The 50,728-nt window shown below is 56.8% G+C and carries 74 protein-coding genes, 2 tRNA genes and 1 riboswitch (1 of these 77 only partly in view); of the genes, 28 read left to right on the forward strand and 48 right to left on the reverse strand.

Annotated elements, in window-relative coordinates; all coding sequences use genetic code 11:
* Nucleotides 1–341: 341 nt before the first annotated feature.
* Complete coding sequence (locus HQ945_RS05215) at nt 342–572, reverse strand: DUF6894 family protein (RefSeq protein WP_174207724.1); 231 nt, start codon at nt 570–572, stop codon at nt 342–344.
* 120 nt (nt 573–692) lie between these two features.
* Here HQ945_RS05215 and HQ945_RS05220 point away from each other — a divergent pair, with 120 nt between their 5' ends.
* The 3 genes from HQ945_RS05220 to HQ945_RS05230 all read left to right on the forward strand — a co-directional run bounded on the left by HQ945_RS05220 (nt 693) and on the right by HQ945_RS05230 (nt 2,879).
* Nucleotides 693–1,019 carry a DUF982 domain-containing protein gene (locus tag HQ945_RS05220; RefSeq protein ID WP_174207725.1) on the forward strand — a complete coding sequence of 109 codons (327 nt, stop codon included), beginning with the start codon at nt 693–695 and terminating at the stop codon, nt 1,017–1,019.
* 143 nt (nt 1,020–1,162) lie between these two features.
* Nucleotides 1,163–2,599 (forward strand): DUF1254 domain-containing protein, encoded by a 1,437-nt coding sequence (locus HQ945_RS05225; RefSeq protein ID WP_174207726.1) that lies wholly within the window; start codon nt 1,163–1,165, stop codon nt 2,597–2,599.
* A gap of 97 nt (nt 2,600–2,696) precedes the next feature.
* A complete protein-coding gene (locus tag HQ945_RS05230) occupies nt 2,697–2,879 on the forward strand; it encodes a hypothetical protein (protein WP_174207727.1) in 183 nt (60 codons plus the stop codon).
* Between the two features lie 35 nt (nt 2,880–2,914).
* Here HQ945_RS05230 and HQ945_RS05235 read toward each other — a convergent pair whose 3' ends face one another.
* The 5 genes from HQ945_RS05235 to HQ945_RS05255 form a co-directional block, all read right to left on the reverse strand.
* Nucleotides 2,915–3,568, reverse strand: a complete 654-nt coding sequence (locus HQ945_RS05235) for a hypothetical protein (protein ID WP_174207728.1) — start codon at nt 3,566–3,568, stop codon at nt 2,915–2,917.
* A 146-nt stretch (nt 3,569–3,714) separates the two neighbouring features.
* Nucleotides 3,715–4,008 carry a hypothetical protein gene (locus HQ945_RS05240; protein WP_174207729.1) on the reverse strand — a complete coding sequence of 98 codons (294 nt, stop codon included), beginning with the start codon at nt 4,006–4,008 and terminating at the stop codon, nt 3,715–3,717.
* A complete protein-coding gene (locus HQ945_RS05245) occupies nt 4,005–4,967 on the reverse strand; it encodes a glycoside hydrolase family 19 protein (RefSeq protein ID WP_246272533.1) in 963 nt (320 codons plus the stop codon). Before HQ945_RS05245 ends, HQ945_RS05240 begins: the two co-directional genes overlap by 4 nt.
* 318 nt (nt 4,968–5,285) lie before the next feature.
* A complete protein-coding gene (locus HQ945_RS05250; protein WP_174207730.1) occupies nt 5,286–5,543 on the reverse strand; it encodes a hypothetical protein in 258 nt (85 codons plus the stop codon).
* Nucleotides 5,544–5,926: 383 nt separating this feature from the next.
* Nucleotides 5,927–6,307 carry a hypothetical protein gene (locus HQ945_RS05255; RefSeq protein WP_174207731.1) on the reverse strand — a complete coding sequence of 127 codons (381 nt, stop codon included), beginning with the start codon at nt 6,305–6,307 and terminating at the stop codon, nt 5,927–5,929.
* Nucleotides 6,308–6,706: 399 nt separating this feature from the next.
* On the opposite strand from HQ945_RS05255, the gene HQ945_RS05260 reads away from it, so the two are divergent.
* Complete coding sequence (locus HQ945_RS05260; protein ID WP_174207732.1) at nt 6,707–7,006, forward strand: hypothetical protein; 300 nt, start codon at nt 6,707–6,709, stop codon at nt 7,004–7,006.
* Between the two features lie 85 nt (nt 7,007–7,091).
* On the opposite strand, the gene HQ945_RS05265 is transcribed toward HQ945_RS05260, so the two are convergent.
* The 23 genes from HQ945_RS05265 to HQ945_RS23185 form a co-directional block, all read right to left on the reverse strand.
* A complete protein-coding gene (locus HQ945_RS05265; protein ID WP_174207733.1) occupies nt 7,092–7,607 on the reverse strand; it encodes a hypothetical protein in 516 nt (171 codons plus the stop codon).
* A 3-nt stretch (nt 7,608–7,610) separates the two neighbouring features.
* Complete coding sequence (locus HQ945_RS05270) at nt 7,611–9,557, reverse strand: hypothetical protein (protein ID WP_174207734.1); 1,947 nt, start codon at nt 9,555–9,557, stop codon at nt 7,611–7,613.
* A complete protein-coding gene (locus tag HQ945_RS05275) occupies nt 9,557–9,763 on the reverse strand; it encodes a hypothetical protein (protein ID WP_174207735.1) in 207 nt (68 codons plus the stop codon). Before HQ945_RS05275 ends, HQ945_RS05270 begins: the two co-directional genes overlap by 1 nt.
* A 17-nt stretch (nt 9,764–9,780) precedes the next feature.
* The gene (locus HQ945_RS05280) at nt 9,781–12,771 is read right to left on the reverse strand and encodes a phage tail protein (RefSeq protein ID WP_174207736.1); all 2,991 of its coding nucleotides are present in this window, start codon (nt 12,769–12,771) and stop codon (nt 9,781–9,783) included.
* Nucleotides 12,772–12,780: 9 nt separating this feature from the next.
* The gene (locus HQ945_RS05285) at nt 12,781–13,218 is read right to left on the reverse strand and encodes a GNAT family N-acetyltransferase (RefSeq protein ID WP_174207737.1); all 438 of its coding nucleotides are present in this window, start codon (nt 13,216–13,218) and stop codon (nt 12,781–12,783) included.
* On the reverse strand, nt 13,215–13,892 hold the full coding sequence (locus HQ945_RS05290; RefSeq protein ID WP_174207738.1) for a hypothetical protein: 678 nt from the start codon (nt 13,890–13,892) through the stop codon (nt 13,215–13,217). Before HQ945_RS05290 ends, HQ945_RS05285 begins: the two co-directional genes overlap by 4 nt.
* Nucleotides 13,892–14,524, reverse strand: coding sequence for a hypothetical protein (locus HQ945_RS05295; RefSeq protein ID WP_174207739.1), 633 nt, complete (start codon nt 14,522–14,524; stop codon nt 13,892–13,894). Before HQ945_RS05295 ends, HQ945_RS05290 begins: the two co-directional genes overlap by 1 nt.
* 2 nt (nt 14,525–14,526) lie before the next feature.
* Nucleotides 14,527–16,515 carry a phage tail length tape measure family protein gene (locus HQ945_RS22680; protein WP_175584953.1) on the reverse strand — a complete coding sequence of 663 codons (1,989 nt, stop codon included), beginning with the start codon at nt 16,513–16,515 and terminating at the stop codon, nt 14,527–14,529.
* 26 nt (nt 16,516–16,541) lie between these two features.
* Complete coding sequence (locus HQ945_RS05305; RefSeq protein ID WP_174207509.1) at nt 16,542–16,730, reverse strand: hypothetical protein; 189 nt, start codon at nt 16,728–16,730, stop codon at nt 16,542–16,544.
* A gap of 23 nt (nt 16,731–16,753) precedes the next feature.
* Nucleotides 16,754–17,098 (reverse strand): gene transfer agent family protein, encoded by a 345-nt coding sequence (locus HQ945_RS05310; protein WP_174207740.1) that lies wholly within the window; start codon nt 17,096–17,098, stop codon nt 16,754–16,756.
* Nucleotides 17,098–17,544: a phage tail tube protein gene (locus HQ945_RS05315; RefSeq protein WP_174207741.1), complete on the reverse strand. Its 447-nt coding sequence runs from the start codon at nt 17,542–17,544 to the stop codon at nt 17,098–17,100. Before HQ945_RS05315 ends, HQ945_RS05310 begins: the two co-directional genes overlap by 1 nt.
* A 71-nt stretch (nt 17,545–17,615) precedes the next feature.
* Complete coding sequence (locus HQ945_RS05320) at nt 17,616–17,819, reverse strand: hypothetical protein (RefSeq protein WP_207719699.1); 204 nt, start codon at nt 17,817–17,819, stop codon at nt 17,616–17,618.
* The gene (locus HQ945_RS05325; protein ID WP_174207742.1) at nt 17,816–18,232 is read right to left on the reverse strand and encodes a DUF3168 domain-containing protein; all 417 of its coding nucleotides are present in this window, start codon (nt 18,230–18,232) and stop codon (nt 17,816–17,818) included. Before HQ945_RS05325 ends, HQ945_RS05320 begins: the two co-directional genes overlap by 4 nt.
* The gene (locus tag HQ945_RS05330; RefSeq protein ID WP_174207743.1) at nt 18,229–18,639 is read right to left on the reverse strand and encodes an HK97-gp10 family putative phage morphogenesis protein; all 411 of its coding nucleotides are present in this window, start codon (nt 18,637–18,639) and stop codon (nt 18,229–18,231) included. The genes HQ945_RS05325 and HQ945_RS05330 overlap by 4 nt, the downstream gene beginning before the upstream one ends.
* A complete protein-coding gene (locus HQ945_RS05335) occupies nt 18,632–18,982 on the reverse strand; it encodes a head-tail adaptor protein (protein ID WP_174207744.1) in 351 nt (116 codons plus the stop codon). The genes HQ945_RS05330 and HQ945_RS05335 overlap by 8 nt, the downstream gene beginning before the upstream one ends.
* A 14-nt stretch (nt 18,983–18,996) precedes the next feature.
* A complete protein-coding gene (locus tag HQ945_RS05340) occupies nt 18,997–19,296 on the reverse strand; it encodes a head-tail connector protein (protein WP_174207745.1) in 300 nt (99 codons plus the stop codon).
* On the reverse strand, nt 19,296–20,372 hold the full coding sequence (locus HQ945_RS05345; RefSeq protein WP_174207746.1) for a collagen-like domain-containing protein: 1,077 nt from the start codon (nt 20,370–20,372) through the stop codon (nt 19,296–19,298). Before HQ945_RS05345 ends, HQ945_RS05340 begins: the two co-directional genes overlap by 1 nt.
* Nucleotides 20,372–21,724 carry a phage portal protein gene (locus tag HQ945_RS05350; RefSeq protein WP_174207747.1) on the reverse strand — a complete coding sequence of 451 codons (1,353 nt, stop codon included), beginning with the start codon at nt 21,722–21,724 and terminating at the stop codon, nt 20,372–20,374. Before HQ945_RS05350 ends, HQ945_RS05345 begins: the two co-directional genes overlap by 1 nt.
* Nucleotides 21,725–21,727: 3 nt before the next feature.
* Nucleotides 21,728–22,018: a hypothetical protein gene (locus HQ945_RS05355; protein ID WP_174207748.1), complete on the reverse strand. Its 291-nt coding sequence runs from the start codon at nt 22,016–22,018 to the stop codon at nt 21,728–21,730.
* Between the two features lie 73 nt (nt 22,019–22,091).
* A complete protein-coding gene (locus tag HQ945_RS05360; protein WP_174207749.1) occupies nt 22,092–24,062 on the reverse strand; it encodes a phage major capsid protein in 1,971 nt (656 codons plus the stop codon).
* A 12-nt stretch (nt 24,063–24,074) separates the two neighbouring features.
* A complete protein-coding gene (locus HQ945_RS05365) occupies nt 24,075–25,760 on the reverse strand; it encodes a terminase large subunit (RefSeq protein WP_174207750.1) in 1,686 nt (561 codons plus the stop codon).
* Nucleotides 25,757–26,182, reverse strand: coding sequence for a hypothetical protein (locus HQ945_RS05370; protein ID WP_174207751.1), 426 nt, complete (start codon nt 26,180–26,182; stop codon nt 25,757–25,759). Before HQ945_RS05370 ends, HQ945_RS05365 begins: the two co-directional genes overlap by 4 nt.
* A 326-nt stretch (nt 26,183–26,508) precedes the next feature.
* Nucleotides 26,509–26,862 (reverse strand): HNH endonuclease, encoded by a 354-nt coding sequence (locus HQ945_RS23185; RefSeq protein ID WP_174207752.1) that lies wholly within the window; start codon nt 26,860–26,862, stop codon nt 26,509–26,511.
* Between the two features lie 152 nt (nt 26,863–27,014).
* On the opposite strand from HQ945_RS23185, the gene HQ945_RS05380 reads away from it, so the two are divergent.
* From HQ945_RS05380 to HQ945_RS05395, 4 genes are all read left to right on the forward strand, one after another.
* Nucleotides 27,015–27,542, forward strand: coding sequence for a DUF4142 domain-containing protein (locus tag HQ945_RS05380; RefSeq protein WP_174207753.1), 528 nt, complete (start codon nt 27,015–27,017; stop codon nt 27,540–27,542).
* 143 nt (nt 27,543–27,685) lie between these two features.
* Complete coding sequence (locus HQ945_RS05385; protein WP_174207754.1) at nt 27,686–27,865, forward strand: DUF3606 domain-containing protein; 180 nt, start codon at nt 27,686–27,688, stop codon at nt 27,863–27,865.
* A gap of 128 nt (nt 27,866–27,993) precedes the next feature.
* Nucleotides 27,994–28,146 (forward strand): hypothetical protein, encoded by a 153-nt coding sequence (locus tag HQ945_RS05390; protein ID WP_174207755.1) that lies wholly within the window; start codon nt 27,994–27,996, stop codon nt 28,144–28,146.
* A 144-nt stretch (nt 28,147–28,290) separates the two neighbouring features.
* A complete protein-coding gene (locus HQ945_RS05395) occupies nt 28,291–28,767 on the forward strand; it encodes an Hsp20 family protein (protein ID WP_174207756.1) in 477 nt (158 codons plus the stop codon).
* A 125-nt stretch (nt 28,768–28,892) separates the two neighbouring features.
* Here the strand turns inward: HQ945_RS05395 and HQ945_RS05400 are convergent, their stop codons facing one another.
* From HQ945_RS05400 to HQ945_RS05410, 3 genes are all read right to left on the reverse strand, one after another.
* Entirely contained in the window at nt 28,893–29,693 is an 801-nt protein-coding gene (locus HQ945_RS05400) for a Hint domain-containing protein (protein WP_174207757.1), read from the reverse strand.
* Nucleotides 29,694–29,961: 268 nt separating this feature from the next.
* Nucleotides 29,962–30,390, reverse strand: coding sequence for a hypothetical protein (locus tag HQ945_RS05405; RefSeq protein ID WP_174207758.1), 429 nt, complete (start codon nt 30,388–30,390; stop codon nt 29,962–29,964).
* A 625-nt stretch (nt 30,391–31,015) separates the two neighbouring features.
* Nucleotides 31,016–31,093: transfer RNA gene (locus tag HQ945_RS05410), tRNA-Met, on the reverse strand.
* 257 nt (nt 31,094–31,350) lie between these two features.
* On the opposite strand from HQ945_RS05410, the gene HQ945_RS05415 reads away from it, so the two are divergent.
* Nucleotides 31,351–32,109: a hypothetical protein gene (locus HQ945_RS05415; protein WP_174207759.1), complete on the forward strand. Its 759-nt coding sequence runs from the start codon at nt 31,351–31,353 to the stop codon at nt 32,107–32,109.
* 5 nt (nt 32,110–32,114) lie between these two features.
* Here the strand turns inward: HQ945_RS05415 and nusG are convergent, their stop codons facing one another.
* The 8 genes from nusG to HQ945_RS05455 all read right to left on the reverse strand — a co-directional run bounded on the left by nusG (nt 32,115) and on the right by HQ945_RS05455 (nt 35,865).
* A complete protein-coding gene (nusG, locus tag HQ945_RS05420; RefSeq protein WP_174207760.1) occupies nt 32,115–32,696 on the reverse strand; it encodes a transcription termination/antitermination protein NusG in 582 nt (193 codons plus the stop codon).
* A 41-nt stretch (nt 32,697–32,737) separates the two neighbouring features.
* Nucleotides 32,738–33,310, reverse strand: a complete 573-nt coding sequence (locus HQ945_RS05425; protein WP_174207761.1) for a helix-turn-helix domain-containing protein — start codon at nt 33,308–33,310, stop codon at nt 32,738–32,740.
* An 11-nt stretch (nt 33,311–33,321) separates the two neighbouring features.
* Nucleotides 33,322–33,552 carry a hypothetical protein gene (locus HQ945_RS05430; protein ID WP_174207762.1) on the reverse strand — a complete coding sequence of 77 codons (231 nt, stop codon included), beginning with the start codon at nt 33,550–33,552 and terminating at the stop codon, nt 33,322–33,324.
* Complete coding sequence (locus HQ945_RS05435) at nt 33,539–34,165, reverse strand: YdaU family protein (RefSeq protein ID WP_174207763.1); 627 nt, start codon at nt 34,163–34,165, stop codon at nt 33,539–33,541. Before HQ945_RS05435 ends, HQ945_RS05430 begins: the two co-directional genes overlap by 14 nt.
* Nucleotides 34,162–34,494, reverse strand: coding sequence for a DUF1064 domain-containing protein (locus HQ945_RS05440; protein ID WP_246272539.1), 333 nt, complete (start codon nt 34,492–34,494; stop codon nt 34,162–34,164). The genes HQ945_RS05435 and HQ945_RS05440 overlap by 4 nt, the downstream gene beginning before the upstream one ends.
* 2 nt (nt 34,495–34,496) lie before the next feature.
* Nucleotides 34,497–34,700 (reverse strand): hypothetical protein, encoded by a 204-nt coding sequence (locus HQ945_RS05445; protein ID WP_174207765.1) that lies wholly within the window; start codon nt 34,698–34,700, stop codon nt 34,497–34,499.
* A complete protein-coding gene (locus tag HQ945_RS05450) occupies nt 34,697–35,386 on the reverse strand; it encodes a hypothetical protein (RefSeq protein ID WP_174207766.1) in 690 nt (229 codons plus the stop codon). The genes HQ945_RS05445 and HQ945_RS05450 overlap by 4 nt, the downstream gene beginning before the upstream one ends.
* 164 nt (nt 35,387–35,550) lie before the next feature.
* The gene (locus HQ945_RS05455; protein WP_246272541.1) at nt 35,551–35,865 is read right to left on the reverse strand and encodes a hypothetical protein; all 315 of its coding nucleotides are present in this window, start codon (nt 35,863–35,865) and stop codon (nt 35,551–35,553) included.
* Between HQ945_RS05455 and HQ945_RS05460 the strand changes: the two genes are divergently transcribed.
* Nucleotides 35,864–36,295, forward strand: coding sequence for a hypothetical protein (locus HQ945_RS05460; protein WP_174207510.1), 432 nt, complete (start codon nt 35,864–35,866; stop codon nt 36,293–36,295). The two genes, HQ945_RS05455 and HQ945_RS05460, sit on opposite strands and share 2 nt — an antisense overlap.
* Before the next feature lie 11 nt (nt 36,296–36,306).
* Here the strand turns inward: HQ945_RS05460 and HQ945_RS05465 are convergent, their stop codons facing one another.
* From HQ945_RS05465 to HQ945_RS05475, 3 genes are read right to left on the reverse strand one after another with little or no spacing between them, the layout of a single operon-like run.
* The gene (locus tag HQ945_RS05465) at nt 36,307–36,570 is read right to left on the reverse strand and encodes a hypothetical protein (protein ID WP_174207768.1); all 264 of its coding nucleotides are present in this window, start codon (nt 36,568–36,570) and stop codon (nt 36,307–36,309) included.
* On the reverse strand, nt 36,567–37,430 hold the full coding sequence (locus HQ945_RS05470; protein WP_174207769.1) for a DUF2312 domain-containing protein: 864 nt from the start codon (nt 37,428–37,430) through the stop codon (nt 36,567–36,569). Before HQ945_RS05470 ends, HQ945_RS05465 begins: the two co-directional genes overlap by 4 nt.
* Entirely contained in the window at nt 37,427–37,642 is a 216-nt protein-coding gene (locus HQ945_RS05475) for a helix-turn-helix transcriptional regulator (protein WP_174207770.1), read from the reverse strand. Before HQ945_RS05475 ends, HQ945_RS05470 begins: the two co-directional genes overlap by 4 nt.
* A gap of 94 nt (nt 37,643–37,736) precedes the next feature.
* Here HQ945_RS05475 and HQ945_RS05480 point away from each other — a divergent pair, with 94 nt between their 5' ends.
* The 15 genes from HQ945_RS05480 to HQ945_RS05550 all read left to right on the forward strand — a co-directional run bounded on the left by HQ945_RS05480 (nt 37,737) and on the right by HQ945_RS05550 (nt 45,473).
* Nucleotides 37,737–38,378 (forward strand): LexA family transcriptional regulator, encoded by a 642-nt coding sequence (locus HQ945_RS05480; RefSeq protein ID WP_174207771.1) that lies wholly within the window; start codon nt 37,737–37,739, stop codon nt 38,376–38,378.
* Nucleotides 38,379–38,428: 50 nt separating this feature from the next.
* Nucleotides 38,429–39,298, forward strand: coding sequence for an SDH family Clp fold serine proteinase (locus HQ945_RS05485; RefSeq protein ID WP_207719700.1), 870 nt, complete (start codon nt 38,429–38,431; stop codon nt 39,296–39,298).
* 12 nt (nt 39,299–39,310) lie between these two features.
* On the forward strand, nt 39,311–39,532 hold the full coding sequence (locus HQ945_RS05490) for a hypothetical protein (protein WP_174207773.1): 222 nt from the start codon (nt 39,311–39,313) through the stop codon (nt 39,530–39,532).
* A gap of 173 nt (nt 39,533–39,705) precedes the next feature.
* Nucleotides 39,706–40,137, forward strand: coding sequence for a hypothetical protein (locus HQ945_RS05495; RefSeq protein ID WP_174207774.1), 432 nt, complete (start codon nt 39,706–39,708; stop codon nt 40,135–40,137).
* Complete coding sequence (locus HQ945_RS05500) at nt 40,137–40,358, forward strand: hypothetical protein (RefSeq protein WP_174207775.1); 222 nt, start codon at nt 40,137–40,139, stop codon at nt 40,356–40,358. The genes HQ945_RS05495 and HQ945_RS05500 overlap by 1 nt, the downstream gene beginning before the upstream one ends.
* Before the next feature lie 118 nt (nt 40,359–40,476).
* Nucleotides 40,477–40,650, forward strand: coding sequence for a hypothetical protein (locus HQ945_RS05505; protein ID WP_174207776.1), 174 nt, complete (start codon nt 40,477–40,479; stop codon nt 40,648–40,650).
* Nucleotides 40,647–41,165 (forward strand): siphovirus Gp157 family protein, encoded by a 519-nt coding sequence (locus tag HQ945_RS05510; RefSeq protein ID WP_174207777.1) that lies wholly within the window; start codon nt 40,647–40,649, stop codon nt 41,163–41,165. Before HQ945_RS05505 ends, HQ945_RS05510 begins: the two co-directional genes overlap by 4 nt.
* Nucleotides 41,165–42,166, forward strand: a complete 1,002-nt coding sequence (gene bet / locus HQ945_RS05515; protein ID WP_174207778.1) for a phage recombination protein Bet — start codon at nt 41,165–41,167, stop codon at nt 42,164–42,166. Before HQ945_RS05510 ends, bet begins: the two co-directional genes overlap by 1 nt.
* Nucleotides 42,167–42,226: 60 nt before the next feature.
* Nucleotides 42,227–42,700 carry a hypothetical protein gene (locus HQ945_RS05520; RefSeq protein WP_174207779.1) on the forward strand — a complete coding sequence of 158 codons (474 nt, stop codon included), beginning with the start codon at nt 42,227–42,229 and terminating at the stop codon, nt 42,698–42,700.
* Complete coding sequence (locus tag HQ945_RS05525; protein ID WP_174207780.1) at nt 42,697–42,888, forward strand: hypothetical protein; 192 nt, start codon at nt 42,697–42,699, stop codon at nt 42,886–42,888. Before HQ945_RS05520 ends, HQ945_RS05525 begins: the two co-directional genes overlap by 4 nt.
* Nucleotides 42,885–43,085 carry a hypothetical protein gene (locus HQ945_RS05530; protein WP_174207781.1) on the forward strand — a complete coding sequence of 67 codons (201 nt, stop codon included), beginning with the start codon at nt 42,885–42,887 and terminating at the stop codon, nt 43,083–43,085. Before HQ945_RS05525 ends, HQ945_RS05530 begins: the two co-directional genes overlap by 4 nt.
* Nucleotides 43,085–43,681 carry a hypothetical protein gene (locus tag HQ945_RS05535; RefSeq protein ID WP_174207782.1) on the forward strand — a complete coding sequence of 199 codons (597 nt, stop codon included), beginning with the start codon at nt 43,085–43,087 and terminating at the stop codon, nt 43,679–43,681. Before HQ945_RS05530 ends, HQ945_RS05535 begins: the two co-directional genes overlap by 1 nt.
* The gene (locus tag HQ945_RS05540; protein ID WP_174207783.1) at nt 43,681–44,085 is read left to right on the forward strand and encodes an HNH endonuclease; all 405 of its coding nucleotides are present in this window, start codon (nt 43,681–43,683) and stop codon (nt 44,083–44,085) included. The genes HQ945_RS05535 and HQ945_RS05540 overlap by 1 nt, the downstream gene beginning before the upstream one ends.
* A gap of 145 nt (nt 44,086–44,230) precedes the next feature.
* Nucleotides 44,231–44,437 (forward strand): hypothetical protein, encoded by a 207-nt coding sequence (locus HQ945_RS05545; RefSeq protein WP_153666404.1) that lies wholly within the window; start codon nt 44,231–44,233, stop codon nt 44,435–44,437.
* Nucleotides 44,424–45,473: a tyrosine-type recombinase/integrase gene (locus HQ945_RS05550; RefSeq protein WP_174207879.1), complete on the forward strand. Its 1,050-nt coding sequence runs from the start codon at nt 44,424–44,426 to the stop codon at nt 45,471–45,473. The genes HQ945_RS05545 and HQ945_RS05550 overlap by 14 nt, the downstream gene beginning before the upstream one ends.
* Nucleotides 45,474–45,546: 73 nt before the next feature.
* Here the strand turns inward: HQ945_RS05550 and HQ945_RS05555 are convergent.
* A tRNA-Gly gene (locus HQ945_RS05555) sits at nt 45,547–45,620 on the reverse strand.
* 61 nt (nt 45,621–45,681) lie between these two features.
* Complete coding sequence (locus tag HQ945_RS05560) at nt 45,682–46,773, reverse strand: 2'-deoxycytidine 5'-triphosphate deaminase (protein WP_027230339.1); 1,092 nt, start codon at nt 46,771–46,773, stop codon at nt 45,682–45,684.
* Nucleotides 46,774–46,850: 77 nt separating this feature from the next.
* Nucleotides 46,851–46,930: riboswitch (SAM riboswitch) on the forward strand.
* A 63-nt stretch (nt 46,931–46,993) separates the two neighbouring features.
* On the opposite strand from HQ945_RS05560, the gene HQ945_RS05565 reads away from it, so the two are divergent.
* On the forward strand, nt 46,994–48,187 hold the full coding sequence (locus HQ945_RS05565) for an O-succinylhomoserine sulfhydrylase (RefSeq protein ID WP_113279845.1): 1,194 nt from the start codon (nt 46,994–46,996) through the stop codon (nt 48,185–48,187).
* A 7-nt stretch (nt 48,188–48,194) separates the two neighbouring features.
* On the opposite strand, the gene HQ945_RS05570 is transcribed toward HQ945_RS05565, so the two are convergent.
* Nucleotides 48,195–48,533 (reverse strand): MmcQ/YjbR family DNA-binding protein, encoded by a 339-nt coding sequence (locus HQ945_RS05570; protein WP_162737104.1) that lies wholly within the window; start codon nt 48,531–48,533, stop codon nt 48,195–48,197.
* Between the two features lie 134 nt (nt 48,534–48,667).
* Between HQ945_RS05570 and apaG the strand changes: the two genes are divergently transcribed.
* Together apaG and HQ945_RS05580 are read left to right on the forward strand one after the other, a co-directional pair.
* Nucleotides 48,668–49,060: a Co2+/Mg2+ efflux protein ApaG gene (apaG, locus tag HQ945_RS05575; protein WP_091919813.1), complete on the forward strand. Its 393-nt coding sequence runs from the start codon at nt 48,668–48,670 to the stop codon at nt 49,058–49,060.
* Entirely contained in the window at nt 49,060–49,356 is a 297-nt protein-coding gene (locus HQ945_RS05580; RefSeq protein ID WP_027230343.1) for a hypothetical protein, read from the forward strand. The genes apaG and HQ945_RS05580 overlap by 1 nt, the downstream gene beginning before the upstream one ends.
* A gap of 12 nt (nt 49,357–49,368) precedes the next feature.
* Here the strand turns inward: HQ945_RS05580 and HQ945_RS05585 are convergent, their stop codons facing one another.
* Together HQ945_RS05585 and argF are read right to left on the reverse strand one after the other, a co-directional pair.
* Nucleotides 49,369–50,364, reverse strand: a complete 996-nt coding sequence (locus tag HQ945_RS05585; RefSeq protein WP_343051173.1) for an Hsp33 family molecular chaperone — start codon at nt 50,362–50,364, stop codon at nt 49,369–49,371.
* On the reverse strand, nt 50,357–50,728 hold the 3' portion of the coding sequence (argF, locus tag HQ945_RS05590; protein WP_027230345.1) for an ornithine carbamoyltransferase. It continues 567 nt past the right edge of the window; only the last 372 of its 939 coding nucleotides appear in the window; the start codon falls outside the window, past its right edge; it ends in the stop codon at nt 50,357–50,359. Before argF ends, HQ945_RS05585 begins: the two co-directional genes overlap by 8 nt.

The following is a 50,728-nucleotide window of genomic DNA, read 5'->3' on the forward strand; positions in this document are numbered from 1 at the left end:
GCAAACGTCGCTACTGGCCGCTTGTTCCCTATGGCAATCGACGGTGGGAACGCACTATGCCAAACGATTTGAATGAGCATGGCGATTACCCGCCCCCGCACGAACCGCCCTACGTGATGTTAGGGGTGGGGTTCGTCTTGGGCATTGTGATCATCATGGCGATCGGCTGGTATTTGCGGTAACTGAGAAATTCTATTGATTTGGAATCCCGAAATGCGGGTTGACGGCCGCCCCCTGACCATCTCGCCTCGCCATCGTTCCCTAGCGGGCAATTGTTAATGTTCAACGGCTCTGGACGAGAATAGCCCTTTGGGAAACGTGGGCGACTATCACCCACCAGGTTATTTCATAACGTCGGAAATACGCATCGTCCCGATAAGCCGGTTCGTATCGTCATACACATGGACCAGGAACTTGGAAGGATCGATGTTCCTCCCGACAGCCTCATGGATATTGTCGCGCGCGGCTTGGGCGGCGGCGTGAAGAGCCGTTTCTCCGTCGAGGAAGTCCATGTCCACAACCTCAACGGGCAGCCCATCTCCCTCATGGTAGGCGAAATGAAAGATGGGCATTGTGTCGATCGCTCCTGTTGCTTGCCTGCACATCAGGAAGCAACGAGATCGGCGACTGTTCCCTCAATAAATAAATTGATTGATTCGGAATCCCGAAACACCGGCCCTATATTCCCGTCCATGGTTTACGAGGATTACAAGACATTCCAGCGAGTGCAGGTGTTCGGGCGGCAGCCGGGCCAGCTCGTCAGCGTGACGTCGGCGTACGACGCTGCAAGGTTCGTGCTCGAGGAGTGGCCAGATCAGGCGGGCCCGAAGCATCTCATGGCCCGAGAGATTTTACTGAAGTGCCTTGAAGGCAATTGCTCGGCTGCCGTGGCGCGTGTGGCCTTTATCGAGGCAGCGAGAGAAGCCGGCATCTATATGGAAGCCGAACCGCTACGGACCGCCTATACGGGCAAGCCCGATCCGAAGTGGGAGAAGCGGAAAACTACAGCGCTACGATAGCGACGATCCCGCTCTGATGTTCGCCACGTCCATTGTCCTTGCAACGGGTAACGTTTCACCCCTGAATTGTAACTGTTACGTACTTACAACCCCTCATTGCGGCCATAAATTAAAGTCTCAACGTTTCTAAACGGGAGGGGACTATGGAACTTACACGTCGTGCCGTTTCATTGGGGGGGCTTGGCTTACTCGCAAGCGCTTCGACTTTGCCTGCCAATGCTTTGGAAGCGCCGCTCATTGACCCAATCGAGGCCTCAGACGAATTCTGGACCGCGGTCGAGGCTTACATCTTTGGCTATCCGCTCGTGACGACCGAGATGACTCGCCGCGTTATTACCAATGTCCAGAAAGCCGAAGGCACCAAAGGCCCGATGGGCCATATCATCAAGCTGCGCGAATACCCGAACGCATCTTTTAAGGATGTTACGGCGCCGAATGCCGACACGCTCTATACGACTGCCTTTGTGGATGTGGCAAAGGAGCCCTGGGTACTATCAATTCCGGACATGAAGGATCGCTATTACCTGTTCCCGATGCTCGATGGCTGGACAACGGTCTTCCAGGTTCCCGGCAAACGGACCACGGGTGGTGGTGCACAGTCCTATGCCATCACCGGGCCTAGCTGGGAGGGCGAGCTACCTAAAGGAGTAACCGAATATAAGTCCCCAACAAGCATCGTGTGGATCCTCGGCCGCATCTATTGCGATGGCACGCCGGAGGACTACAAGGCTGTTCATCAGCTGCAGGACGAATGCACGTTGGTGCCCCTCAGTGCCTATGGCAAGGACTGGACACCTCCCCCCGGCAAAGTCGATCCGACTATCGACATGAAGACGGCCGTCCGCGAGCAAGTGAACCGGATGGATGCCATCGAATATTTCACGCTGCTGTGCGAATTGATGAAGAACAATCCGCCGACAGCCGCGGATGCTGAGGCAATCGAGAAATTCGCACAGATCGGGATCGTCCCAGGCAAAGAGTTCGACAAGAGCAAGCTCGACGCAGCATTTATCAAGCGCATCCCAGATTTCGCATTCCATCGCATCATGCTGCATTTCAAATTTAGCGATGGGGACGTCAGTGACGTCAATGGCTGGGGTTATACGACGAAGACCGGAGTTTATGGAACAAACTATCTTCAGCGAGCGCTCATCACCGCCATTGGCCTCGGGGCCAACCGTCCGCAGGACGCTGTGTATCCGACCTCACTGAAAGCAAAGGAAGGATTGCTTGGTCGCGCCTATCATGGATCGAACAAATATGTCCTGACCTTTCCGAAGGGACAGCTGCCGCCCGCCCGCGGATTTTGGTCAATTACGATGTATAACGACCAATATTTCTTTGTTGAAAATCCCATCAATCGGTATTCGATTAGTGCGAGAGAAGACTTGAAAACGAACGCGGATGGGTCGACGGACATCTATATTCAGAACGAATCTCCAGGCGCCGAGAAGGAAAGCAACTGGCTGCCGGCGCCGAAGGACAAATTCATTCTCATGATGCGGATTTATTGGCCTGACGACAATCCACCATCCATTCTAAACGGCTCCTGGATAATTCCACCAGTAAAGAAGGCTTAGAAGACCTCAATGCTCAGCGGGACCCGACCGCACGTTTGTGTTGCGTATTCGACAATTGGGGTCCTTCAGCGCACCTTGTGACCAAGGGACACCGGACATGGATGGAAGCAACCGCCCTGTCATTGAAGACATTTATGATGACCTTGTTGCAGTCCATGTCAAAGCGGGCAAGGAATGCTTCGGTTTGCTGGCCTATTTGATCAATGAAGCGATCGAGGAAGCCAAAAGCATTCGAGAGGAAGAAACGGCAAAAGCGCCCCACCATCCCGAAGGACAGTAGGGCGCAAGAATTTCTCAGGCTGACCGGCAGGGTGATTATTGCGCCGCGGATCGGGCTCGCTCACGCTCTATGCGCTCCATGCGATCGAGCAATTGCATGTTGAGGTCGCGCTGGCCGAAGAAGCCTGACTGCGTTTGCTTTATCTCATCAATTTGGCGTTGCAGGTTCTGGGTGGATGCCAATCGCGAATCCCGTTCGCTGGCGAGCTGAGTGTCATAGGACGCCCAGACCCGCTCATGCTCCTTGCGGGGCACCTGTCCGTCCTGCAGGGCTTTGACCGAGCCTTCCATGCGAGCACGGTCCTCCTGCCCTCGCGCCTGGCGCCAGTCCATTTCCTGACGCGTGACCATATTCTCGGAAAGCGCCGACATAGCGCTCTTCAAGTCGGTGGTGGCGGTGTTGATTGGCCAATATGCCAAACCACCCAGCAGAGTGCAGAACGTCAGCGCCACACCCAGCGCCTGCCATTGCGGCTTGTTTCGTTCGGCGATCGTCGTCGACAATGCTGAGATGGAGTTCCGCGTCTCGTTGGCAAGGCCGCTGAGTGCCGTCTCCATCTGTTTGAAGCCCGAGCGCATTTCCGACTCGAGATCGGTCTGCCGGCGCCCGAGGTTGGTTACCCGTTCACCCAACTGAGCATGTGCGGCGTCCAGATACTGCCGTGCCACTGTGTCGTTGCTGTTGGTCATATCATCCACCATTAGGTTTCCTGCCCGCCTTGCATGCCATGCGATGCTATTTCCAACACCCGCGGCGTTTGCCGTTCTCATCATTGCCCTCAACCCGTTCTGCGCCTGACCGATCGAGTTGGATCAGGGCGACGGTTGCGGCTGGATTAAGGTTTGCTTTCCGGAACCCCGCGCAACTGCTCGCAGGCATCGACTGGCATCCGGCGAGAGCGAAGAGACTGAATGCAGAAATCATAATCACTGAGAGACTGTACTTTTGCATCGCTCGCTATCCTTTCGCGCTCTGCCTTGATGTCGGATTGCAGTTGCTGCACAGCGGCTTGCTGAGTGCCGTCGCGCTTGCCGGCGAGATAGACCGCTGACCCGAGGACAATTGCGCCCAAAGCCACGCCGGCCGCCAGCTTGGCCCAATTGGGAATATGTCCGATCAGCGCGATCATGACTTGAGGGCCTCGGCCTTCTCCGCCTGCTTCTTACGGTCCTGAATGCGCGACCAGATCATGAAGGCGCCGAGTGCAACGAAGGCAGCCACAACAAGCACAATGAGGTTCTGCCAAGGTATCGTGCCGACGCTGGCAACGGCGGTCGTAACCGTGGTTCCGGTGACGCCGAGCGCGGCGAGGCTCTTCGACTGATACCAAGGCTTGTCGGGATTGCCGAGCTTGACCGGCACCTTCTTTTCCTCGACCACCGGAGCCGCCTGGACGGTCTTGGCAAGCGACGGCTTGTCCGTCAGCGCCACCAAAGCCTTGTGCATCTCCGCGCGCGTCAGCGGTCCGGACAGACCATCTGCGGCCAACCCATGATCCTTTTGAAACTTGGTGAGTTCATTGACGGCGTAGCCGAGGAAGACGAGCGCGGTGCGATCGTAGTAGCTCAATCGATCATCATAGCCGTTCAAGCCACCATTGATCGATCGCGTAATGTTCTCGTTGTCGCCGCGGTCCGCCAGTTTATTGAGATTGCGGGTATCCCAATACCAGAGTGCCGAGACCGCCGACCAAGGCGCGGTCGCAATCAACTCGGGCTTTTCGATGAAGTTTGGCGGGTTCATGCCCTTTGCGACACACCACTTATAGAAGGCGGTAACGTTCGCCCGGCCGGTAACCTGAAGAAGCCCATAGCCGCGGTATTTCGAGCCATCGCCCTTCTGGGTGTTGCCGAGGTCTTTCCGGCCCTCGTAGCGCTTCTGCGCCGCCGTCGGCCCCCAGATTTCCTTGTTGTACTTCAACCCGCCGGATTCGTGCATTGTCTGCGGAACGAACTGCGCAAGCCGGTGCGGCTGGTCCAGACCAATCTTCGCACCGTATTCGTTCACGGCCTCCACTAATGAGGCGGCATTCGTCGCGTTCGGGGTCGCCTTCGCGATCCGACGCAGCATTTCTGCTGTCAGTTCCATAGATGATTTCCTTATGGTGAACTCAGCGGCGCAATTCGCGCAGCAGTACGAGGCGAGTGGTTAGTTCGCAGGCGTGCCAAATCAGCGACTTACAAGCCTGCTGCAGCGCCTCGAGTTCATCGAACTCCACCTTCGCGCCGGCCGGCGCGTTGGACAGGCAGTTCTAATCCTACGATATGCCTAGGAGTTAACCGAATCGCTGAATTGATTCCGCCGTGGAAGAGACCATACTTAAAGGGTCGGTCTAACCCACTGATAAGTGAGGCTCGGCAACCCAAGCCTAATACCCCTGCTGAGCCTCACGCCCAATCACTCGGGCTAATGGCTGTTTTTCTTGGGGGCATCTTCTTCCTCAGCCTCCAGCGCACCGTCCGCTTTCGTCTGGGCAGCCAACAGTTCATTCAAGGCAAACAGCGACTCTTCACGGCTCCACCCTGCCGATGTCGCTTCCTCCAAAATGTCCAAGAGCTCGGCTTTTTGCTCCAGCACCTCGCGAAACCGCGGCTCCAGAGCCTTTTGACAATCAATGGTTCGATCGGCATATTCCTCACAACTTGGTGGCCCTTGTATGGGCATCTCACCGTCCTCCTCTGGGTTACCTCGGACTTTACATCAACCGGTCGCCCTTGGGGAGAAAAGCGTCATGGACGGTTGTCAAAGGATGCCCGCCAAAGGCAACTAGGCAGTTCGATTTAGAGCTGGAACTTGTGAAGGGTGGTGGCGTTGGGCCAAGTCGGAGAGCCCAACCTCTGGCCCGAGGCTCGGCGAGAAGCGCTGTACCCCGTCAACGTCGAGCCTCACGGCATGCACAGCTGGCTTCCCAGGATGAGCCCTGTGGAATAAACAAACTTAGTTAAACCTCAATTTCGTATTAACTAGTCGCTATCCAAAACATTGCTGACGTCTCGCATTCGCCAGAATGCCTTTTCGAGGCGTATTTCGAAATACTTTAACCTTTTTCAGGAGAGCATCATGAAGCGTTTGCAGAACGTAGTGACCCGCTTACGCGGCAGTACCAGTGACACCAGAAAAGACAACTTCGCATCGCCAGAGGAACTCTTGGCCGCCCATGCAATTGAGCCGAGACCTTCACGCGACTGGACAAAACTATCGAATATACTCAGACGATCAGGTGGGGCCTTCTCGCATCTTCGAAAGGCACACTGAGCATCATGGCAGCGCAACACATCAAAGAGATCGATGAGGCGATAAGCGAACTCATCGGTTCCCGGAGACTCGAGGTAGTCCAGATAGGACAAAACGGCGCTAACCCTGGGCCTCTTAAGAATCTGGTGGAAATCCAGGCAGCGATCGATGCCTTGTTGCGCGCCAAGGAACATGAAATGTCGCTGTAGAAGCCGTTACGCCTCTCAAGTACAGCCCACCGAGCCGCATTATCAGCTCAGTCGACCATTGGAAACGCAGACAACTTTCACCATATTTTAACTATGGCAGCGCACGCTTCCATTGGTTGATAGGCCAACGTCAGCCGGCCCAACCTGCCCATGTATCGCGTATTCTGCAGGTTGGGCCAACACACGTCGTCTTCCCGCACCATAAAGGGCAGCATGTGTCAGTGAATGGCATGACCTATTTGCGTTGGATTTCGACTAGCTCCTGGGCCCCAATTTGCTAAGTTCTCTGTCCAGTAGTAGACTAACGTCGTCGCCAGGCATCTTTGGCCGCTGGCGCTTGAGAGATGGAACGCGCTCCCGCCCTAAACCTATGGGAGAGGCACCATGCTTAACATACTCAGCCAGCATAACTATTCACCGGAAGATTGGGATCTGATGCAACGCGCACACGCCAAGGCGTCGCAGATGCTTGGTCGCTGCTACCTCACCCATGAACATGCGAACCGTCTCGCGCGAACCGTGATGAAGCTTTTTGACCAAGGTTTACGCGATGATCTTTTCATCGCTGCCAAAGCCGTAGAGCAGGAACTTACGACGACCAAAATCGCGGACGACCGCAACCACATGGTATTCATCGCCACGCAGGGTCGCCGTCCTCCCTCCCATGACATTGACGCCCCTTAACCGGTTTCTCACAGCCCCGCCGCCGCCGTAAAAGAACGCATCGACTTGGTCTGCGTCATAGTCAGTCCGCTATCGCCGCGATCCCTTACAGCTGCGCGGCGTCCCCCCATAGTTGGTCGATCTGTTCCCGGTCCATTCCGTACATCGATCCGAACGCATCGGTTAGAGGATGTGCGCGCTCGAAGGACGTGGCACCCGTGAGCAACATGCGAGCAGGGAATTGCTGTTCGTCGGGCAACTGGTCAATGAATGCCACAATCGCGGCGGGTAAGGTTCCGGTCTGCACCGCCGCAAGTGCTTCGCTTTCCGTGATCAGTCCGCCCACGGCGAGCTGCTGGAAAAACTGACGGTCGCTGATCGTGCCGGGCACCGGTTCGAACGCTATCCACGGTTCGATTGTGTTCCCTTCAGCTTGCCATTCCAACAGCTTTTGACGTTCCGGCGTGCCACCAACTCTAACAATTTCACCGGTCAGTTCATCGGTTTCAGGATCGCGCAATTTCTGATCAACAACTACATCGGCAATCGTTAGAACGGTATTGTCAGGCAGAATAGCGGCAATTGTTCCATCAGGTAGGTATTTCGCCGATAGAATTTCCATAGTTTAAAACTCCGCCGTCGCTGATGCTTGAAGGAAGCCGTATGATGTCTGGGTAGTAAATTGCAGAAATTGAGTACGTGAGGTGGTTATTTGATAAGCGGCCGCTGAAGACGTACCGGATTGAGTGGTTACTATCGCCGGGATACGGCGCTTTACCACCTTATAATCCCAGACATGCCACAACTGCCCGGCTGAATCGAAACGTCCGACAAGAATGTTGTCGAATCCGGCACCCGCTCCGGTGCCGGGACCATTGAGCAATTCGAAAAACCGCTGACATTTCAACAGATCGTCATGATACGTCACAGGTTTGAACGGATCGGGGTGTTGTGACCAATCACCGTCACTAAGCGACGCGTGGGCAAAATCAAGATTGTACGTCTTGTTAAGTGGCAGTCGAATGCTGAATGTCAGGCGGTCATCACCGTTCGAGCCAAGAACTTTACCTGCCACACTTGGTATCGTGAAAACGTATTGAAGTTTCTGCCAAGCACCTCCGGCCGGGATAACAATATTGGTCGCAACCGATATCACAGTGGATGCCGAAGGGCTCCCACCTGTACCGAATTCCTGAAGAAGCAATATTTCCGGTAGAGTTTCATTTGTACCGGCATTATTGCGAACATATAACGTGAGTGTGCAAAGCTTACCCGCAAGTGTCTGCACATATTCTATTTGTTGGGCCAAAGTAGCGAAAGTCTGACCTGATCCGGCAACAGTTTGGTTCATTCGCAGGAATAAAACGGGATCGCCCGGAACGGCGGTCTGTCCCAATGTAAAGCCACCGGCCGCCGCCGTTATTTGTCCGCTCCCGTCTTTAGATAGAATCCAACGATCAGCGACAAATGTCCCGCCACCCACGTTAACCCATACAGCGCCCCGTTGATAAACGAGAAAATCGCCATTTAGGAACGCGTTTGCCGGTGTGAAACTGGAAAGCTTTATACCCAGAGATTTGATAATTTTTCCGGTTGTTGAGTTGAAGACTGCAATTTCACCATCAACGCTTGAAGCCGGCCCGCTGACGTCACCGCTTGCACGTACCGCCAACGCTTTCCAGTAAGCGTTGCTGGTCGTCGGAAGGATCGGAGGCGCATTGCCGGTTGTCATCTGAAGGGCGATCCAGGACGAACCTTGGTTGGTAACGACATCATCTTTAAGGTAACCCGTCGCGCCAGCGTAGTCGCCCTTGAACACAAACCCATTGCCGGCCGCAGCCAGCAGGAACCATTGCGTGTTGGACGTTGTCGGCAATGTCGGCGGCGGGTTCCCGGTTGTGATAACCCGCGCAATCCAAGACGAGCCGTTCTGCAGGACGACATCACCGATCTGGTAGGTTGTCGCCCCGCTATAGGTGCCCTTGGATTGAAAGGTGCCATTCGGACCTGTGAGGTAGGCCGGCGTCGACCAATCGCCGGACGCCGATGTGAGCTTGAAAAAGATTGCAGCGCGTCCGTCGCCGACATCGTTGACCAGCACCGAGAAGCCGGTGGGCGAGGCATCGTAAGCCGCCCTGCCCGCCATGTTGGCAACCTTGGCGTCGGTTTGTACGCCCTCGATCAGATCATTCTTGGCAATGAGGGTCAGCGCGCCCGGTCCGGTGAAAATCGGGATCATATCGAACGCGCCGCCCAGTGCAGCGAACGCCTGCAGGTTGCCGTTGCCAAGCATTTCGATCAGCTCTTGTACCTTGGCCGTCAGGCTGGAGCCGTCGGGCTGATAGCGGATGGCATAGGTTGCCCCGGAGAGCGCGCCGCCCGTCCATGGCTCCGTCAGCGTGATCTGCGTGTTGCTGTCGACCGACGCAATGATCGCGTCGAGGTTCTTGGTCTTGAAGGTCGCGCCTGGCTTGATGCCGGCAGCGGCCCAAATGGTACCGACACCAGTAAGAACGGTGCCGTTGGCCGCGATCGAGACGGTGCCGGCCGTATAGTCGGGGCGAATAGCCATTAGTGCGCCTTTCCGGGCGTGAGACCATCAACATCGGCGGCTTCCGCTGGCCGCGACTGCTGGATCGTGGCCTGCGCCTGTTCAAGAGCAGCCGTCAGCTCGTGCACCTGGTTGGCAAGCACGAGCGTTCGGTTCTTGTAAAACTCGACAAGCGCCAACTGTTCATTGAGCGCAGCCATGGGCGCGATCTGAATACGTTCGGACATTGGATTTCCCTTAAGGATTAACGCTTCCACCAGAGCGCGATCAGCGATCCGGTGAGACCTGTCGTGTTCATTGACCCAGAGAGTTGGAACGTGGCAGTGAATGAGTTCACGCCAGCCGCGTTCTGGCCGAAGAAGAATTCGGTCTCATCGATGTTGAGCGAATTGCCCGAATTGACGCTGAAGCTTTTGGAGTAGACCGTCGCTCCAGTGGTGTTGTTGACAACGGAGAATGTCGCCGACCGTGTCACCCCTGACGAGCCGGGATTGCTCACGCTCACGCTGTATTTGAACTGGAGCAGCGACCTGTTGGGGCTCGGCATGTCGGCCGTCAGGCTGAAGGGAGGCGCAGCAGGCCCGGCAGAGCCCGTCGACGTGACGGAATCAATGCCGAGGTTCGAGGTGCCGACGATGAGCGAGCCGATGATGGCCGAGCTGATGTCGACGGCGCCGAGCGTTGCTGAAAGTGCGGATAGCGACGTGGCCCGCACATCATCAAGGTAGAGCACACCTCCCGTAAACACGAACGGCCGCCGCTTGTTGGCTCCATTCACCATGTAGATGCGATCGGCAACCATGCCGATTTCGCTGAGACCGCCGGTCAAAGCACTGAGGAACAAGGCGGCTTGCGAGGTTGCTCCCGGCCCCGTTGCCGCAACGCTCAGGCCAATTGTGGCAAGTGCGCCCGCTTGAGTTGCCTCGACCGTCGACCGGAATAAGCCAGACGCAGAGAAATTCCCGACGGTTGCCGTCAGGGCGATGACCCGATTGGCTGTCGCGACCACCCCGGTGCCCGGATCGTTGACTGTTGTTGCCACGGCATCAACGGCGCTGGCCGTCGCCGCAAGGCCGGTCACCGGATCGTTGATCACCGCCTCGAGGTCTTCGACGCGGATTACCGCTGCTTTCGTCGCCGTGACTACAACAAGGACATCTTTTTTATATGAAGCGGTGACATTCCCGATCGATTCGCGAAGTTCTTTGCTTTCGCTGGCCGATCGAGCGCCGGTTTGGGCCGCCAGCAGGTTGAGGCGGTCAAGCTCGTCGCGGGCATAGTTGGTGCTCTCGGCGATCCACTCCAAATGCTGTTGCAAATTCTGCAATACCTCATCCACCATGCCCGGCAGGTAGATGTCGTCGGCTCCCAGCAGGATGTTTGGCGTTGTGACGTTGAGCCAGCCTGACCAAAGCGTTGTCCTAGGCGTTCCAGGAATATACCGCCCGCGAACGCCATAGATATTGTTGGGCAGCAAGCCGTGACTGATCTTGATGAACCCCACGCTCGGCTGATCCATTCTGCTTTGGTACTGAGTCTCAAGGGTCGCGGCGTTGCGCACCTCGAACTCGACGCCGATCACGTCGGCCTGGTCTCCGTCCCACGACAACAGGATTGCGGGCCTGCGCGGCGAGCCGTTGTTGTCGAGGATGACGGCTGGCTCCGCCGCCCAATCGACGATCGGCTGCGGTTGCGGCCGAACCGGGCCAACCGGGCCAAAGACCGGCGGCGTGTAATCGTGCTCCTGATCCCAATCGTAGTCGGACGGGTCGACCTCGGTGATATCAAGCATCACATCAAGGTTGGCGCGATCGGACACACCATCGACGCGAAACAGCTTGTCGACGTAGCCGTTGCGCTCGGAATTCCAGATGATCACATCGCCGGGCTCGAGCACCCAGGCTGCAGGGCCGAGTACCAGCGTGTGGCGCCGCGCCCGCCGCGCCTCGGCCAATGCCGATTTCATCAAGCGCTGCACCTGCGACGAGCGATAGACCATATCGAGTTGGATATCGGCCATCAGCCGGCGATTGCCGTCGAGCGCTTCGAATGCGGCGTTGTGGATTGCCGGCGCCGTCTTGGTGTTCCATCCCTCGGCCGGCTCGGGATAGGTCGCGTTTACGCCGTTGATCGTGTCGGCAAGGCCAAAGAATGGCGTAAAGTCCTGCTCCTCGGTCGATAGAATGTCCGAGTCCGTAAAGGCAAAGACCGCCGCATCGGGCTCGCCGACGTGGATTTTGTAAACGCCGCCGATTTCGGAAAGCTTGCCCTGGCAGCCGGTAAGCAATGCCTCGATCGCATCGGCGATCTGCGCGCCGACGTGGATTTCCCCGCCGGTGTAGTATTGCGGCTCGGGCCCGACAGGACCGGCAATCAATGCCCGGCATTTGTTGATCTGGGCGATCCAGTCCGCCGGCGGCAGGCGAGCAGCGCTGACACCCTGCAGGCCATAGAACCATTGCGATCCGTAGTTGAAGCCGCGCAAGAGGTTGTAAATCTGCACCGCCGGCAGATCGTCGCCGTCACCGCCCCATGTCGCCGGATTATCCCAGCGCTGCGCCCCGGCACCGCCCACCGAACTATCCCGCGAAGGATCGTAGAGACGCGCGCCCTGCACTTCGAACTTGAACTGAGGGAAGCCGGTGAAGAACTCCGGATCCACCTCGGCCGTAACCACCGCATAAGCAACGCCATAGCCAATGCGGCTCGATTGCCACGGATGCGACGAGGACGAGACCCGATTGACAAGCAGGCTATCGGCCGCGCTCTGCGTGCCGTCGTGGAAGCGTATCCACAGATGGTTATCGCTGCCCTTACGATATTCGGGTATCTGGAAACCCTTGTCGTCAGGATCGAGTGTGCCCGAGATCGTAACGGGCTCGCCATTCACCCACAGTTGGATGATGCCGTTGATCGGAATATCCGAAATGGCAATGACCTGCGTGAAATACTCGTTCGGCGTCTTGCCGCCATCGCCCCATGTGTTGGCATAGACGAGCGAACCGGCCGTGACCGTGTGGCCGAGAATGATCGAGCGGGCAACGTCGCCGCCTGACTGCAACTGGCCGTTGATGCTGAACTGAGGCTTTTCGGGCTTGCCGGCGATGGCCTTGGCAATGAGATTGAGGCCGATGCCAACGGCTGCCTTGAGCAGGATGGCACCAAGACCACCAGACAGAAATGTGCCGCCCAGCAGGCCGCCAATGGCGGTCGCCAAGCCTGTAAATACAGCCATTGATTTGCCCTAAGACGCGATCGGTTTCATGAAATGGCGCTCGGCGGCGATGTAACCGCGGCGCTCATAGAACTTTGCTGGCAGCGGATCGGAACCCAGCCCCACCATGTTGACGAAGGAACAGCCCTGCTCCTCGGCCCAAGCCTCATAGGCCGCCAGCATGTGCAGCGCGTCCCTGCCCCGATATTCCGGCTCGATCCACCAAATGACCTCGGTGGCCGCCCGAACCGGCGCGATCGGCAAGAAACCCACTTGAGCAGCGAGCACGCCCTGCACGCCGTCTCGGTCCAAGACGATGCAAATCTTTTCCGGAGCAGTGAGAAACTGATCGAAAAGGATCGAGGCATAGGGCGGGTTGAACGGGATCGGCAGGCCCGACGCCTCATGAAAATTCTTGGCGAGCAGGAGAACCCTGAACTTATCCGCCATCGTGGCGCGGCGTATCATGGGCCCCTCAAAACGACAGCGCTGGCAAGGCGGGATGATCCCGTCGTTGTGATCTTCCCCTGTTTTTGGCCCCACCAGTACTCGGTCTCGCCGACGGTCGTCACGTCCTGATAGAAGTTATCGGTCGCATTGCGCTTCTTCTGGCTATCGTTCGATCGCGTGTCGGGATTGCCGCGGGTCATTTCCTGCGTATGGCTGGCGCAAGTGAGGACGATGCTGCCAGCCTCGTTTTCCTTCGGCGTGTTGACCTCGACGAGATCGACGAACCCGACAAACCGGCAGAACGCCGGGACGAGCAACTGCCGCGAATCCACATCGAACAGCCCCCGGTAAATCTCGACGCCGGCCTGTTTCAGATCATAGCCGCGCACGATGTTCTCGACGCCGGGATCAAGTTGCGACATCGAGACAGTGACATTGCGCACCGCGATCGTCGTCCTCTCGGGAATGTCGCTGATCTGGATAAGCGAGCCCGAGCCCTCAAAATTGCGCGTGTTGGCAAGTCCGGTGTCGGGATTGACCACCTGCGCCTGAACATCGCCGACATCGGACCAAAAGCCATAATTGAAAGGTGCGCCGGTAACGAGCGCCCGCGCTTTAAGCCAGAGGAAGTCACGTGCGACGAGACGCCTTGCCTGCAACAGCGCCAGGTTGCCAGCCGAGATATTACGCATCAGCGGCTCTCCATAGCCTGAAAGGTGATCGAGCCGAACCCGTTCAACTCCGCAGTGCTCGTCAGTGTGCCAGGAATGAGCGTCATGAGGCAGCAGGGACGCGTGACCTTCACGGCATCATTGACGGCTGCCGCCGGCCACAAATGCGGGCGAATTTCGAACAATGGCGACAGACCGGCACCGCTCGCCGTGAAATCCTCGGCCACCTGATGCAGGCTGTTCGGGCCGATCTGAATGTAATCACCAACCTTTCCGGTGTATCCGGCCGGAAGGTTCTTAACGCGGATCGCCTTGCGGGTCGTCGCGATGGTATCGATCTGTGCGCCGGTAACATCGCCCATGCCTGCGCCGCCTGGATATCCGATCGGGTAGCAGCGGCTTTTTGGGAAGGCAAAGAACTGATTGAGACCGTTCTCGAGCACATTGAAACGTGCTTTCCAGTAGTCAAGAACGGGGCGCTGCAGCGGCTTGGATTGAGCCGTCATCTTCCACAATGGCGCGCCGAGGTCTTTGACAATAGTCTGACCACCAGCCGAACGGCTCTGCTCTTGGCGCCACATGAGGTCGAAGTCGAGCGTCCAGCCGGGAAAGTCGTGCAGGAAATCGCTCGAAAGCGGGAAGGTGATCGCCATAATCAGAGGTTCCGTGTTTTTTGAGCGCGGCGCACCGTGTCGACCACGCGGGCCGAGAATTCCTGCTGTTGCTTGGCGACAACCTGTTCAAGGCGGGCAACCGCATCGACCGATGCACCTCGAGCGTCGATCACCGGCGCGAACGTGAACGATCCGCTACCGCCTCGGCCCGAAAGTGCTTTCATCGATGGTGCGTTCGGGATGACCTGAGAACCCTTTGGAAGATTGACGATTTCTGGGCCACGTTCGCCGACGAGCGCGAGGCCGCCTGGCGCATTGTTCGTGCCCGAGGCAAAGCCAGGCAGGCGAAGGCCTGACCAAGGATCAGACGACCCGCCTCCAGATGATCCACCGCCGAACAGTGAGCCCAACAGGCCAAACCCGCCGCCTCCACCGCCACCGGTGCCGAAAAGCCCATCAAGGCCACTGTTGAGGAGCCGGTCGCCAATGCGTTTCAACGAGTCGGCCAAAGCATCGGCCGCGCTCTTGCCGTCCAAGAGGTCACTGATGAACCCGCCGAGGGCTTCCCGGCCGAGGTCGCGCAGTTCCTCCATGGCGCGCGCCGTCTCTGCGAGAGCCTGCTTCTCGGCATAGTTGCTCTCGATCAGTGCGGCGATCTGCATTTTCTGCTCTTCGGTCGCACCCTTCTCCGCGCGGCGCAGAGCAATCGCCTTCTCGCGCTCGACGCCAGTCAATCCCATGATCGACCGCTCGAACTGGAGATTTTCGATCAGCCTTTGGACCGATTCACTCTCGCGCTCGGCTTCCCGCGCTTCCTTTTCACGGGTTCGGTCCTCGGCTGCTTTCTTGGGCTTTGTCGGCTTTTCGGGCTCGATGCTCTCCAGATTTGGCTTTTGTGCCGGGGTCGGCATGTTCGAGGCCGCAATGCGGCGCTGGGCATCCCCAAACGCCTTACCCAGGCCGATACGTTCCTCGACCGTCTTCGCGTTCTTCAAGCCCTCGGTGTAGGCCTGCGTTGCCTTCTCCAACTCCGACAAGTTCGGGAGGGCAATCCCCGCGAGCGTTTTCAACGAGGCGGAGAGTTTATCGACACCGGCTGCCTGGCCGCTCGCAATATCGCCGAGCCCGTCGATGACGATCTTTGTCTGGCGGAGCGCCTGATCTGCCTTGAGGCCTTCATTCGACGCGGCGAGGAGAGCCTGCGCAAGGGTTTGCAAGGCCTTATTGGTGGGGTCCGTGGCTGCAAGTTCGGTAATTCTCTCGCGGAAACCGCGAATGTCCGGTTCGCCGTTGGCAATGGATTGGGTGAGGTTGGTAATTTCCTGCTGAAGCACTTTATATGCCTCAGTCGCGCGGAAGGCGCGGGCGCCGCCGAAGTCGTCAACGTTGACTGTTCCGGAAATGCTGTCTCGGAGCTTCGTCGCCTCGTCGCGTAGGGTCGCCAATTCGCTGGACAAACGGCCCTGAGCCATAAGCTGGAAAACAGTTGCGCTTTCTTTCGCGTAATTCTCGAGCCCTTCGACTGCCTCGCCGTAGGAGTCCTTGATGCTCCGGATGAATTCGGCGTGTTCCTTGAGGCTGGCGTCTAGGCTCTCTACCTCATCTTTCCCGCTGAAAACATACTGAACCAATGCTCCGCCAAGGCCGATCAGCGCAAACGAGGCAAGGGAAACCGGATTGAGCATCTGGGTGAAGGCGCCGCCAAGCGTTTTGACGGCGCCGATGAGCCCGCCGCCAGCGCCTTGGAGCGCCTGAGCGACTTGCGAGCCCTGTTGCACCATAATGGTAAAGGGAGAGGTGCCGGAAGCGAGGCCCTGAGCGATATCGTTCAACTGGAATGAAAGATTGCTCACGGCTGCGCGGGTCGCGCCGACAGAGACAACGGCGTTGTCATTTGCCTTCTTGAAAGAGCGCTCAATATCATTCGCGCCCTTCGATGCAGACTTGGCGACTGCCGCCATCTGCTTCTCGAACTTCGCCTGCGAGGCCTCAATGCGCACAAGCAATCGGTTGGCGGTCTCATCGGCCATCGCAATACCTATCGATTAATTGATGATCAAAACCCGACGATGCCCAACTCTGAGAGCCGATCATCGTCCATTACCGGCGGAGCCTCTTCCACGCCATTCGCCCGCTTGTATCCGTCGATGACTGCGCCGAATTCCCAGAGAGACATTTCGTCGATCTGCCGGGGCGAGAACCCGATCGCGGCACCTGCAGCATAGTAGCCTGACCATTTGGTCATTCCGTTCGGGAGCGGGTTCGGGTCTAACTCCCCTCGCCCGCCGGCTGCTCCCCCGGCGTGTCGTTTGCATCCCACATAAGAGAGTGCTCGAGGATAAGGGCTGCGGTGATCGCCAGCTTGTACGCGCTCGCAAGGTCTAGCGCCCGGTCGACGATCGATCGAGCTTCTTGCTCGGACATGCCGCCACCGACGAGACCGAGACGGATCGTCGATATTACATCGTCGATCTTCCATTGCGACGAGATGAGGCGCGTCATCGTGACGAAAGCGCCGGCGTTGGTCTTTTGCTCCAACGCCCGCAATTCGCCGATGTTCAGCATGAAGGTATGCTCACCTCCAGGCCAAACGATCTCTTTCCCCTGACGCATTAGGCAGCTTTAGCGGTTCGCGTCGGCACGCCATCGAACTGGATTTCGATTTCGGCCGTCACCTTCTGCCCACGCTCGCCCTGATTGTTGATCGATACGAGGTAGGCCGGGCCGGCTTCAATCTCGGTATCGCCAACGGCTGCCTTGATATTCTTGACGCGGACGTTCTTGGTCGCACCCGAATACCACCAGTCGAGTATCATTTCGTGGCTGGTCTGCGCCCAAACGCCCTGACCGGTCACAGTAACCTCCTGCGACTGGACCGCACGCTCGACCGCCGCCGGCAAAGCCTCGTTGTCGCAATCCGGAACCTCGGAAGTGCTCATATTGCTGGTTCGGTTGATTCCGCGCGCCGTCAACCCGCAGATTGCAGCATAGGTGCCTGGCGTCTCGGTTTCGACCTCGACAACAAACTCATGAAAGTTTTCAGTGATGGCGCGTGCCATTGGCTTTCTCCATAAAAAAGGCCGGTGTCACCACCAGCCGAGAAGGGCATCGCGCCCGGTTAGAATAAGGGCTATTCGCCCCGCTTGGCGCGCAGAGCGCGTTTCTCTTCCCGAGAAGGTGCAGGGACAATCTCGGCCCAGCCCTTCTCGACCGCATAGTCGATGAAGTCCTGCGGGCGCTCCTGCGGTTCTGGGGATGCCTTTGCATTGAACGAATAGACGCTGTTCGGCCGCGACCAGTTGCTTTCGCGCTTGAAAATTGCCCAGCCCATCATGCTACCTCCACCATAAGTTCGACAGAAACCACGCCATGGCTCGTCACGCCGTCCGGATCCCGAAAGACGCGCGCCAGCGGCACATTGATCTCGACGAGCGCATTTGCGCTGAGAGCCAGGTCGGCTCTATTGAGGATCGCCTTCACCGTGTCCACAATCCGCTTGCAGCCGATATAGCCTACCGTCCGCGACCAAACATCGATTTGAACGGTATGCGTCTCACCGTCGACACACTCGGCAAAGTCATCGGCGACATCGACCGGGCCGAACGAGATGAAAGCCTCTTTCGGTTTCGCAAAGCGCACCGTTTCCACCGGCGGGCTGTCATAGACGCCATTGACGAGCGCCATCAGACCGGCATCAGCCTTGAGCGTATCGAGGAGCAGCTTCTGGATTTCCTCGCTGATCGTCATTTGGTGCCACTCTTGATCGCTTTGTTGATTTCCCGCGTGATGCGCCGGCGAACGCGCGTCCGCAGCGCACGCCAGGACGGGAAGAAAAACGGATTCGCCTGCATTTTCACCGTCCCGAACTCCTGAAAGGCCGCATAGAACGCCTTATCATTGCCGGCATAGATGGTGATGACCGGATCACTGGTGTTCGGATCAGTCTGGGCGATCATGCGCGAACCCTTCGGCGGTTTGCCAAATGTCCACCCAATGCTGTCACGTAGATCGCCCTGGTCGACCGGAACGAGCGTTTTCATCATCGCGACGAGTTCGTCGGCGCCGGTTTCCATCGCGTCGATTGCCGCGCGACGGACACGATCAGGGATTTGCTTTGTCAACTCCGCTGTCATCGCGCTCACACCGTCAACCATCCGCGACACCGCTCTCGACGAGGAAGTCAATGAACTGGCGATCGAGGTTCGGCGTGATATCACGAATATTGAAGGTCTCACCGCTGCGAAGGTCACGGATACGGTAATCGGTGGTTACGCCCTTGGTCGCAGTCGAAGCCCTGACAGTGACGACTTGAATGTGCTTCCCCTCGAGCCTGGCCGCAATGACGGCCTCGCCGCCCCGCAAGTGCCGATAACCCGCCCTGCACTGGAATTTCTCAACCCATGTGCTCACCGTGTTGCCGAAACCGTCGTCGGCATCCTGGCGCTGATCGAACGCGACCTTGTAGAACAGATCACCTGAACTTGGCTTTCGCGCCATGCCGTAACCTCTCTTTAAGCGAGTGCGGGATCACGCAAATGATAGATTAGCGCCGTCACTGGGTAAGGCAGTGTCCCAAGGTCGAATGCTTTATCGGGGTCGCTATCGGTGTTCTGGTATAAATGCCCCACGAGCAGAATGGTGGCCACAACCATGGCATTCGGGACGGGGTCGGGAATATCTGACTTGATGTAGCCGGCAATGCGTTCGGAGGCTGCCTTGATGAGCAAGGTGAGCAGTGCGTCATCGTCGGTATTGTCCGCGTCGACGCGCAGTCCCTGCTTGACCTGTTCCAGCGTCGCGAGATCGGCCATTACCATTTACTCCCGTCCGGCCCAAGTTGAGTGAGGTCCCGGCCGTCCCGGCCATCCTTACCCTTTGGACCATCGCCGCCCTTTTCGCCCTGCTTGCCATCTCGGCCGCGTTTGGCTGCCAAGGTCCATGCCTTATTGACCTCCGGCTTGTCGGCCGTCTCTTCATCGCAGTGCCAAAGAGAACCTCCCCACGTCACCGTGTCGCCGCGAACATAGGTTTGCCCGTCCTTGTAAACGCCGCGATAGATCATCATCGGAACAGCAAACTTGAATTCCTTGACGAGGTCGCCCCGCATAAACTTGAAAGAAAAGCCGCGCTCGCCGTCGTGAACGACTTCCAGATCGTCAAAGCCAAGGCCGTCGGCGCCATCTTTACCGTTGGTACCGTCCTTGCCGTCCAAACCCTTTTCACCTGATTGACCGTCTTTCCCGACAACGGGACCAAGGTCGCGCGTGGTTCCATCGGTCAGGGTGACGACTAGGGCGCCGCAACGGTCTATGAGAGCGCCGGCAAGACCGACGCCATCTTTTCCATCGCGGCCGTCGGCACCTCGCTCGCCGTCATTACCGTTAAGTCCCGGAGCACCATCCTTACCATCGACGCCATCTCGGCCGGGCTGTCCGTCTTTGCCGGGCTCTCCTGGCGCACCGTCGACGCCGTCTTTGCCATTTATGCCCGGAGGGCCCTCTTTTCCATCGACCCCATCACGGCCGGGGTCGCCGTCCCTACCCGGTTCGCCCTGCGCGCCAGCGACACCGTCCTTGCCGTCTTTACCTGGGGCACCGTCCTTGCCGTCGACGCCGTCGCGGCCTTCTTTGCCCGGTTCGCCCGGCGCACCGTTGACGCCGTCTTTGCCATTCAGGCCCGGCGCACCGTCTTTGCCATCGACACCGTCACGACCATCTTTGCCGGGCGCGCCATCTGCGCCACGTTGGCCGTCAATGCCACGCTCGCCCTTCAGCGGTTCACGCTTCTCCAAAGCTTCAATTCGCGCTGAGAAGGTAAATATAGCCCTTTCGACATAGCCTTTGACGGTCGCAACAACCTCTTGGCCGAATGCTTTGCCATCAAACATTAGGCGAACCCCTTTATGATCTCTGCCATCGCCTTGGCGGCCTCGGTTTCGTTGTCGTTTTCTGGCGCTGGCGCTCCTGCCGGAGGGGGCTTGGCGAACGGGTCGCCTTCATCGCGCTTATTCAGCGCTTCGAGACTATAGTTTTGCTGCTGCATGTAGATCGTATCGCCACCCTTGACTGGCGGCTGATTCATCCTCTTGAGCGCAGCATTTGGCGTCATAATGGATCCGCCAACCGCCTCGGCCAGCGATTTAATCTGAGTTGCCGTATCCATCCGAAGCAGGTCATCGAGGTCGAACTCGGTACCAAGGGTTTTGCCTTCCTTGGTACGGTCGAGACCGAGCCCTTCATCTAGGCAAAGCTCAATGCTTTCGATGTGAATTTGAAGGCACTGCGCATAGTACTGCGCATCGAGCGCTTCCACATTGTTGTTGAGAGGGGCTGCGCCGACGCCAATCTTGTAAGCGGGCACACCGAACACCGAACAGACCGTCTCGGCCGACCACTTGAGCTGTTCGATCAACTGAGAATCGGTGGCTTTCATTGTCATGGCTTCGTATTTGAGGCCATCGCCTAGAACCGCAACCTTGCCGACATTCTTACCGCTGTAGTTTTGGTCCCAGTGATCTTTCAAACGCTTTGCAGTCTCGTCGCTGATCTCACCGGGAGCGACAAGAATGCCGCCCGGATTGGATCCGTTCCCGAAGAACTGGGCGCTGTTGCTCTGAATGCGGATGCCCTGAATAGCGGCAAGCCCGCAGGCATAGATGGGCGACGTACCGACGAGGGGATGATAGATCGTGTTCCAGCGATCGTGAATGATTTCAGACGCGGGAACCGTCACGTTGTTGGCGTGCTGCGCAGACAGATCGTCACGCATCAATTCGTAATAAACCGCGCCATCTTCGGCAACCAGAGGCTTCACGCGGCAGGGATCGAGCACATAAAGGGCAACAACAATCCCACGCAGGTCGCGTTCCTTGAGCACATATGTGTTGCCATGGATCAGCTTGGATTCCATCCACGATGTGTAGAACTGGATCCTGTTCTGAAAGCGGTTCGGCTTGCGCAGCACCGGTGAGAATGCTGGATTGTCCACCTCACCCCAGATGCCGTTCGCGTCCTTTTGAACGAGGCGCATGCGCATTTTGGCAATGTCGGATGATATAAGCGAGATGCAGCGAAACACCGTCGAATAGGTGAGGACGGTGTCGAGCTTAAGCTCAACGTTCTGCTGCCAGGCGCCGGTGAATGACTCTCGTACAATTCCCCACCAACCGCCTCGATTGTCGACAGGAGATAGCGATCCCGCTGCTTTCTGGCGGGTTATGGTGAGGCCAAGAATTCGCATGGATCAGGCCTTTGCCTGGGCTTTGGCGATCTTCTCGCGTAGTTTTTCGGCATTCCAGCCATTGAATGCAGCTTTGCCCGCAATAGCTTTGTACTCGGCGCGCAATACAGCGAGATCACCAACCGGTTCAGGCATAGGAATGGTGGGAACGGATGTGCAGGCCTCATCATCGACAAGCTTGGCCTTCTTGATCGCAATCAAGAGCCTGGCATCGCGTGGACCAGCTTCGAACTCCTCACCGGCCTGCAGGCGGCGAGTGGCGTAGGTCATGGACTTGGTGGCAATAAGCTTCATCTGAGGCCTCCATTCGAACAATGCGAAGAAAGGCCGAGCGAACCCGGCCTTTCGGTCTTCAATGGCTGGATAATCAGCCGCCGTAGTTGGCGCCTGTGATGTACTGAACAACATCGGCGCGGCGCTTGGCCCAGTTAATGAAGCGCTCGGCGCGAATGCCGACCATGTTGTGCTGCCACAGCGAAACCATAACAGTCGATGCCGTTACAGGGTTGGTCGGCGCGCTGTCCATTTCCAGCGAAGCTTCGCGGGAAACATCGAGCATTACCTGGCCGTCGTCGGCGAGAAGTATCTCGCTTGCCTTGGCAAGGATGATGCGCGAGCCAGCAGGAATTGCAGGCGGGCCCACAACTTCAGCCTGAGCGGGAATGTTCTCGGAAAGAACAACAGGAAGCCCGAAGAACGTGCCCCCGCTTGTACCGTTGATAGCAAGGCCCGGGAATTCCGGCTGACCGAGGGGATTTTGCATCAGTGCCAGACCAAGAGCCTGCGTTTCCGTCATGACAAAGACCGCACCGGCCAGGGACATGTTGGCTGCGAGGAACTTGGCAAACAACGCCTTGACGTCCGCACGAACCGCATCAGCATCGGTACCGCTGGCAACGACCGGAGTAACGCCATTGGTGATCGATGCCGGCGATACGCCAACCGACACCGCCTTTGCCGGATCAACGAAGTCCTTGTCCATTGTCTGAACGATCGTGTTGATCAGATCCTGGCGTACCAGCGCCTCAGCCGAAGGATTGGAGAAGCGAACCAGTTCATCGGTCAAAACGACGATACCGGCCAGCTTGGCGAAACCGAGAGTGATCTGGTCGAACGAGAGTTCGCTCACCGGCTTCGGCTTGCCTTCACCAACCCACTGGGCCGCAGCGCCGGCAGTCTGGCGGGGTATCTTGATGTTGAACGGCACACGACGAAGCCCTGGAATCCGGCCGATGATTGTCTGCGGACGCAGCAAGTCAACGAACTCGGAAGCCATGTTCTGGTATTCGACGAGCGGCTTGGCCCAATCAGCATCCGTCGTGGTGCCAGCGGCAACAGCAGCCTTCAGAACGGTTTCGACCTCAGGCGTATCGCCCCAAGCCTTGGCAACCTCGGCGGCCTGCATCAGGTTACCCTTACCGCGAGCCAAAGCGATGGCATATCGGGTGAATGCGGTGCCCTTTGGCAGGGCGGACTTGGCAACAGCCGGTACTGCACCGCCGCGAGCATCGGAACCAGACTGCAGGTCTTTAACTTCAACAGGCTTGGCCTTTGCCGCATTGGACTTTTCAAGGGCCGAAAGACGAACGAGGTGAGCGTCAATCGACTTCACTTCTGCCTCAAGGCCATCATATTCCTCGGTCTGCTCCGCATCGAGGGTCACACCCTCTTCTGCAGCGGCATTCATCAGTTCTTCCATGCGCGCCGACTTGGCTACGCGGGTCGCTTCAAACGAAGCGATCTGTTCGGCAATGGTTTTCATTGCTTTCCCTTTCTTCGGGTCTGGTGTGATGGTTTTGACTACTTTTCCCGAAGCGCCGGGCTTTACAGGTCGATCACTGTCCCTGGGCTCATTGCCGGTCGCGGCAAGCATGGGGGCGTCAATCGACTTGATCAGTGAAATGGTGGCATCGGCGTTGGCCGGAATCGTCACCAAGGAGAGTTCGTAAACCTCAGATTTGACAAAGCGGATACCGCCATCGTCGAGGAATGCGTATTCGATAGCGCGGAAGCCGATTGACACAGCTGCGACCAGACCGGCTTTGACAGACTGCCAAGCCTCGTCGACACGATCTTTCAGCGCGCCCAGCTCATCGATGGTCGGAAGCTCCGCCTCGAACGTGATGCCATCCTTGGTTGGCTTGTCGAACTTGACCAAGCCGACTGGCTTGTCAGACTTGTGTTGCCAAAGCAGAGGCATGGGGTTCTTGAAGGCAACGCCAAGGGGTTCAACGATGTCGCCGACCCGGTCTGGGCTGGGTGTCGTGGCAGTGCCGCGTATGACACGACGTTCTTCCTCGACCGCTTTCACGGTCAAGATTGAATAGGCACGGTTCATTTTGGGGTCTCCTTAGCCGACCATCAGCATTTGGTACTTCGGCTCTCGCTTCACTTCCGGATTGCGGCTCATGACGGTCACGGCGTCGAATAGCGCCATCACCGGGTCGATCTTCGCATCACCGGCGTTCTGTTTCGTCGCGCGGATCGCGGTTGCGGTCGGCTCGATCTTGAGGTTGCCAACGCACCAGTTCATCAGCGCTGAGCCGGAATGGCGCAGCGTGCCGTTCGTCAGCTTGCGCTCCGTCGTCTTGATGGCATTCATCATGGCGTAACCCTGCGGTGCGCCAATAATGTTCTTGGCCTCGTCGTTGACGCCGATATCGTCCAGAGCGTCGACCAGTTCGCCGAGCCCGGCCGGATCAACCGCCACTGCGGCAAGGAGGTTCCGGTCCTTGATGTCTCGAATGATCTCGACGATCTCTGAAAGGTCGTCGAGTTTGTCGTCGACGATCGTCAATTCGCCGGCGCTCTCAAAGTCCCGCAGCTTCGAAGCGATGGACTTGCGCCGATCGAGCACGCCGACATGGCACCAGGCATGTGACCAGCAGAGCCAATCTTTCGTCACGCGATGGCGCCCGACAAGTGTCAGGCCGAACAAGTCGTCGAGGCCGCCGCCATCAACGCCGGGAACGATGACCTCGCAGACCTCAAGCATGTGCTCGATCGTGATGGTTTTGTCCGCCCGTGCCTCCCAGAAGTCGGCGCCTGGCCACCGGTTGCGGCGAAGCCGCATACCGATCTCGACATTCAAATGCTTGGCGAGAAAGGTTTGAACGGTATCGCCGTCCTCGTCATTACCACTGCGAACTCGATCGAGCTTGCGCTGTAACCACTCTGCGTTGACCGACCGGCCCATATTCGGATTGGTAACGTGGAAGTTCTCAGGGTCGAGGTATGCCTCTGCCTCAATCATCGCCTCCGGAAATTCATAGAGGACGGGAAGACTGCGAGGATCCTTTATCTTTCCGTCGCGCACATCGCGAAAGTAGTTGAGCCTTTCCTTGAAAACGCCGGCCGGCGGCTCGTCGGATTGCGTTGATATGTAGATCACGAAGCCTTCGGGCCTCGATATCAGTCCGCCAGTGGCTTCCTGAAGCATGGCAGATGCCCCGGCCCGTTTACCGAAGAGCCACAACTCCTCGATTAGGACAAATGCCGCTTTCTTCCCACCGACAGTGTTTGTATCGGCAGCCACCACTTTCAAAACGGCCCGCGTCGTACGGTGCGTGATCTGCTTGAGGTTGTCTTGCACATGCAAGAGGTCCACTAATTCGGGATCGGCGCGAACCATATCCGCAGCAGGCTTGAAGGAATTGTTGGCAATTTCCAGTGTCGGCGCCAGGATCAGGAGTTCGGCCGAGTGTCGCCAATTCCGAATGAGGGCCGTCAGCATTATTCCTGCAGCCAAGGTGCTCTTAATGTTCTTCTTGGAGATGAGGAGAAAGAACTCCTCAATCATCCGCTTGGCGCTTTCGTGATCGTAGGCACCGAACACGGCCCTCACGAAATCGAAAACATATTCCTCGCAAGCTTCACCGAAAGTCGGCTGTCCAGGAACATCAACGATGCGAAGTGACTTAAAGACGGCAAGCGCCGCCTCAGCTTCATCCGGGAAGAGCGGACCGCAAGGGATGAGTGAACGGCCCTCCACGATGCGCCGCTCCCAGTCGGTGCAACTCGTATCCCACGCGATCATTTATTATGAACGACCAGCTTTGGCGGCATTGGCGGAGCGAACTTGCCCGCGACATTCTGGGCGGCAATCTGCTGTTCTTCTTTCTTGCCTAGTTTCGGCGCCTTGGACTCCCGAGCTTTTACGGCGTCGGCAGCGGCAGACACTCGGCCCATCTCCTCGAGCTTCTTCTGCGCGGCTACGTTTCCATCACGAGCCGACTTGAACAGAAGGCCGATAATTTCCTTCCGGCGCTGAGCGTGACCGTCGGCGAGTTCGTTGGCGAAGTGCTTGCGCAAGGTGTCAGGATCAATTCTCAGAGCGCGGGCGATCATGTTGTCGCTTTCGCCAACGAATTTCATTTCCTCGACCGTCTGTCGATCCTCCAGAGAAGGACGATACGTGGGCCGCCCTCCCTTCGAAGAGCGCTTAGGTTTTTCGGTCATTTTCTATCTTTCAGCGAAAATTCCGGATCGCCGGAAAAAATTGTGCGAATGCGGGGCACGCGGGTCTAGGACGGAAGGGGTCTCAATACTTTGCGGTCCCCCCGGTCCCATTCACCGCTGTTTAAGGAACGTTTGGCAGCATCGCCGGATGTCAAACAACATCTATCAGTTCAGACGCATCAAGTGGGGCGATCCCAAACCGAAACTGAAGGTATTGGTCGAGGACTTTCAGCGACGCGTATGGCTTGACCATCTTTCCATAAGGTCTTTCTGCCTGCTCGTTTCAGCCTTGGCTCTGACCAGCTTTTTCTTGACACTCGTGGTGTTCAGAACGTAGCCGTTCGCTCCTGTCGCTGCTTCTCACTGTCATGGCAGACCCTACACACACACTGGATGTTGGCGTCCTTCCAGAATAGGTACTCGCTACCCCGATGGGGTGTCTTATGGTCCGCCACCAGTTGAGAGGTATTGGGCTCGATCCTCCCACACATCTGGCAGGTGAACAGATCGCGGACAAGGACCGACATCCTTAGCTTTTGCCAACGTGCCGTCTTGTACCACTTGCGCCACGGCTGGGTGTCATCCCTGTAGCGCGAGCGTTCTGCCTCATCGCCTGGCGCGTAACGCTTGAGCCGAGGGGCCAGCGTGCCAACCTTGGGCTTGAGCGGGGTCAGTGCCATCTGATTAATCCCACTTTCCCAATTCACAGCCCGTCCATGAATGCTGTCGCGCCGCGTGTTTCCGGCGATCTGGTACGATTGAAAGCCGGCTTGCGCTGTTGGAACAGTGTTCTCTACCCCGCGTTGTTCGCTCAGTGCAAAGGAGAACCCAGATGAACAAGCTTTTAGTGACTGTTGCCTTGTTAATGATGTCAACGTCGACGTTTGCCCAGACGGCGGCTGAAAAGACCGGCGTCAACTCTCTGATCGGGGTGGCCCCCAAAACGGAAGATTTCGTTATGGAAGCTGCCACCAGTGACATGTTTGAAATCGAGTCCAGTAAGCTCGCCGCGGAACGGGCTGACGATCCTACCAAGGTTTTCGCGAAGCAGATGATCGCGGACCATCAGAAGACGTCGGCGGAGCTGAAGCAATTGGTTGACAGCGGGAAGGTCAAGGCCTCAATCCCTACGGCAATGACATCAGCGCAGAAAAGCACGCTTGATAAGCTCAACGGTCTGCAAGGTGAGGATTTCACCAAGCAGTATCACTCCGATCAGGTTTCGGCGCACAAAGACGCAGTTGACCTATTCAAGCGCTACGGCGAAGGCGGCGATAATCCCGACCTTAAGGCGTGGGCCGCTACGACAGAGCCGGCCTTGGAACATCATCTGATGATGGCCCAGGATCTCGATAAGTAAGCAACAACTGGAACCCAGGAAAGCGCTGCTCGCCATGAGCGGCGCAATCGGGTTAGTGGCGGAGCCGCTCTTAAAAGGCGGCCGGAACCTAATTCCCCTGCGGCTGTTGAGAAACAATCAGCCACAGCCGCGGAGAAACCCAAATGTCAGATGACAAATCCAAGCAGGACAATCGAGACCGCGCCACAGTATCGGCAAGCGAGGACTATGAGGTGAACTACCTCATGACGAAGCATGACATCAGCAGGGACCGGGCGCTTGAGCTGATCAAGAAGCACGGCGGCAGTCGCAAGAAGATCGAGAGCGAACTTGGAGGTCACTGACCAAATGGCCGCCTATGATCTGTTGTGGACGACGCTTCCAGTCTTGATCGCCGCCCTTCTCTCCTCCATTCCCGAGATCGGCCCACCCAAAAGTGGTCATCGTCATCTTGCTACTGAAGGACGGTAGAATGGAGTATTTGTGGTTTGCGGTGGTGTTTGGCGGCCCGATCGTCCTCGGCGCAATCCTTGCTTTGGGAATGATGAAGCGCCGGCGCCTTACCGCGCAAGAAAAGCAGGCCTCAAAAGAAGCAACCAGGAAGCTTTATCGCTCGGACGATTAGCAATTTTTTGCACCGAAAATCTTGACACGGTTTCCTGCCATTACCAAATTTTCGCGGTCGGTTGCACCTCAGTGGACCGACGTCAGGGAGCGCCAAGCTTCTTGGCGCGCCTCATTTCTATGTTGCTCAAAGGAGGACCTAGCTATGAGAAGCAACGTCGATTTTTCCCCGTTCTACCGGTCGAGCGTCGGCTTTGACCGAATTTTCAATCTGCTCGAAAACTCCACGCAACCGCAAGGCTCGGACAGATGGCCCCCGTATGACATCGTCAAGCTTGGGGAGGACAAATATCGCATCGTGATTGCTGTGGCCGGCTTCAGGCAAGATGACCTCGCCATCACCCATGAGCCAAATTTGCTGGTGGTCAAGGGTGACAAGTCCGTTGATGAAGAGCTGCAGTATCTTCACCATGGTCTGGCGCTAAGGCCATTCGCCCACCGCTTCGAGCTTGCGGACCATGTGAGCGTTACCGATGCGCATGTCGACAATGGCCTGTTGATCATCGATCTCAAAAAGGAGATCCCCGAGGAAATGAAGCCGCGTCGTATCGCGATCAGTGGTATGGGTAAAACTATAAGTGGCGAAAGCTCGAACCAGGTGAAAGACAGCCGCGCTGCGTAATAGTCCCGCTCAGCCTCAGTGCTCCTGGGGCTGAGCTTTATTTGCGGGCTAGCGACACCTATCCGCGATGGCCTATTTGCACCATCGAGTTGGCTGCAGCGATCCTACGGCGTAAGGTCGTAGTGTCATGCTACGAGCCCTTCGGCTCTTGCTGCAATTCTTTCAGAGGCTTCCTGGACCGGATCGCGCATCGGCACAAACGAAGAGACGCCAAGGCAAAGGAGAGCCTTCAGGTGTTCCCGGCCACCTTCATATCCCACGATTGGCGCGAAGGGTGCCATGGTCACGAACGTTTCCGCACGATAAAGCCGGTTGTATTCAGCAAAGTTTGTAAAGGATTCGTGGTTGCTCCCTCGAAGCAGGAACGTCTCAATAGGCGTCCCCTCCGCCAAGATCACTTCGTGAGTGTCAAGCATGATGTTGTAATAATCCAGCTGCGAGGTTTCTGCAAAATCAGCAGGTGCAATCGAAATGCCGTTCACCAGTTCCTTAACCCGGATGAGCACGCCATCGATAAACAGAGCGTGGTTGGGCGAAAGATAAAGATCCTTGTGCGGTGTGCGCTCATCGAGCGCCTGGCGCGCAATGCGGATTGGCATGACGTTGTCAGGCCAGCACGGGCCACTCTTCTTGTAGCGCTGGTGGCCGATCCATTTCACCGCCATGGCTTTGCCGCGCACAGTTTCAACAAGATCACCGATCCGAATATCCTCTATCCGCACCTCACCCGTCGGGGTCATGATAGAGGTACCGCGGAGAAAGCAATTGCGATCGCCACCCTTGGGAGGCTTGTCCTTAGGGGGCTTGTCCTTGGCCAGAGCTGGCAATGAGGCAACTGTGACAGCCGCGCTTGCCGCCGCTACGACGCCCAGAAAATGACGGCGCGCCCTGCTGCTCGGCCTGTTCGGTTTGGTATTTGATGTCATCTGGCCCTCCGTGTGCTTCTGCACCTGTTTGTTGTTGTCGAGGATTGCTGACGACCATTCTACATTAGCTTCACGCTTCAGGAGCTTTCAATTTGCGCTTGATCTATACCAATATAGGCGTAAGGCGCGCTCCCAACGAAGGAGCCCCTACTCCTTTTGGTGAAGATAGTGCAGTTCTATCGCCACCGCGCTGGTCGCGATCTCATCTCAGCCTGGCGGGCGTTGCGCACTTCCCAAGACTCGTCCATCAGCCACGGCTCGGTCGGCTTCATGCGGCCTCCAGCCAATCAAGCGAGGAGAAACGCTCATCGCCGGTCAGTGTGAGGATCGTCGAGTATGAGATGTGATCGCGCGGATTCTCGCCGACAGTTTTCAACCATCTCACTTGCACAGTGATGGCTTCGATCTCGAGATCGTTGACGCCCTCGAACACGTTCCCGTTCATCGGGATGCCATTGCTGTGCTGCACATGATGGACGAGCTCGTGCACCATGACACACTGGTCGTACCGACTTCCCTCTCGCCAGCGCTTCAGTGTTATGACCGGCATCCACCGGACCGAGAAGCGTCCGCACGCCTCCATATCGGGATCGATGTGGATGAAGGGCAGAAACTGCGGCCGCGTATATTCGAGAAGATCAGCACTGAAGTGCATAAACTCCAACGCCTGCTTATACACGCTCACTTCTTCTGCCACTTTGGTGGCTTCTTCCTTATCGGCCTGTCAGGCTTTGGCAGTGCAAGCGCAGTGCTTGACAACAGCATGCCGATGGCTGCGATAAACGCGCGACGTGTCACGGGATGTCACCTTGATCAGCTATGAGAAGGGTGGTTGTATCTGCCCAGAATCATACGGAGTTTTGCCATTGGCCGTTTACCTAGCCATCGCTTCGGCGGTCTTATCTGTATTGTCATGCGTCGCCTGGTTTTGGGCGGCCGCAGTGCCATCCCCCGTTAAGAAACACCCGAGCGGATTCTCCGGCGGGATACTCATAAACGACGATCCCCACGTGGGCATGAATTTGTTCGGCGCGTTACCAGTGACATACGAACAACATCGAGCTCATGAAAAGACGATCGCCGGTAGGAACTTTGTCGCGGCGATCCTAAGCGCCTGCGCTGCAGTACTCGCCCTTGCATCGGCACTTTGGCCATATCTGGGGTAATGTGGCATCACCCGCAGGGCGGATGACCAGTGCAAACGCCCTTTGGGCCATGCATCGTTGAATCAGAACGGGCGGGGCCTGCAATTAACCCCGCAATGCGCGCTGGCTTTGACCGTGCTACGGCATGCAGAATTTCACCGTGTCGCCGTTTTGATTTGGTTGCGGAGGCAGGATTCGAACCTGCGACCTCTTGGTTATGAGCCAAGCGAGCTGCCAGACTGCTCCACTCCGACAAAAGCCTTAAGAATAGAAATCCATTTACCGCGAGCTATTTGCTCGGGCTGGGTTTGACCGGCGAGTATTCCCCTGTCCAAAGGTCCGCGCTGAACATCAAATCATCCACCTGCGCGTATATACTGATTTGTTTCCTATGCAAAGGATTATTTTCATCAAAGCGTTGAAGTTATCCACCGCGTCATGACGGGACGCCATTGTTGTCCATCTCAGCAATGTGCCAGATGGAATGAATCAACTCGCGGTCGAGGGACGTTGTGGACCAGTTTTATTCCGTATTGCTGTCGATTTGGGACGGGTCAAAGTCGGCATTTGCCCTCCTGGGTGTTGCTGGAATTTCTTTCGGTACAGTCGTCGCCACCGCGTTCGGCCTGTTCAAGGTCTTGGGAGAGAAGTGGCTGAATCAGAAATTTGCTACCCAACTGGAAGCGTTCAAATCCGAGCAGTCGCGGGAGCTTGAGAAGCTGCGCCACCGCATCAATGCTGTTTTCGATAGAACGAAAAGGCTGCATGACCGTGAATTTGAGGTCCTGCCAAATGTTTGGGCGAAACTTGTTGAAGCGAAGGCTTGGGCGAGCGGATACCTATCGCCATTTCAACAGTATCCCGACCTAGATCAAATGCCATCTGCCGACCTTGAGGAATTTGTTGAAGGCACGCGTTTCTCGGCAGCTCAGAAGCGCGAGATCATAAACTCACGTAAAAAGCTCGACGCGTATATCAAAATCCACAATCTGTACCGACACAATGATGTTCTGAAACATCTACAGGAAGCGAGCCTCGAATTGAGCAAGCATGGGGTGTTTGTACTTCCAGAACTACGAAACGAAATGAAAACGCTCATCGATATCATCCATAAGGCTGTTATCGAGCATCAGATGAACCACGAAATAGATATCGGGCCACGTCTGAAAGAAGGTTCAGAACGGCTGAAACATGAGGGTGAACCTCTCTTCAACAAGATCGAAGAATCGATAGCGAAGCGATTGTGGGATTCGACAACTACCGAAGTCTGATCCACTCACGCAATGGACAACTGTCGAGCCTCGAACTCCACTGGCGTCATTCTGCCAAATAGTTCAATAAGAGCGACAATTGTGCCTGATTTTGTTACCTCGCCAACTATGCCACCAAAGGTTGCGAATGGGCTCGTTGCATCAGTGACGAATACACTCGAGCCGGATGGATACCGCATCAGAGTAGTTTCCTTCTCCGTCTTAGCTTCCTCCTTGCGGTGAATGCGCGCCGCCCTGGTGTCGTCGAATTTCATGTCAACTTCTGCAAGGTAGATTTTTTCGACGTCTTTCGAGGGGACTATAATCGGTCGACCGTCGACGCCGAGGATGCACTCTACGCCGTCGCTCTCCCTCACCGCATAGAAATTGACATTGCGGGGCGCGAATCCCACGAACATATATCGCGGCATCAGCGGCTGCTCTTTTACCACATAAGCTTTGGTCCGGCGGTGCTGAATCTCAATACGGTGACGAGGATAGTATGTATCGAACCCCGCCTTCCGAAGATTTTCGAACGCCTTGTCCTCGCCCTTCACCCTCGTGCGAACGACGTACCAGTGTTTGTCCGTATCAATTGCCGCCTTCATTACCTGTCCTTGGAAATTGGGGTGTCGCCTCCCCTTAAAATTTAAGCTTCGGGCTGTTCTCGGTTGCCACGCCAGACGCCCATCTTCTTCAACGCGTGAAGGACTGTCGTATGGTCACGACCGCCGAAGAGCTTACCGATCTGGGTCAACGAAAAATGCGGACACAACACGTGGATATCGGCCATGGCAGCCTGCCTCACGGCTACCACCGCTCGCGCTCGAGCATCGCTCATCACCTCCGAGTACGAGAATGGTGACCGCCGCACGTGATGTTGAATAATTTCGGCCGCGCGATATCGCACTTCCATTGCACCAACAATCGCCGCGGCCGATTTGTATTTCTCCACCAGGTGGCTCAAGCGAAGCTGTCCGATGTTCTCCAGAAATTGCGCTCGAAACAGTTCCTCCTGCTGCGCGACTTCCCACTCCCGGGCAAGCCTCAGCGTGGTCGCGCGTTGGCTCTGTTGCTTGGCCAGTTCAGCCGCGTCTCGGGCAACGCGCCGGTGCTCTGCCGTTTCCTGCCTGCGGCGCTTCTCCCAAACCTGCTTAACAAATTTCGGGTTCATCCCCCGATAGCGACGATCTAGAATTTGCTCTGCTGTTTCATCCAACATTTCACGCACTCCTACTGGATAATTAGCTGGCCTGGCTTCACGCCGGCGCGAGTCATGATCTCCCGCATCTGCTTGCGGTACCGAACCTCATCGCAAAGCTGCGCCGTGGAGGGGCAATAGGCCTTGTTGACCTCCTTGACCTCGCCTTGACGGAATCTCTCGACCGCTGCCAGCACGTCGACACATTCGAAGTCCTCGACCGCATCGAGGTAGGCGCGGAGTTGCAAGTCAGGATCGGACATGGGCGATTGCGGGAAACTCCCGAACAGTTTGGTCAATGACTTTGTCGCCTCGATCTTCTCCGAATTGTTCATTTTCCTTGAGCTCCTGGATCAGTGAACGTGCTGCATCTGTTGATTTCCGAACATGGACAAATCCGTTCGGTTTTCGCGCGCTTGCGCGCTCAGAAAAACTGGTAGGTTTTTCTATGGGATTGGATTCTGGGTTATGGGGGCTTTCGTTTCGCTTATCGTTTGGGTTTCCATTTTGAAAACCGTTCGCTTGATCTAAGCGGTTGTTTATATTGGCTTTGGGTCTGCCACCACGCGAACCATTGGCCGCATTTTTGTTGCGCTTTTCGCTCACATAATCCCATTCTTTTTTGAGACGTTTTTGCGTGAGGAAATCGCCGTCTACGGTAAGGAATGGCATGAGCCGCTTCCGCATCTTGCGCCAGGCTTTGATGTCCAGACCCACGATGCGAGCGATGTCGCGGTCATCGTCTGGCACAGTCCCATTACGGCGCCACATGGCCATGAGCAGCAGGAAGTAAGCTCCATGCTCTTCGGTGCTGAGATGCGTTGTGTCAGCCAGATAGGCATCTGGGAACACCGGCATGGCGGGAGCGGAACTCATGACTTCACCAGAACGATGTCATGGCCGAAAACCGCCCGGAACAACTTCGCCTTTATCTTGAAATCCTTGGTGTCGACGCCTTTAACGTCCTCGGTGAAGCGCTGTTTTGAATGAACGTGCCAATAAGTGAAATCACCAATGTAAGTGCACACCTGGACGCCATTGACGTTGAGTTTGAATCGCGGTTGCAATTCTAGCTCGGTGAGCTCGCCAGCCGCCTGCAGCAGCTTCAATTCACAATAGGGCTTGCCCTCCGCCTTGCTGTCAAAGCGAATACCGTCGATCCAAGGCTTTGTCTGCGACATCGCGCGGAATTCGGTGGCGGTCATTCTCATGCCGCACCTCGGTCACGGTCAGCGGCAGCGGAATAATCAGACACCGCCTGCTTCAATACAGCGAGCTCGCGCCAGCGCGTTTCTATCTCGTGATCTGGACGCTTGCGCCGCCCCTCGGAAAAATCCTGAAGCCAGGTTGCCTTTCCGATGACGAGCTTGTTGAGCTCGTCCACCATCTCGTGGTTTGGGATCCGACTCATTCGGCAGCCTCCGCGAAAAGGTTTGATTGGCGGGCGTCGGAGTGGCGGTCGAGCATGCGGAGAACGGTCTCGCCTTCATGCAGATTGTCCCAGACGAACCAAGCGTTGAGCATCGGCGGAGCGCCCTGCCCAGTGAAATCGATCTTCCAGCGCATCAGGTAGACGCGCGCCGGCGGATGTTGCGCCCAAAAATGCTTGAGACCACCGGCACCCGGCCAACCCCAATTCATCAGCAGCGCCATGTATTCGACGTTGAGGACGTCGAGGGCATGCTTCAGCCAGCGAGCCTTACCGTTGCCCCAGCCGCATTCAGCGAAAGGGGGATTCGTGACGATGGCGTAGGATGGGGATGTCGCTTCGGAATAGTCGTAGAAATCCCGGATGACAGCACCGATTCCGCGATCGATGAGATCCGACGCATTGACGTCGAGGCCGACCACTTCCATTTCCCGAACCATAGCGCCATCGCCAGCGGCTGGCTCCCAAATCGTGCGGAACTGCCTTAGCCTGCCGATCTCGGCCGCCAGCAAGGCCCGCGTCGGCTCCGGGGGCGTCGGATAGAATTCATCTGGCTCCCGCTCGAGGTGCTCTACCTTCTCATATGAGCCGTCAAGATTCCGCTGAACGACCGGCTTTGACTTCTTGCCGGTGGCGCGAAACAGTCCGCGGGCGGAAGGCGCGTTCATGGGCGCACCTCAAACGCGAAGTAGAGAAGCAGGACGAGCAAGGCAAGGAGAGCCGATGCTACCACTAGCCCGACAATTTCTTTGGCAGTCAAAGGCGCACGGTTATCGTTCACTTATCGACCTCCTTGATCTCTGGCGCGATCCATTCAGCCAGCGAAGCCGCTTTATCGCGAAGCTTCGCCGCGATCCGTAGCCGACGCTGAGTCGACAGCCATCGCAGCAATACGGGCGGTCTCGGATTTGAATGCTGCATGGGATTCCTTCGCTCGAATGACTGAGCGCATCTCTTCGATTTCGCGATGGTCGATCCGTGTAGTTTCTTTGTTGAAAATTGAGCGGACACGGCGGCGCGTCCATTCTCTGTTCCTGGTACTCAAAGCACGATACGCACGGTCCAACATGCTCTTGACCGGTTCGCGTACACCTCGATGGCCGATCACGTCGTCGAGTAAGTTGGCGGCTAGATCAGCATCAGACATGGCTGGTCCTTCCGAAAACTTGGGTGAGATTTCCACGGGCTTGGGAGATGTTTCCGACAATCTGGGCGACTCCGCTCATATGGTTGACCACATGAGCGAGCCACTGAACACAACGGAGACAGCGACGAAGCACGTAAATGATGGGGCCAACAACCAGAGCGATGGGGATCACGAGGTTGATGACTGGTCGGAAAAAAGGATTGGGTTTCTCGTAGAAGGCGTACTGTCCAGCGCACGAAAAACGAGAAAAAAGACGGGAGAAGCCAACGCCGCGGCTTCTCCCGTCAGCATGTCCGCAGCTCCGGGAGGTGTTAAGAGCGCGAACAATCCTATTAACAGGCTGGCCGTCCGAGCGCGCATGCGCAAGAACGGCGTCAGTTTTGCCGGACACGCCAATGAGAATTTCAGGGCGGAAAAGCAAATCAAATGAAGCGCGGTCCATTATGCAAGCCTCGCCAGGATAGGCGGAAGGCCGTCGGCCACGCGCAGATCGTCAACAAAGCGCAGCAATCCGCGCCAATCGAATTTTCGGCGAGGCATCCCGTTTCTTGAAAAGATGTATTCGTAACGGTGTCCACTGAGCCTGTAGCCGTGCTTTTCAAGATACGATCGGATCGCAAGAAAGTCGGTGCTTTCACCCCGCGAGAACCTGCGTGGCGCGCCATTGCGGTCCATCCAGTCGGAGATCATCTGCTCGGTCGTCATGCGACCTCGCCTTCAACCGCGATCAGCTTCGAACAGGAGTAGCAATGTCCCAGCCCAGACGCACCGCAAGCCTCAGGCTTTTGGCAATGAGGACGGTAGTCGCGGATCGACTTCGTCTGGTCCTTCAGAAACGACGGTGTCTCAAAATTGGCGACGGCTTGCTCGGAATTGCACCCGGTTATGGTATTCCCGCTTTCGCGGCCCTGACCGACGATGGCGGAACCATCGCTTTTTGCGCTGCCCGGTTCCGAGCTTTCTGGTTGGCCGTCGGCAACCACCAAGGAGGACGGGTCAGGGGTGAAATTGGATGCGCCGACTTCCACGGCGCTGCTGGCGCGCGACGCGCTGCTGTCTACATCGCCCTGCTCCATGTTGGCCGCGATAAGTTCGTGGCTGGGGTCCATCCCATCGGGCGCCTTGCCGTGGGAAGTTGTGATCGCGCCCGTCTCCGGATCAATGTGTTCAGCGGCTTCACGCTCGATCATAATATCGACGGCAGCGATGAGAGCCTTGCGGCCTGTTTCGGTCTGAACTGCGTTTGCAACCGTGGCAACGAGCTTCGCGCTGACTGGAAATTCTTCAATGTTTTCTCGTGCACGCGCAGACGCGGGCGCCCGACCACCGGTCTCGTAGGCCGTGAGATAGAGATCGAAGATCGCCTCGCGCTCGTGCAAAGTGTCGCGGCCGACCTTTTCGACCTTTCGCAGATGTGCGACGACGTTGCCCAGAGCGGTCTTGTCGTAGCCCCTGCCCTTTGCCTCAGCGTAAACCTCGCGGATGTCTTCGCCGAGCGTGTCCTGTTCTTCCTTGAGGCGGAGAATGCGATCAATGAATTGCTTTATCTCAGCTTCAGCGCTCATGCTGCAACCTCTGGCACCTCAAAAAACCAGGAGTCGTCCCAATCGATGCCGCGTTCAGCAGCCGCTCGTCGGATCGCCTGCATCTCATCCAAAGAGGGCGCAATACCATTCTCCCATCTAGAGACGGACGGCTGCCCGACGCCCGCAAGTGATGCGAACTGGGCTTGCGTTACTTTGAAGATGTGTTTTCGGATGTGCTTCAGCGCGTTCATATCACGCATATTATACGCAAACGCATATCTTGCAAGCGTAAAAATATACGCAGACGTATTTTTCTATATACGTGGACTTATATAACGTGCCGCTATGATCACGATCGAAGAGAAATTGCGAGCGATTCTCAAATCCACTGGCTGGCGACAGCAGCACATAGCCGAAAAGCTGAATGTAACCCAGGCAACCGTCAGTCGTTGGTTTTCAGGCTCCGAACCCGAGGGCCATCGGCGCGACGCAATCAACCAGATGTACGATGATCTGGTAAATCATGAAGTACGGCACTTGCCAGAAGGGACTTCCGTTCCGCTGATGGGGTACCTAGGTGCCGGGGCTGAGGTCGAGCCAGAATATGAACAAGTGCCTCACGAAGGCCTCGAACAGATCGAGATCCCTTTCCATCTTCCAGACGACATGATCGCTTTCAAGGTGCGCGGCGATTCAATGCTGCCGGTGTTCAAACATGATTCCGTAATTGTCGTGTACCGCGACCAGAAAAAGCCTCTTGAGGCGTTCTACGGCGAAGAGGCCGCGGTCCGTACACAAGACGGACGTCGCTTCATAAAAACCATCATGCGCGGTCAGTTGGGGGTGAATCTGCTTTCTTGGAATGCTGCTCCTATTGAAGATGTAGTTCTAGATTGGGTCGGAGAAATATTTGCTGTGCTACCTCCATCCTCGATCCGAAAAATGTCGAGGCATGGAATTCAGGGTCAGCTACGGTTTCGAGGGTAAGCGGTCCAACACAAGGGTCGCCCCGAGGGTAAATGGGGAGAAAACTGTACGTGGCAGTTTATGATGAAATAATTTTCAACGTCGCAAAAGAAGCTGAAGCCGAACTATCAAAAAAACTTGATGCTGATATTCTCTTCTTCAGCGGAGAAATGCGAATGACGATCTTCGCATGGTTCCGTGAACTCATTGAGAAGCTGGCAGCACGGCCAGAAAAGAAACAAGCGATTGCAATCTTCCTTACAACTCCAGGTGGCCAGGCGGAGGCTGTTGAAAAGTTCGTAGAAGTCGTACGCCACCATTACAAATTGGTCTATTTCGTTGTTCCAGTGGTGGCCATGTCGGCGGGAACGATCTTTTGCATGTCGGGCGATAAGATATTTATGGACTATTCCTCTTCTTTGGGTCCAATCGACCCACAGGTCCTTGATCGAGAAGGAAAATATCTTGTGCCTGCCCTTGGACACCTCGACAAACTGAACGAGATGATCCAAAAATCGAAACAAAATACTATCTCACCCGTTGAGTTTCAGTGGATGATGAATCAGGATCTAGCCATGCTACGATTCTACGAGCAAGCAAGAGATTTGTCAGAAGCTCTCTTGAAGCGATGGCTGGTTCAATACAAGTTCAAGGATTGGACGGTACATAAGAGGCGAAATGGCACACCTGCCGTAACAGACGATGACAAGCGGGAAAGAGCGGCTGAGATTGCAAAGCTGCTTTCCGATAACAGTCATTGGCACTCACACGGCAGAATGATCGGGATGCAGACACTCAAGGACGAGTGCCGATTGGAGATAGATGATTTTGGGAATGATTCCGCATTGCAGGGTGCTGTCCGCCGTTATAACGACACTCTTAGTGATTTCATGAGTAGAATGAACCTGACGTCTTATTTGTACACGAGCACAATCAACTAGGTGGAGGATCAAATGGACATAACTGATATACTCAAGGGACTCCAAGATTATCCCAACACTGCATCGGACGAATTTCGCCGGCAGCTAACGATTGTTGAGACTATCAAGGAACAAACTGGATATCAGAACATCGATCACACGCCTGCAGTCGGTATGGATCGCTCACGGGAATATTTGCCGGTAGCGCGACCATCGTTGGTCCGAACCTACGGTACTGCATTGCATAAAGTCTGATCATTCCTTCTATTTCAGAATTTGCATAAACCGCCTTCGGGCGGTTTTTTGTTGCCTAATAAGTAAAGGCGGCAATATACGCTTGCGTAAGGTTTTATGCGTTCGCGTATTATTTTGATTGACGATTATTCGTTTGCGTATATTATACGTCCATCAGGCAACGGATGGATGCAATGAACATCATCAACCACGAATTCAAAACGCCAACGCAGATCGCAGCCGAAACCGGCTTTATCATCGAAAGCCTAGGCGACGCTCTTCGACAGTTCCAGGACACCAATTCCAAGCACTATGCTTGCGAAGCGGCGGTGAATGGCGTGGCGGCATTCTGGGTTCGGACGAACTACGGCAACACTGCGTCGGCGCGGCTCACTGATACCGCCAATCTTACCGGCGATCTGAACACGGCAATCGCCCTGGTCCAACTGCCTCTGCCGGTCTGGACCATCTTTCAGCAACTCGAAGCGCTGATCCCACTCAACCGAACAGCCGCCAAACAGATGGTCGTTGAGTATTCGAAGCTTGGGCACATGCGTGATGTCGAAGAGCTGCTCGCCCGTGAGACGCACATTATTTGCAACGGCTTCAAGTCGAGGGGGATGTGATGCGCTATCGCGACTTCACCATCGAGCATCCGCTTGCTGGTCCGGCCTACGGCTTTCTGGGAATTCACCAACAGTACGATGGCCCCGAAGATGACCGCTGCTTCCACGGCAAGACCGTCGACCACGTCAAGACAGAGATCGACAAGTGGTGGGAACTGGACGACCCCATCGAGGTCGAAGAGTTCGATGACGATTTCAACAATGATCTGACCGAGGAGTGATCCAGATGCAAAGTTTGCTTGTCGCAATTGCCTCCCTTTTGGGCTTCACCGTCGTCGTTCTCGGCACCATTGGAAGCACCCTGCAGAAGTCTGAGTCGGCCCGCGCCGAGGTCGATCAATGACCGGAGAACAAATCTGCATCGCTGCCGAACTGGCATGCATCGAACGCCTCTCCCGAGAGGAAGCTCTGCAGCACATTGAGGATCGCCTGCTCAAAGAGCCAAACGACGCTGTTCGGCGGGCTTTGAAGCGCACCTATCACAGTCTCTTCGAACGGAAGGAGCTCGCATGAGCGACGCGTCCCACAGTGTGCACCGCCAGGCCGAAGCGGCAAAGCGACTTCTCGCCAGTCTCCGAGAGAGTGGTGATGCCGATGACCAGGACATCGTCGAGACGGCAATCGAAGGCGAGACTTCGTTGCTCGAAGCAATTGCCGCTGCAATGGACGCCAATGATGAGGATGACATCCTGATAGTTGGCATCAAGGCCAAGGAAGAAACGCTCGCTGAGCGGCGTAGGGCTGCAGAGCAACGCATCGAACGCCGTCGCGCTGCGATGGAGCAGGCGATGATCGTCACGGACCAGGAAAAGTTTACGCTGCCAACGGCGACGATCTTTCTCACCAAGCGCAAGCCCAACATCGTCGTCGACAACGAGGCGGACATTCCAGCCGCCTATTGGACTATCCCCAAGGTCGAACCAAAGCTCGACAAAAAAGCGCTCAAGGAAGCGCTGGAGGCCAAGGAAGAAATCCCAGGCGCCCACCTCGACAATGGTTCTGTCTCAATTTCCATCAGGAGGAAATAATGAACGCGGTCTCTCAGTATACCCATTCCAGCAAGCAGATTGCACTGATTCAGAGCACAGTCGCGAAGGACTGCAACACAGCGGAATTCAACCTTTTCATCGAGGTGGCGCGCGCGAAGGGCCTTGATCCGTTTCTCGGCCAGATCATTCCAATGATCTTCTCGAAGGATAATGCGAACAAGCGGAAGATGACCATCATCATCAGCCGCGATGGTCAGCGCGTCATTGCGCAGCGATGCGGCGATTATCGTCCGGCAAGCAAGACGCCCACGTACGAGACCGATCCGGGCCTTAAAGGGCCAACCAATCCTCAGGGAATAGTATCCGCCACCGTCTATCTTTGGAAGCAAGACCCGAAAACCGCAGAGTGGTTTGAGGTGGCCGGACAGGCATTTTGGGAGGAATTCGCCCCGATCTCATTCGCTCCGAGCCAGTACAGTTACGTCGAGACTGGCGATACCTGGGACAATGGCAAGCCTAAGAAGATGAAGGTGCTGAAAGATGGCGCTGCCCCATCGCTGGATGACAGCGGTAACTGGTGCAAGATGCCTCGCTTGATGATTGCGAAATGCGCAGAGATGCAGGCGCTACGAGCCGGCTGGCCTGAACAGTTCACCGGACTTTACGACGAGGCCGAGCTCGACCGGGCTAAGATGCTTGGTTTGACCGCATCCGAAATCGCCGAACATGAGCGCGAGGAAAACCGGCTCAAGCTGATCGCTGGCAACGACGCCATCACTGTCACTTGGGGCGATGGGTGGGCGCTGGAAAATGTGCCCGTCGGCAAGTTCTTCGATCGCGCCGAACAATTTATCAATGAAAGCGACCCGTTGACCGTGGCGAAATGGGCCGACGCCAATCGCGATCCATTGCGCACATTCTGGGCGAAATCGCCCACCGACGCGCTGGAACTCAAGAAGCTGATCGAAGCTATCTCGAAGCGGAAGCCTGCCAATCTTTTGGACCAGCAGGCCGCTGTCCAAAACATGATGGCCGGCTAACAACGGGAGGATTGGACCGTGCAAACCTTGCCGATTTTGTTTCAGTACGAGGGCGACGGAATGTTCAAACCGGCGACTTCATTCCACGCCCGCGCCGCCGACAAGCACTATGTTGTCGGTGAACTCTACAGGCTAATTGAGCATCACGACCGTTCCGACAACTCTCACCGGCACTACTTCGCCTCGATCAAGAACGGCTTTGACAACCTCCACGATTCCATGCTCGGCGAATATCCGACCGTTGAGCATCTGCGGAAGAAAGCGCTGATCCGGACCGGTTATCGCGATGAGCGCTCCATAGTCTGTGCATCCAAGGCCGAAGCTGAACGGGTAGCAGCCTTCATCCGGCCTATGGATGATTATTCTGTCGTTGTTCCACTCAACTGCGTTGTTCACGTCATGACAGCGAAGAGCCAGTCCGTACGGGCAATGGGCGCAGCAGAATTCCAGAAATCCAAAGCAGCCGTTCTGAACTTCATCGACGACCTTCTCGGAGTCGAGCACGGCGCCACGGCGCGAAGCGAGGCAGCATGACATCCGTTCCGCTCCACGCACCCTATGAAGTCAGGCGGTCGCGCAAGATCGCAGCTGCATATGACCGGACGCACCTCCAGTTGAAGCTGGAGGTTGCGCGAAAAGAGGCTGCGCTCGCGCAGATGGAATTTGAACTCGGCCTGATCGTCGAACACGCAATGAGGCGGTCGCAGGAGACAATTCTATGACCGAGATTACGAACAAAGACAAAGCGGGGTGCGCCGAGCGCGAGGTCAAGCAGCGCCAACGTGTCTATTCGCGATGGGTAGCTGATGGCCGGAGGGCGCAAGCCTTCGCCGACCGGCAGATCGCCGTGATGCAGGCAATCGCCGAGGATTATCGAGCAAAAGCTGACGCCGACGATCAGGCCGGGAGGTTATTCTGATGGCAGACCGTCCAATCCTTTTCAGCGCTCCGATGGTTCAGGCACTTCTCGCCGGCCGGAAAACACAGACACGGCGGATCATCAAGCCACGCGGTCACGCAAGCCTGTTCGATGGGTCGTGGACGGATGACTATGTGCTCGATCCCGGAAACGCCTCATGGCGCGCGAAAGAGTTGCGGTTCTGCATTGGCGACCGGCTCTATGTTCGCGAGCATTGGCGCACTTGGTCGACGTCCGACCATCTCCCGCCGAGCCAACTGAAAGTCGGGACTGCGGTCGATTACATAGTGGACGGTGCTGATGTGCTTCATGGCAAACACCGCCAGGCCATGCATATGCCGCGTTGGGCTTCACGCCTGACACTACTCGTCACCGATGTTCGAGTGGAGCGCCTGCAGGATTGCAGTGAAGCGGACGCCCTCGCCGAGGGTGTCGAGCGCATTGTATTCCCTGAACGCGGTGATTGGGGATGGCCCCAACGGAAGTACCGCAAAATATGGGAGAACATCAACGGCGCGGGATCATGGGAAGCAAACCCATGGGTTGTCGCTGTTTCCTTTGATGTCCTCAATCAGAACATCGATGAGGTGCCCTGATGGCCCGCCAAGTCGATGAGTGGACGGGAAAGTCGGATGACACGAAGGCCCCGCCACGCGTGCGCCAGCGCATCTATGACCGGGACAAAGGCGTCTGCCATCTCTGCAAGCTGCAGATCAAGACGGGTGAGACCTGGCAAGCCGACCACGTTGTAGCCCTGATCAATGGCGGGAAGAATGCCGAGAGCAATCTCGCGCCGGCCCATTCTCATTGTCACCTCGGTAAGACAGCGATGGACGTCAAGGAGAAGGCCAAGGTCGCCAAGGTGCGCGCGAAGCATACCGGCGTGGCTCGCCCCCAGGGCTCGGTCAAATCCGCCGGTTTCGCCAAGGTCGTCAAGGCCAAGCCGGCTCACACCAAATCCCTCCCGCCTCGCCGCCTATTCGAAAGGATCGAACCATGATGTACGGGCAACGTTTCAAAGGCTGGCTTGCCGATTTCACCATTATCGCCGGGCCGCTCGTTGTCGTCGGCCTTGCCCTGCTGGCTGTTTTTGTGAGGTGCGTATCGTGACCGCCCACAACGAACTCATTTGAAGAGAAGCAGGAATGACAGAAAAACTCCGCTTCACCCGAGCCCAGATTCGCTGCGTAGCCTCGATCGCCAGGACTGAGGGCGTTGGCGTAAAGCTCAACCCTGACGGGTCGATTGTTGTTTTCCCCGATGTTCACAAACCGGAAACGGTTGACGAGAGCGACGATAAAGACCTTGATCGCGAATTGGCTGCGTTCGAGGCAAAGCATGGCTACAATTAAATTGAAGGGCATCCATAAGGTTAAAGCCAAGGGGCGCGATTATTATTACGCTTGGCGCGGCGGCCCGAAGCTTGACGGCGAGCCGGGTTCGGGCGAGTTCATGGACTCCTACAACGAGGCTATCGCAAGCCGGACAATGCCTGACACGGCAAAGTTTCGCTCTCTGGTTGTAATCTACAAAGGAAGCCCAGATTATGCGAAGCTTGCCGATAGCACGAAACGTCAATGGTCCCGGTGGCTCGATCGCATCGCTGATCATTTCGGGACCTTGAGTATCGCTCAATTCGACCGGCCCCAGAAAATCCGTTCGATTATCCGAAAGTGGCGCGGGACGTATGCCCAGACGCCGCGGACCGCCGATTATGGCATGCAGGTGCTATCGCGCGTCCTATCCTATGCGGTTGACCCCCTCGGAAAGATTACATCGAACCCGTGTGAAGGCATCAAACAGATTTATGGCAATGACCGCGCTGCTATCATCTGGACTGATGAGGATATCAAGCAGCTTAAGACTGCAACAGATGACAAGGGCAAGACGACTTGCTCGCTTGAGGTTGGGCTTGCTGTTGATCTCGCAGCGCATACCGGCTTACGAGTTAGTGATCTGGTGCGCCTGTCCTGGTCACATGTCGGCGAGGACGCAATCGTCATCACAACCGGAAAGAGCAATCACAAGCGTGAGGCCGTGATCCCGCTCTACGAGGATCTCCGGACGCTGCTCGATCGTATTCCTAAACGTTCACCCGTCATCCTGACAAGCAGCCGCGAAACACCATGGACGAGCGACGGCTTGGCATCGTCGTTCCATACGGCAAAGACCGATGCTGGAATGAAGGGCAAGGATCTTCACTTCCATGACTTCCGCGGCACGGCAGCGACAAAATTCTATACCGCCGGCCTGCCGGAGCGCGTCATTGCCGAGATTTTAGGTTGGGAAGAGGACTCGGTGGCCAAAATTATTCGTCGCTATGTGGACAGGACTGCCGCCACAAAGGCTATCATACGACAGATCGATGAGGCCAGAAAGAGAACATAGGATGTAAAACTTTGTGTAAAACTCCCCCAAAATGGCATCGCGAAAATTAGGGTTAAGTTATTGAAAAGATTGGTGGAGCGGGTGAAGGGAATCGAACCCTCGTATTCAGCTTGGGAAGCTGCTGCTCTACCATTGAGCTACACCCGCATTTCACTATCAGTGACCGCTGACAGCGGTCTTTGTCAAGGGGTCGCGAGCGGCTCCGCCGTCAGCGGAAGTGCTTTGAAAGCTTCAGGCCCTGCGCCTGGTAGTTGGAGCCGAGATCAGTGCCGTAGAGGGCGCGCGGGCGCTCCAGCATGTGCTCGTAGATCAGGCGTCCGACGATCTGTCCGTGTTCGAGAATGAAGGGCACCTCATGGCTGCGCACTTCGAGCACGGCGCGGCTGCCGGTGCCGCCCGCTGCCGTATGGCCGAAGCCCGGATCGAAGAAGCCGGCATAGTGCACGCGGAATTCGCCCACCAGCGGGTCGAACGGCGTCATCTCGGCGGCATAGAGCGGCGGCACGTGGACCGCTTCGCGCGAGACGAGGATATAGAACTCATCGGGATCGAGCACGAGTTCCCGGGCGCCGCGATCATGGATCGGCTCCCAGAAGTCGAAAAGATCGTGGACGCCGCGCCGGTCGACATCGACGACGCTGGTATGATGCTTGCCGCGATAGCCGACAAGGCCATTTTGGTCGCCGGTGAGGTCGATTGAAAGGGCGATGCCGCCGCCGGAAATATTGGGCGTTTCGGAGGCGACGAGCGTCTCGGCGGCGTGAAGTTCCGCAAGCTCTGTTTCCTCGAGTTGCGCGCGCCCGGTCCGGAAGCGGATCTGCGACAGGCGCGAGCCGGTCCGGGCGACGATCGGGAAGGTGCGCGGGCTGACTTCAAGGTAAAGCGGACCATGATAGCCGGCCGGAACCTTGTCGAACTCCTGCGCGCCATCGACGATGACCCGTGTGAAGATATCGAGGCGCCCGGTCGAACTCTTCGGATTGGCGGAGGCTGAAACCTCGGCAGGCAGTGCCAGGCTTTCCAGGAGCGGAACGATATAGACGCAGCCGGTCTCGAGAACGGCGCCCTCGGTCAGATCGATTTCGTGCAGTTTCAGGCGGTCGAGCTTGTCGATGACCGGCGTTCCCGGGCCCGGCATGAAGCTCGCGCGTACGCGGTAGGCGCGCTTGCCGAGGCGCAGATCGAGGCTCGCCGGCTGGATCTGGTCGACGTCGAATTCGCGCTCGGTCTTGAGTGCTCGCGCCTCAAATAGCGCCCTGATGCCGCTATCGGCCAATATGCCCGCTTCTCGTCTCGCCATGTCGACCATCCATACAAAGAGACGAAAAGCTTTAGCGCCTCACCCGATTGACGCAAGCGGCCAAGAGGATTAAAGCACTTTTATCCCGTGGTGATTTGGCCGGCCGGCTTGCAGCCACGTAAAATAATTTGCTAAAAGAGGCCCGGTCTCGTCCGGCCTTTTTGCGATTCCCGCAAGGCCGGTTTTTTATTGGCCAGTTTTCTGGCAGATTGAGACAGCGATGACCAAGGATACCACCCGCAAACTGCGTCCCGCCACCCAGCTCGTCCATGCCGGAACCTTGCGTTCCGGCTTCGGGGAAACCTCCGAAGCCTTGTTCCTGACGCAAGGCTTCGTTTACCCGTCCGCAGAAGCGGCCGAGGCGCGTTTCAAGGGCGAAGAGCCCGGATTCATCTATTCGCGCTATGCCAATCCCACGACCGACATGTTCGAAAAGCGCATGTGCGCCCTTGAAGGCGCGGAAGATGCGCGTGCCACCGCTTCGGGGATGGCCGCCGTTGCTGCCGCAATCCTCTGCCAGGTGCGAGCCGGTGACCACGTGCTTGCCGCGCGGGCGATGTTCGGCTCCTGTCGTTACATCATCGAGACCATGCTGCCGCGCTATGGCGTTGATTTCACGCTCATAGACGGCTCCAGGATCGAGAATTGGGAAAAGGCTGTTCGCCCCAACACCAAGGTGATGTTCCTCGAAAGCCCGACGAATCCGACGCTCGAAGTCATCGATATTGCGGCCGTCGCCAAGGTCGCGAACTCTGTTGGCGCCAAGCTGATCGTCGACAATGTGTTCGCAACGCCGCTCTTTCAAAAGCCGCTCGAACTCGGCGCCCACATCGTCATCTATTCGACGACCAAGCATATTGACGGCCACGGCCGTTGTCTCGGCGGCATGATCCTTTCCGACAAGCAGTGGATCGACGAAAACCTGCACGAATATTTCCGCCACACGGGACCCGGGCTTAGCCCGTTCAATTCCTGGGTCATGCTGAAGGGGCTCGAAACGCTTGCCGTGCGCGTACACCAGCAGACGAACAATGCAGCCAAGATTGCCGACTTCCTTGCCGGACATCAGGCCGTCTCGAAAGTGCTCTATCCCGGCCGCGCCGATCACCCGCAGGCCGACATCGTCGCCAAGCAGATGAGTGGTGGCTCGACGCTGATCGCCTTCGAGGTCAAGGGCGGCAAGAAGGCCACATTTGCGGTCGAGAATGCACTCGAGATCATCCAGATCTCCAACAATCTCGGCGATTCAAAGAGCCTTATCACCCATCCGACAACGACGACGCACAAGAACCTGACGGACGAGGCCCGTGCCGAGCTCGGCATATCCGATGGACTGCTGCGGCTATCCGTCGGTCTCGAAGATGTCGATGACCTCATCGATGATCTCCATGCGGCACTGAACGCATCGCGCTAGGACCTGGCTATAGCTGGTGGCGCGCCGACACTGATTTTGGCGCGGCCTTCCGCCATGCCATCGCCATGGCATGGCGCACGACATCGGGCTCGGCCATGGCGAGGATGACAAAGGTCGCACCTTTCTCGCCCCAGCCGCCCGGCACCGGTTCGAACATGTCTGCAGAGGTCTCGCGCATCATGGCCTGGTCGTCGCGCGTCAGCATCAGAACCCCGCGCAGTTTTTCCGGACGCAAGGTGGCGAAGATTTTGTTGCTCACACGGAAATCGGTCGTGCCAAAGTGGCTGCTCTGCGTGCTTTCCGGAAATGAGTGCGCCATGGCGGCGAAGGCTTCCAGGGTCATCATGACTGGCTCCTTTTGCATCCCCGATCCTAACAAAGGAACCGTGACCGACGAAGGTTTTAGTTCGATCCGTGACCAGTAATGGTTGACGCATCGGCCGTGAGTGGCGATATCAAGGAGTGAAATCGAGAGCAGGCATGTACAAGGCGACAACGCGCGATATCGAAGTGACCGTCGAGCCGTTCTATCTGGAGGAGCAATCCAACCCGGAGGAAAATCGCTATGTCTGGGGCTACCGGATAACCATTGCCAATGACTCGGATCTGACGGTGCAATTGCGCGCCCGCTACTGGAGGATCACCGATGGCAACGGCCATATCGAGGAGGTCCGCGGACCGGGCGTCATCGGCGAGCAACCCATTCTCGATCCGGGCGACTCCTTCCAATATTCATCCGGCTGTCCGCTGACGACGACATCAGGGGTCATGGTCGGGCGCTATTCAATGCAGACGACGTCAGGCGAGCGCTTCGATATCGAAATTCCGGCCTTCTCGCTCGACCTTCCCGATCAATTGCGGACCTTGAACTGATGGCCGAAACCGAACGCACCAACGCGCCCTATCTGAAGGCCCTAACCTGCTCCGCTATCGTCTTCGTACTGGCGATCGGCGCCTATTTCCTCGGCTATACCCTACCGAGTTTCACCAGCGCCTCCGACGCCGCCAGCCGATTGTTCGGCCTTGCCCTGGTCCCCGGACTGATTGTCGGCCTGTTTGCCAAGAAATCGCCAAAGCCATGGCCGTTATGGCTGATTATCGGCGGGTTCGTCGTTGTTCTGATCGCCGTCACCGTCATCCATGAAATGACGGCTTCGATGCGGGTCTGACCGCCGGATCGGTCAGTTTTTCGGCAGGAACTCGCCCGGATCAAACTCGTAGTGCGTCGAGCAGAATTCGCAGGTGACGCTGATCTTGCCGTCTTCGATACTGTCCTCGATCTCTTCGGCCGTGAAGCCTGAGAGCACGCCGGCAATCTTCTCGCGCGAACAGGAGCAGTCGTCGTTGACGCGGACCGCATCGAAGACGCGGACGCCGCGCTCGTGGAACAGCCGATAGAGCAGACGTTCCGCGCCAACCTGCGGATCGGTCAGTTCAGAGCTCTCGATCGTCGCGACCAGCGCCTTGATTTCGGCCCAGTCGTCATCCTCGAAAAACTCGTCCTCCTCATTGCTCGGCGCATCGCCGGCCGGCAGGTCCCGCTGGCGCATGCGAAGCTCGGATTCCGGCAGGAACTGCACGATGAGACCGCCGGCGCGCCATTGTTCGACAGGCTTGCCGTCCGGGCCTCGCTCCACGAGCTTGGCGACGGAGAGGCGCACATCGGTCGGAATCTGCTCCGACTGGCGGAAGTAGGTCTTGGCAATCTCTTCGAGGTTCGAGCCGTCGAGTGCGACGATGCCCTGGTAGCGTTGTGTGTATTCGCCCTGGTCCACAGTCAGCGCGAGCGTGCCGCTGCCGATCAATTCCTCCTGGGCGGTACGGTGCCCGGCAATCGCCTCCGCCAGGCGTTCCTCATCGTAACGCGCATAGGCGCGCACGGAATTTGGCGTGCGGAAATCGACGACCAGCATGTCGACGGGTCCATCCGACTGCGACTGGAAGATGAACTTGCCGTCGAACTTCAGCGAGGTACCAAGCAGCACGGTCAAAACGATGGCTTCGGCGAGCAGCTTTGCAACGGGTTCGGGATAGTCGTGGCGATTGAGGATCTCATCGAGCGTCGGCCCCAATTGCACCGCACGGCCGCGGGCATCGAGATCCGCAACCTGAAACGGCACAACGGCGTCGTCGCCGGCAAATACATATTCGTCGGAACGAATTCCGGTATCAGACACTGGAACGTCCTCCTTCAAGACACCATGCGAGAATTGCCTTCTGCGCGTGCAGCCGATTTTCCGCCTCATCAAAGACCACCGAATGCGGTCCGTCGATGACGGAGTCGGTTACCTCTTCGCCGCGATGCGCGGGCAGGCAGTGCATGAACAGAGCGTCGGGATTGGCATGCTGCATCAATGCATCGTTGACCTGATAGGGCATGAACACGTTATGACCGCGGGCCCGCCCTTCCTGTCCCATCGACACCCAGGTGTCGGTGACGATGCAATCGACGTCCTTGACCGCAGCGACCGGATCGGTGGTCAGCTTGATCTTGCCTCCGGCGCCGCGGGCCCAGTCAAGATATTTGCTGCTGGGTTCGCT

This window comes from Phyllobacterium pellucidum (assembly GCF_013327855.1).
In the GTDB taxonomy this organism is placed as follows: domain Bacteria; phylum Pseudomonadota; class Alphaproteobacteria; order Rhizobiales; family Rhizobiaceae; genus Phyllobacterium; species Phyllobacterium pellucidum.

What these genes read in the sequence shown, in the direction of transcription:
- HQ945_RS05360 (WP_174207749.1), bottom strand. Translation starts at nt 24,062, where the DNA reads ATGAACCGTGCCTATTCAATCTTGACCGTGAAAGCGGTCGAGGAAGAA.
- HQ945_RS05560 (WP_027230339.1), bottom strand. Translation starts at nt 46,773, where the DNA reads ATGGCGAGACGAGAAGCGGGCATATTGGCCGATAGCGGCATCAGGGCG.
- HQ945_RS05230 (WP_174207727.1), top strand. Translation starts at nt 2,697, where the DNA reads ATGGATGGAAGCAACCGCCCTGTCATTGAAGACATTTATGATGACCTT.
- HQ945_RS05370 (WP_174207751.1), bottom strand. Translation starts at nt 26,182, where the DNA reads ATGACCGAAAAACCTAAGCGCTCTTCGAAGGGAGGGCGGCCCACGTAT.
- HQ945_RS05310 (WP_174207740.1), bottom strand. Translation starts at nt 17,098, where the DNA reads ATGCGTCAGGGGAAAGAGATCGTTTGGCCTGGAGGTGAGCATACCTTC.
- HQ945_RS05245 (WP_246272533.1), bottom strand. Translation starts at nt 4,967, where the DNA reads ATGGAACTGACAGCAGAAATGCTGCGTCGGATCGCGAAGGCGACCCCG.
- HQ945_RS05340 (WP_174207745.1), bottom strand. Translation starts at nt 19,296, where the DNA reads ATGGCCGATCTCGCGACGCTGGAACAGGTCAAGCAGGGACTGCGCGTC.
- HQ945_RS05580 (WP_027230343.1), top strand. Translation starts at nt 49,060, where the DNA reads ATGGCCGAAACCGAACGCACCAACGCGCCCTATCTGAAGGCCCTAACC.
- HQ945_RS05390 (WP_174207755.1), top strand. Translation starts at nt 27,994, where the DNA reads ATGGAGTATTTGTGGTTTGCGGTGGTGTTTGGCGGCCCGATCGTCCTC.
- HQ945_RS05260 (WP_174207732.1), top strand. Translation starts at nt 6,707, where the DNA reads ATGCTTAACATACTCAGCCAGCATAACTATTCACCGGAAGATTGGGAT.
- HQ945_RS05240 (WP_174207729.1), bottom strand. Translation starts at nt 4,008, where the DNA reads ATGATCGCGCTGATCGGACATATTCCCAATTGGGCCAAGCTGGCGGCC.
- HQ945_RS05365 (WP_174207750.1), bottom strand. Translation starts at nt 25,760, where the DNA reads ATGATCGCGTGGGATACGAGTTGCACCGACTGGGAGCGGCGCATCGTG.
- HQ945_RS05510 (WP_174207777.1), top strand. Translation starts at nt 40,647, where the DNA reads ATGAGCGACGCGTCCCACAGTGTGCACCGCCAGGCCGAAGCGGCAAAG.
- HQ945_RS05465 (WP_174207768.1), bottom strand. Translation starts at nt 36,570, where the DNA reads ATGACGACCGAGCAGATGATCTCCGACTGGATGGACCGCAATGGCGCG.
- HQ945_RS05255 (WP_174207731.1), bottom strand. Translation starts at nt 6,307, where the DNA reads ATGTTCCTTGGCGCGCAACAAGGCATCGATCGCTGCCTGGATTTCCAC.
- HQ945_RS05570 (WP_162737104.1), bottom strand. Translation starts at nt 48,533, where the DNA reads ATGATGACCCTGGAAGCCTTCGCCGCCATGGCGCACTCATTTCCGGAA.
- HQ945_RS05215 (WP_174207724.1), bottom strand. Translation starts at nt 572, where the DNA reads ATGCCCATCTTTCATTTCGCCTACCATGAGGGAGATGGGCTGCCCGTT.
- HQ945_RS05355 (WP_174207748.1), bottom strand. Translation starts at nt 22,018, where the DNA reads ATGAAGCTTATTGCCACCAAGTCCATGACCTACGCCACTCGCCGCCTG.
- HQ945_RS05385 (WP_174207754.1), top strand. Translation starts at nt 27,686, where the DNA reads ATGTCAGATGACAAATCCAAGCAGGACAATCGAGACCGCGCCACAGTA.
- HQ945_RS05250 (WP_174207730.1), bottom strand. Translation starts at nt 5,543, where the DNA reads ATGCCCATACAAGGGCCACCAAGTTGTGAGGAATATGCCGATCGAACC.
- HQ945_RS05490 (WP_174207773.1), top strand. Translation starts at nt 39,311, where the DNA reads ATGGACATAACTGATATACTCAAGGGACTCCAAGATTATCCCAACACT.
- HQ945_RS05345 (WP_174207746.1), bottom strand. Translation starts at nt 20,372, where the DNA reads ATGTTTGATGGCAAAGCATTCGGCCAAGAGGTTGTTGCGACCGTCAAA.
- HQ945_RS05285 (WP_174207737.1), bottom strand. Translation starts at nt 13,218, where the DNA reads ATGATACGCCGCGCCACGATGGCGGATAAGTTCAGGGTTCTCCTGCTC.
- HQ945_RS05565 (WP_113279845.1), top strand. Translation starts at nt 46,994, where the DNA reads ATGACCAAGGATACCACCCGCAAACTGCGTCCCGCCACCCAGCTCGTC.
- HQ945_RS05395 (WP_174207756.1), top strand. Translation starts at nt 28,291, where the DNA reads ATGAGAAGCAACGTCGATTTTTCCCCGTTCTACCGGTCGAGCGTCGGC.
- HQ945_RS05480 (WP_174207771.1), top strand. Translation starts at nt 37,737, where the DNA reads ATGATCACGATCGAAGAGAAATTGCGAGCGATTCTCAAATCCACTGGC.
- HQ945_RS22680 (WP_175584953.1), bottom strand. Translation starts at nt 16,515, where the DNA reads ATGGCCGATGAGACCGCCAACCGATTGCTTGTGCGCATTGAGGCCTCG.
- nusG (WP_174207760.1), bottom strand. Translation starts at nt 32,696, where the DNA reads ATGAAGGCGGCAATTGATACGGACAAACACTGGTACGTCGTTCGCACG.
- HQ945_RS05320 (WP_207719699.1), bottom strand. Translation starts at nt 17,819, where the DNA reads ATGATGGGCTGGGCAATTTTCAAGCGCGAAAGCAACTGGTCGCGGCCG.
- HQ945_RS05295 (WP_174207739.1), bottom strand. Translation starts at nt 14,524, where the DNA reads ATGGCGATCACCTTCCCGCTTTCGAGCGATTTCCTGCACGACTTTCCC.
- HQ945_RS05540 (WP_174207783.1), top strand. Translation starts at nt 43,681, where the DNA reads ATGGCCCGCCAAGTCGATGAGTGGACGGGAAAGTCGGATGACACGAAG.
- HQ945_RS05330 (WP_174207743.1), bottom strand. Translation starts at nt 18,639, where the DNA reads ATGGTTGACGGTGTGAGCGCGATGACAGCGGAGTTGACAAAGCAAATC.
- HQ945_RS05235 (WP_174207728.1), bottom strand. Translation starts at nt 3,568, where the DNA reads ATGACCAACAGCAACGACACAGTGGCACGGCAGTATCTGGACGCCGCA.
- HQ945_RS05445 (WP_174207765.1), bottom strand. Translation starts at nt 34,700, where the DNA reads ATGAGTCGGATCCCAAACCACGAGATGGTGGACGAGCTCAACAAGCTC.
- HQ945_RS05225 (WP_174207726.1), top strand. Translation starts at nt 1,163, where the DNA reads ATGGAACTTACACGTCGTGCCGTTTCATTGGGGGGGCTTGGCTTACTC.
- HQ945_RS05325 (WP_174207742.1), bottom strand. Translation starts at nt 18,232, where the DNA reads ATGACGATCAGCGAGGAAATCCAGAAGCTGCTCCTCGATACGCTCAAG.
- HQ945_RS05220 (WP_174207725.1), top strand. Translation starts at nt 693, where the DNA reads ATGGTTTACGAGGATTACAAGACATTCCAGCGAGTGCAGGTGTTCGGG.
- HQ945_RS05350 (WP_174207747.1), bottom strand. Translation starts at nt 21,724, where the DNA reads ATGCGAATTCTTGGCCTCACCATAACCCGCCAGAAAGCAGCGGGATCG.
- HQ945_RS05305 (WP_174207509.1), bottom strand. Translation starts at nt 16,730, where the DNA reads ATGACCAAATGGTCAGGCTACTATGCTGCAGGTGCCGCGATCGGGTTC.
- HQ945_RS05335 (WP_174207744.1), bottom strand. Translation starts at nt 18,982, where the DNA reads ATGGCGCGAAAGCCAAGTTCAGGTGATCTGTTCTACAAGGTCGCGTTC.
- HQ945_RS05265 (WP_174207733.1), bottom strand. Translation starts at nt 7,607, where the DNA reads ATGGAAATTCTATCGGCGAAATACCTACCTGATGGAACAATTGCCGCT.
- HQ945_RS05470 (WP_174207769.1), bottom strand. Translation starts at nt 37,430, where the DNA reads ATGAGCGCTGAAGCTGAGATAAAGCAATTCATTGATCGCATTCTCCGC.
- HQ945_RS05440 (WP_246272539.1), bottom strand. Translation starts at nt 34,494, where the DNA reads ATGACCGCCACCGAATTCCGCGCGATGTCGCAGACAAAGCCTTGGATC.
- HQ945_RS05530 (WP_174207781.1), top strand. Translation starts at nt 42,885, where the DNA reads ATGACCGAGATTACGAACAAAGACAAAGCGGGGTGCGCCGAGCGCGAG.
- HQ945_RS05550 (WP_174207879.1), top strand. Translation starts at nt 44,424, where the DNA reads ATGGCTACAATTAAATTGAAGGGCATCCATAAGGTTAAAGCCAAGGGG.
- HQ945_RS05270 (WP_174207734.1), bottom strand. Translation starts at nt 9,557, where the DNA reads ATGGCTATTCGCCCCGACTATACGGCCGGCACCGTCTCGATCGCGGCC.
- HQ945_RS05495 (WP_174207774.1), top strand. Translation starts at nt 39,706, where the DNA reads ATGAACATCATCAACCACGAATTCAAAACGCCAACGCAGATCGCAGCC.
- HQ945_RS05475 (WP_174207770.1), bottom strand. Translation starts at nt 37,642, where the DNA reads ATGAACGCGCTGAAGCACATCCGAAAACACATCTTCAAAGTAACGCAA.
- HQ945_RS05450 (WP_174207766.1), bottom strand. Translation starts at nt 35,386, where the DNA reads ATGAACGCGCCTTCCGCCCGCGGACTGTTTCGCGCCACCGGCAAGAAG.
- HQ945_RS05545 (WP_153666404.1), top strand. Translation starts at nt 44,231, where the DNA reads ATGACAGAAAAACTCCGCTTCACCCGAGCCCAGATTCGCTGCGTAGCC.
- bet (WP_174207778.1), top strand. Translation starts at nt 41,165, where the DNA reads ATGAACGCGGTCTCTCAGTATACCCATTCCAGCAAGCAGATTGCACTG.
- HQ945_RS05505 (WP_174207776.1), top strand. Translation starts at nt 40,477, where the DNA reads ATGACCGGAGAACAAATCTGCATCGCTGCCGAACTGGCATGCATCGAA.
- HQ945_RS05380 (WP_174207753.1), top strand. Translation starts at nt 27,015, where the DNA reads ATGAACAAGCTTTTAGTGACTGTTGCCTTGTTAATGATGTCAACGTCG.
- HQ945_RS05525 (WP_174207780.1), top strand. Translation starts at nt 42,697, where the DNA reads ATGACATCCGTTCCGCTCCACGCACCCTATGAAGTCAGGCGGTCGCGC.
- apaG (WP_091919813.1), top strand. Translation starts at nt 48,668, where the DNA reads ATGTACAAGGCGACAACGCGCGATATCGAAGTGACCGTCGAGCCGTTC.
- HQ945_RS05275 (WP_174207735.1), bottom strand. Translation starts at nt 9,763, where the DNA reads ATGTCCGAACGTATTCAGATCGCGCCCATGGCTGCGCTCAATGAACAG.
- HQ945_RS05400 (WP_174207757.1), bottom strand. Translation starts at nt 29,693, where the DNA reads ATGACATCAAATACCAAACCGAACAGGCCGAGCAGCAGGGCGCGCCGT.
- HQ945_RS05455 (WP_246272541.1), bottom strand. Translation starts at nt 35,865, where the DNA reads ATGTCTGATGCTGATCTAGCCGCCAACTTACTCGACGACGTGATCGGC.
- HQ945_RS05280 (WP_174207736.1), bottom strand. Translation starts at nt 12,771, where the DNA reads ATGGCTGTATTTACAGGCTTGGCGACCGCCATTGGCGGCCTGCTGGGC.
- HQ945_RS05430 (WP_174207762.1), bottom strand. Translation starts at nt 33,552, where the DNA reads ATGTCCGATCCTGACTTGCAACTCCGCGCCTACCTCGATGCGGTCGAG.
- HQ945_RS05425 (WP_174207761.1), bottom strand. Translation starts at nt 33,310, where the DNA reads ATGTTGGATGAAACAGCAGAGCAAATTCTAGATCGTCGCTATCGGGGG.
- HQ945_RS05500 (WP_174207775.1), top strand. Translation starts at nt 40,137, where the DNA reads ATGCGCTATCGCGACTTCACCATCGAGCATCCGCTTGCTGGTCCGGCC.
- HQ945_RS05315 (WP_174207741.1), bottom strand. Translation starts at nt 17,544, where the DNA reads ATGGCACGCGCCATCACTGAAAACTTTCATGAGTTTGTTGTCGAGGTC.
- HQ945_RS05435 (WP_174207763.1), bottom strand. Translation starts at nt 34,165, where the DNA reads ATGAGTTCCGCTCCCGCCATGCCGGTGTTCCCAGATGCCTATCTGGCT.
- HQ945_RS05290 (WP_174207738.1), bottom strand. Translation starts at nt 13,892, where the DNA reads ATGCGTAATATCTCGGCTGGCAACCTGGCGCTGTTGCAGGCAAGGCGT.
- HQ945_RS05460 (WP_174207510.1), top strand. Translation starts at nt 35,864, where the DNA reads ATGGCTGGTCCTTCCGAAAACTTGGGTGAGATTTCCACGGGCTTGGGA.
- HQ945_RS23185 (WP_174207752.1), bottom strand. Translation starts at nt 26,862, where the DNA reads ATGGCACTGACCCCGCTCAAGCCCAAGGTTGGCACGCTGGCCCCTCGG.
- HQ945_RS05520 (WP_174207779.1), top strand. Translation starts at nt 42,227, where the DNA reads ATGTTCAAACCGGCGACTTCATTCCACGCCCGCGCCGCCGACAAGCAC.
- HQ945_RS05535 (WP_174207782.1), top strand. Translation starts at nt 43,085, where the DNA reads ATGGCAGACCGTCCAATCCTTTTCAGCGCTCCGATGGTTCAGGCACTT.